Origin of the sequence: Chromobacterium haemolyticum, assembly GCF_002081825.1 — a bacterium.
Taxonomy (GTDB): Bacteria; Pseudomonadota; Gammaproteobacteria; order Burkholderiales; family Chromobacteriaceae; genus Chromobacterium; species Chromobacterium fluminis.
In genome coordinates this window covers 170790-218306 of the sequence record NZ_MUKU01000005.1, presented here as the reverse complement: position 1 = coordinate 218306, position 47517 = coordinate 170790, and the positions used below count along the sequence as shown (strand labels likewise).

Sequence of the window (47517 nt, the reverse complement as noted above, 5' to 3'; positions counted from 1 at the left end):
CTGGGCCAGGCCCGACACCAGCGCGTAGATCAACAGTGCATGGAAGACGATCACGCCGACCAAGCCCGCGATGCGGCGCTTGGGCGGGGGACCGCCGATTCCTCTGGCTGTGATGCTCGTCATGTTTGGTACCCGTTATTCAACAACATCCGCCCTCTTTGGCCTACGCCGCCTTATGAACGGTTTTAGTGCGGACGACGGACTGGTTGCTACTGTTGCCACATGGCACTCACTGCGTGCCGCTACTCTCGCTGCCTCAAGCCCGCCCAGCGTCGCCAAGGCCGAAACACCTTGGCCGGCTCCGCTGCGCCGGCTGTGAGCAGGCGCTCACTGCGGCGGCCCCTACGAGCTCTCACTCGTAGGGAATCGCCTTACAACACCGGAAAATCACATCTTGTAGTTGAACTTGGCAAAGTAGGCGCGGCCTACCGGATCCGTAAAACGCGGGTCGTAACCCTGTTGGAAGGTCTTCTGCTGATTGCTAAGCGGCGGCTCTTGGTCGAACAGGTTGCGCGCACCCACGGTCAGCGTTAGTTTCTTATCCCAGACATAACTGCCGGACAAGTTCCAGGTGGAATACGGCCGCACGTTGTGCGCCGGATCCTGATCGGTGTAGCCAGACTTGTAGTCCTGCGCCAGCAAAGCGCTCCAGGCTCCTTGCGCCCAGCCCAGATTCAGGTTGTGCTGCCAGCGGAAAGTGGGCGCGGTGTCAATGAAGACGCCCAGACTGTTGTGGTAGTCCCCTCCCTTCTCCACCTGATACTGGTACTTGGTCATATAAGTACCGTCCAGGCCGATATTGAAGGTGCCGACACGGGTGCGCGGCGAGGTCCAAGACACTTTAAGATCGATGCCTGAGGCGCTGGTGGTGCCTAAGTTCATCGTTTGCGACGAGATATAGTTCAGGTCATTCTTGGCGTCGCGATTCATCAAGCTGGCGTATTTGGCGGCATTGGCCGGATCCAGCAACACCGCTTCGTCCACCGTTCCGATGGTGTCGTGAATCATGGTCCACCAGAAGTCAGCGCTGGCGGTCAAGTTCTTCACCGGTTCGATCACAATGCCGAAGGACAGGGAGGACGACTTTTCCGGACTCAGGCTCTTGCTGCCACCGGTCATCAGATTGCGCTGCAAAGTGCCGTCGCAGGCCTTGGGGCCGGCGCCGGGCTGGGCCACGCCGTTGGGGCAGTAGGTCGGGTCGTAATAGCCTTGCGCGGAGTTGACCACCTGATTGGGCTGGTTCACATCGTACAGCGACGGCGCGCGGAAGCCGGTGCTGGCCGAACTGCGGAACATCAGCTGCGGCATGGGCTGGTAACGCAAGGCCACCTTGGGGTTCACCGAACTGCCGAAGTCACTGTAGCGGTCGTAACGCACCGCCAGTTGCGCTTCCAGGTTCTTCACCACCGGAATGTCGGCTTCGGCGAACAAGGCGTTGACGTTGCGCTGGCCGGCCGCGGACTTGGCGGCGTCCAGGCCCAGGCCCACCGCGTCCTTGGAGACGTCGTAGTTGTAGTCGTGGCTCAGCTTTTCCTTACGCGCCTCGACGCCCAAAGCAACCGCCATCATCCCTGCCGGCAATTGCAGCACTTCCTTACTAACCTTGAAATCGGCGGAATACACCGTGGACTTGGCCGTGTCGGCGGTGCCTGTGACCGAAACATTCTTCCAAGCAGCTAGGCCTGCGGCCGATGTATCGGTTGGATCGAAACTGCCGCTGGTAATGCCGGACTGCAACTTGCTATTGCTCAGATAGCCGCCCACCACGATGTTCTTGGCGTAGTCCTCGGACCAACCCAAGCCTGCTTTGTAATCCCAGCCGACGACCAGACCTTCCATGTTCAGCATCAGGCGCTGAGCAGTGCCGTCGCCTTCGTTGATACGGTTGCCCAAGGGGATGGATCGCCCGTACAGCACATCGCCGTTGGGATAGGTCACGTCGCCCACCGTCAATTGGGTGGGACCAGGCTGGATCGATGAGGTGTTCTTATTGCGGGAAATCAGGTATTGCAACGACAGTTCATGGTTGTCGCCAATGCGCATCGTGCCCTTGGCGATACCCGATACTTGCTCGATTTCCGGCTGAATGCCGGCAAAAAGCGCATAGTTTTCCTTGCACATGCCGCCGGAGGCCACGGAATACGGTGGGCTACACGCCGGATAGCCGATATTCACCATGGTCCCATCCGGTTTCTGGATATTCACCGGATAGGCATAAGTGCTAAGACGAGGTTTCTTGGGAATAGCGAATGGACGGTCCATCGCAAACACGGGGTTGGCCTTGTGGTAGTTAGCCGCCACGTAGACGTTGTAACCATCCTTGTTCAGATCGCCGATGCCGAAGGAACCGTTGACCGACTTCTCATGGCCTCCACCATGCTGCGGGTCCAGCAGATCCCCACCAATGCTGAAGCCGGTAATGCTTTTCTTGGTGATGAAGTTGATCACCCCCCCAATGGCGTCGGTACCGTAGATCGCCGAAGCCCCGTCGCGCAGCACCTCCACCCGCTCCACCGCGCTGAGCGGAATCGCGTTGAGGTCGACGGCGTAGCCGTCCATAGGCTGATTGGCCATGCGACGACCATCCAACAGCACCAGCGTGTACTGGCTGCCCAGCCCACGCAAATTGGCGTAAGACGCGCCGCCATCGCTAGCCCCCACCGAGGCGCTAGCCCCCTGGGTCGACTGGTTTGCCGCCAAGCTGTTGACAACCTGCTCGACGGTATTGAGGCCTTGCTTACTCAGATCTTCAGTTCGAATGATGGTGACCGGGGCGGCCTGCTCCTGCTTGATGGAGCGCTTGATGTTGGAGCCGGTGATTTCCACTCGGTCCAGGGTTCCGTTGTTCTCGTCCGCGTAAGCCAAAGACGCGGCACCGACACCGAGCATGGCGAGCGCCAGCACGATTTTCTTCTTGCGACAATTCATGATTCTCCAATCCCTTGTAAGTTCATTTGGCCACTGACCTCGTCGGGTTTATGGCTCTATAGAGAGCATCGTCGTGCTCATTTTTTGATCTGAACCGAAGGCGATCCGAGTGTGCGAATTAATCATGACCAGCGTCAATAAACTTTTCCACGGCAGCCCCCCGCCATCTTCAGAGCGAGCAGGCACTATGTTTGAAGCAATACTTCTTAACGACTCAAAATCTTTATTAAACAAGCGTCTAACCGGAAAACGAAATCCACCGCCCCGTAAAACCAAATGCATATTTAGAGCAATCACCACAAAAAATAGGCATGTACAAATCCCATGGTCATGTTGCTTTTTTGCAATTGCGTTAAAACCAGCGCAATGTAAATACTTCTTATTCTGTGTTTTTAACACTTGTTACATGTAAAAACCTTGCATCAGCCATGAGTTATTAGGATGCCGCTATCTAAACCCGGCCCACCTGCCGGATCGAGCGCAGAAAGGCCGAGTCCGACAAACCGCCGCGCGCCGGCCCGCGCATGAGCCGCGCTCATGCAAATCCTTTCACCGCCCTACCGTCCTCCCGCCCAGGCCGCAAGGCTCAAACGACGCAAGCGATCCGCCGCAGTTCACCCCTGTCCTGATTGCCATTTACAAAGTTTGTGATTGACCGGCTAAATGATAACGATTATCATTTCTAAAAATTCACCCAGGAGGGATGTCCAATGAATGCCATGCTTGTGGGAGCCGATACCCTCGGCAATATTCCGGATGTGCTGCGCGATTTCGGCATCAACATTCATCGTCACGTCAGCGGGCGCAACAGCTCGCACCAACGCAAGGTGGACCGCCTGCCGGCCGGCACCGACCTCTTGATCCTGTTCACCGATTTTCTGGGTCACAACGTGATGCGCCATTTCCGCGAACTGGCCTCGGAAAACCAGATTCGCTTCATCGCCTGCCGCCGATCGGTCTGTGCGCTCAAGCAATCGCTCACCGGAGCCGGCCTCAACGACAGCCAATGCGCCGCCTGCCCGCATCAATGCGCGGCGGCCAAGAGCGGCGGCAAGCGCAAGCGCTAAGTTTTTTCTTACCACCCTTGAAATTAAAAGCCGGCTTACGCCGGCTTCTTTTTATCCCTCCGCGCGGCCAAGAAAAAACCGGCCAGAAGGCCGGTTGGTCCATTTTGCTTCAAATAAACGACTACTCGCCGCGCCCCGCCCTATGCGCTGCCTCGCTCAACTGCTTGAGCTGCTGCGAAAAATTGCGGCAATTGCCGCACATGAACAGGTGCACGCGCAGACGCACGTATTCCCACTGACTCAAGGGACGGTCCTGCGAGGCCGAGATTAAACGGCTGGCCTGACGGCAACTCAACTTCATACGCTAGCCTCCCGGCTCCAGCGGATCGAAAAACACTCCCGCAAGCTCATGCGGGCGCGATACAGCAATACGGAACAGTTAGTCGCGGTGATCTCCAGATTCTGACAAATCTCCGCAATCTCCATGCCCATCACCTCGCGCATCACGAACACCATCGCGGTGCGGCGCGGCATGACTTCCGAGCACTGCTCGAACACCTCCCAGAACTGGCGCGAGATCAGGGACTGCTCCGGCCCGCTCCAGGCCTTGACCGGCTCGCGCCAGTGGCCGTCCCGGCTGAACAGGCCGTCGAAATCGCCGTCGTCGGCCTCGTCCTCCAGCGATTCGAACAGTTTTTCCTTGCCCTTGCGCCGCAAGGCGTCAATCAGCTTGAAACGCAGGATGGAGGTCAGCCAGGTGCGCAGCGTGGATTTGCCGCTGAAGGAGGCGCGGGATTCCAGCGCCGCCAGCAGCGTTTCCTGCACCGCCTCGTCCGCGGCGTCCTTTTCACGCAATTGCGCCAGCGCGTAGCGGAACAGATACGGCCGTTCCGCCTCGATGTCTCGGTCTTCTATCATTCTCTATCCGCTTTCTTAGAGTCTGTTTACGATCTCGCGAGCTAAAGCGAGACAAGGCGAAAACAGCTGAGAAAGCGGAGTGTACACACGGTACATGAGCATTTCGAAGCTGTACTCACCGTGTAACGCTCCACGACGCGCAGCAGATCGTAAACAGGCTCTTACCGCTCACTCGCGGCAAAAGTCCACCGCCTGGTCCAAACGCTCCACCGCGATCACCTGCAGCCCCTCAATCGGCTGGCGCGGCCGGTTGGCCTGCGGCACGATGGCGCGGGTGAAGCCCAGCTTGGCTGCCTCCTTCAAGCGTTCCTGGCCGCGCGCTACCGGGCGCACCTCGCCGGCCAGGCCCACTTCGCCGAACACCACCAGCTTTTCCGGCAAGGGCTTGTTGCGCAAGGAGGACACCATGGCCAGGATGATGGCCAGGTCGGCCGCCGGTTCGTTGATCTTGACCCCGCCCACCGCGTTGAGAAACACGTCCTGGTCGAAACAGGCCACCCCGCCGTGGCGGTGCAGCACCGCCAACAGCATGGCCAGCCGGTTTTGCTCCAGACCCACGGTCAGGCGCTTGGGCTGAAAACCGTGGCAATCGTCCACCAGCGCCTGAATCTCCACCAGCAGCGGGCGGCTGCCCTCCTGGGTGACCAGCACGCAGGAGCCGGACACATCGTCGCGGTAAGAGGACAGGAAAATGGCGGAGGGATTGGACACGCCTTTGAGGCCGCGATCCGTCATCACGAACACGCCCAACTCGTTGACCGCGCCGAAGCGGTTCTTGATCGCGCGTATCATCCGATAGTTGGAGTGGGAATCGCCCTCGAAATACAGCACGGTGTCCACCATATGCTCCAGCACGCGCGGGCCGGCCAGCGAGCCTTCCTTGGTGACGTGTCCCACCAGCAAAATGGTGATGCCGGTCTGCTTGGCCATCCGCGTCAGCTGCGCCGCGCATTCGCGCACCTGGGACACCGACCCCGGCGCCGACGTCACTTGGTCGGTGTACAGGGTCTGGATGGAGTCGATCACCGCCACTTCCGGCTGCTCGCGCTTCAGCGTTTCCAGGATGGTCTCCAGCCGGATTTCCGCCAGCAGATCGACGCGTTCGGTGACCACCGACAAACGGGTGGCGCGCAACGCGATCTGCTGCGGCGATTCCTCGCCGGACACGTAGAGCACTTTGCGGCGCGCGCCGATCTCGGACAGCGCCTGCAGCAACAGCGTGGATTTGCCGATGCCGGGATCGCCGCCGATCAGGATCACTGCGCCGCGCACCACGCCGCCGCCCAGCACTCGATCCAGCTCGTCGATGCCGGACGGGTCCCGCGGCACTTCCTCGGTTTGCACATCGGACAGCTTCTGCACCTGGGTGACGCTGTCGCTCCAGGACTGGAAACGGGCGTTGGCCGCCGGCGCGGCTTGCACCGCCTCGGTCAAGGTGTTCCAGGCGTTGCAATGCGGGCACTGGCCCTGCCATTTGGGCGTTTGACCGCCGCACTCGGCGCAACTGAAAACGGTTTTGATTTTTGCCATCAGGACAACGGAAAGAAAGTGGAGGGGCTCAGCCGTGCGAACCAGGCGCAGGGCTGTTCTTATTGAGTTCATTGATGATGTTGAGCAGACGTTTCTGCTCCGGCTCCGCGCCGGAGGCCGCCTTGGATTTTCCCCCGCCTTCGCCGGCGGGCTTGTTGCGGATGGCCGCCAGCACCGCCTCCACTTGGGGATCGGTGCGCGCGGCGCGTTCGGCCTCTTCATTGCTCAACGGTCTGGGGCCGGAGGACGAGATGTTGGCGCTGGATTTTTCCGCCGGCGCGGACGCGGCGCCGTGGCTGCTGGCGGTGGGCGCCGGCATGCCGGCGGGGGTGGACGCTTCCCTGGGCGGTTCCATGGTGTCCAGCTTGTTCTTGGCCATGTACTCGTTCATCTCGCGCCAGCCGGCGTAGATCGCCGCCTTGTCGGCTTCGGGATTGCGCAAATAGCATTCTTCCAGCGAACGGCCGGTCTGACGGCAAGCAGCGCCTATCGCCTTATTGGCGTCCTTGGTCAAGCCGGTGACGTTGCCCACCCAGTTGCAGCCGGTCAACGCCAGCAGCAACGGCAACCATAGCCATCGCCCTATGCTCATGCCTCGCCCCTTCCCCTCAAGCGCGCCGGGCGCGCAAATCCAGTTCCACGATCTCGCCGCTGCGGCCCTGGCTGGCGGGCCCCAGCCAGTACAGCAAATGCGGCATCAGTTCAGACAGATTGCCGCGTTCGGACTTATCCTCGCCCGGGTGGGTGCGGTTGCGTTGCGGCGAATTCACCGGCCCCGGAATCAGCTGATTGACGCGCAACTGCGGGTAAACGTCCCATTCGTTGGCCGCCACCTGGGTCAGATAGTTGAGGCCGGCCTTGGACGCGCCGAAACCGCCCCAGTACGGCGCCGGGTGCAGCGCATGGGTTTCGCCCACGAACAACACCGCCGCGTCCGGCGAATCCTTCAACAGCGGCAGACAAGCCCGGGTCAGCGCGAACGGCGCCACGGTATTGATCCGGTACTGGTCCATCCACTCTTCCACTGTCTGATTGGACAGCGGCGACAGCGCGTAAAAATGCGAAGCGCAATGCAAGATGCCGTCCAGGCGGCCCAGCTCGCGCTTGACCATCATCGCCAGGTTGTTGAAATCGCCCTCCGCCGCCTTCAGCAGGTCCAGCGGCACCGCCGCCGGGTCCGGCCCTCCTGCGGCCGCTATTTCATCGTAGACCTTCTCCAGGCCTTTGACGCTGCGCGCCAGCAACACCACGGTGGCGCCGTGACGGGCCAAAGTCAGCGCGGCCTCGCGGCCTATGCCCTGGGTGGCGCCGGTGACCAGCACCACGCGGTCCTTGAATGCGTTAGAGGCGATATCTGTCGTCATTTTTTTCGCTATCTTGTAATCAGGGCCATCGGCGGCGCGCCTCTGCGGCCGCCGGATGGCTCACAGTCTTCCAATCACCGCGCGGGCGGCTGCGACGCCGCTTCGGACGGCCCCCTCCAAAGTGGCAGGATAATCAGCATGCGTCCAATCTCCCGCCAAATAAAGCGATTGTACCGGGCTTGGCTGCGCCGGTCGCCTCATATCGACCAAACTGGCAAAAGTGGCCCGCCGCTCCGCCAGCACCCGGAAATCAAGCCGCCGGCCTGCGCGCGGATCAAGCCGGCGCACGTCGGCCTCCACCAAAGCAGCCAGTTCCTCATGCGAAAGCGCGTCCAGATGCTGCGGCGCGCTCATCACCGCGGCCACCCAGCCGGTTTCGCCCATCAGCGCGCCGCGGTCGAACAGCCAGTCGCCGACGCCGCCGCTGCAGGCGCACATCGGCGCCGGCAAGCGGACCGCGCCCTCAAACTGCAGGTAGACGGTGTAGATGGGCCAATAACGATAAGCATCGGTCAACTGGCGCAGCGCTGGATCCGCCGTCAGTTCCGCCGCGTGATACGGCGCCACCGCCAGCACGGCGGCGTCGAAACGCTCGCCGTCCACGCTCACCCCCGTTGAATCCGCCGCCACGCCGCGCACGCGCCGGCCGGCGCGCAGGTCCGCGCCGCGCTCGGCCAGCCAGCGCCAGGCGGGCTCAGGGAACAAGGCGGATAAATCCACCCTGGGCAACAAGAGGTCGCTGGCGGCGCGCTCCGCGCCCAGGCTGTCGCGCAGCACCGCGGCCAGCACCCGCATCGACGCCTGCTCCGGCGGCGTGTTGAGGCCGGACAGCACCAGCGGCCGCCAGAATTCGCGGATCAGCGTTTCGGACTGCCCTTGCCGGGTCAGCCATTGCGTCACCGCGCAATCCGGCGCCACCCGCCAGCCCTGTCCTTTCAAACGCTGCAAGGCCAGCGCCAGCCTCGCCTTGTCGCGCCAGCTTACACCGCGCGCCGTCAGCAGGCCGGCCGCCAGGTGCAAGGGCGCCGGCAGCCGCGGACAGCTCAGGCTGATGCCGTCCTGGCGCTGCCAGCTCATCGGCAGGCGCAGCAAAGCCCGGCTCTCGTCCACGCCCACCGCGGCCATCAGTCGCAGGCATTCGCGGTACGCGCCGATCAGAATATGCTGGCCGTTGTCCAGCCGGCTGCCGGGCACGCCAATGCGGCGCGCGCGACCTCCCGGCTCGCGCCCGGCTTCGAACACGGTCAACTCCGCCCGGCCGGCCAGCTCCACCGCGGCGGCAAGACCGGCCCAGCCGGCGCCGATCACGGCAACGCGCGGCTTGTTCATCGTCGGCTCACGGCCGGTAGCCGAAGGTCCAGGTTTTCCATGCCAACCACAGTTTGCGGATGGGCGTCAGCGACAGCCGCTGATTGAGCACCTTGGCCGGGCCGTCCAGCTTGATTTCCTCCAAGGTGGCGCGATAGATCGCCGCCATCAGCAGGCCGGGCCGCTGCGTCTTGCGGTCCGCGGCGGGCAACATTTCCCAGGCCTGCCGGTAGTACTGCTGCGCGCGCTCTATCTGGAACTCCATCAAGGCCTTGAAAGCCGCGCTTTCCTCATAATGCAGGATGTCCATCGCCGGGCAGTTGAAGCGCTGCAACTCCTCCATCGGCAGATAGATGCGGTCGCGGCGCGCGTCCTCGCCCACGTCGCGGATGATGTTGGTCAATTGGAAAGCGATACCCAGCTCATGCGCGTACTCCAGCGTCTTCTCATCGCTGTAGCCGAAGATGCGCGCCGCCAGCTGCCCCACCACGCCGGCCACGCGGTGGCAGTACAGCAACAAGTCCTGGAAGCGCTGATAGCGAGCCATGCTCAGGTCCATCGCCATGCCGTCTATGATTTCCTCCAGCTCGCTCTGCGGCAGGCCGAAAGCCCGCGCGTGCGGCTGCAGCGCCTGCATCACCGGGTGTTCCGGCGCGCCCTGGTAGAGCTTGGCGACCTCGCCGCGCCACCAGGCCAGCTTGGCGCTGGCCACATTGGGGTCGTGGCATTCGTCCACCACGTCGTCCACCTCTCGGCAGAAGGCGTACAGCGCGGTAATCGCACGGCGGCGCGGCTCCGGCAAGAAGCGGAAGCTGTAATAGAAGCTGGAGCCGCTGGCGGCGGCCTTGTCTTCGCAATACTGATCAGGCGTCACGCGCCACTCCTGTTCAAGCGGCGGCCGCGGAGGGCCGCCGTCCTTCAATCATATTCATCGTCGTCGCGCCGCGGCGCTCACTTGGCGCGCGCCGCGCGCCACAGCATGTAAATCCAGTCGCGCCATCCCAGCACCGGACGGCTGCGGAATACGTCGCCGCCGGAGTCGTGCAGTTTTTTCAGGATGCGCTCGCCGCCCAGAATGATCAGCCTCAGTTCCAGCCCCATCCTGCCCTTCAGCACTTTGCCCAGCGGCGCGCCGGCCTGCAACATCTTGCGCGCGCGTTCAATCTGGGCGCGCATCATCGGCTGCCACAGGCCGCCGGCGTCGCGCGCGGCGATCTGTCCCTCGGTCACCCGGAAGCGCTGCAAATCCTCCTGCGGCAGATACACCCGGCCCTTGCGCCAGTCCAGCTCCACATCCTGCAGGAAGTTGATCAGTTGCAGCGCGGTGCAGATGCCGTCCGACATCGCCAGCGAGCGTCGGTCGTTCTCGCCGCACAGGGCCAGCATCAGCCGGCCCACCGGATTGGCGGAACGACGGCAGTAATCCGCTAATTCCGCGTAATCGCGGTAGCGGGTTTTTTCCACATCCTGGCGAAAAGCCGCCAGCAAGTCGTGAAACGGCTGCAAGTCCAGGCCGTGCTCGGCGATCGCCGCCGCCAGATTGCGCATCATGGCCGTATCCGGCGTCTGCCCGGCGCCGATGCGCTCCAGCTCCGCGCCCAGGCGGTCCAGTTCGGCCAGCCTCAGCTCGGGGGCGTCGTCGCCCTCGTCCGCCACATCGTCGGCGTAACGCGCGAAATGGTAGATGGCGTGCACGGCGCGGCGCATCCTGCGCGGCAGCAGAATGGAGCCCACCGGGAAATTCTCGTAATGCCCAACCGACATTGGCTTGCTTCCTGTTGTATGGCTGGCGAATCCGGGATTATAACCGAGCGCCCCGGCCCCTCCTATGCCGGCGGCCACGCCGCCGCCGGAAAATTATCCAAAAAAAAATGGCGGAGGCTATTTACACGATCCTGCCGCTGCCATATACTGCGCAGCACTGTGAAACGCAGCCGGTGCGGGGGTATAGCTCAGTTGGGAGAGCGCTTGCATGGCATGCAAGAGGTCAGCGGTTCGATCCCGCTTACCTCCACCAAAAACTGCTTCACAGCGAGACGCCGCCCAGCGCGGCGCGCAGCAAAAGCCGATTCCGAGGAATCGGCTTTTTGCATTGTCCCCGTCCTTTTCCCGCTTGCCTTTTTTTGTTGCGGCGCAAATAACTAAAGCAAGTTCACCCCGCCTCCCATCGCGGAGCCTCCGTATGCCTCGTGCTCGTCTGATCTTCCTGCTGCTGTCGCTATTCGCGTTCGGCGCCGCGGCCGAACCGCGCCCCGCCAGCCTGCAGCTGTGCACCGAAGACATGGACTCCCCGCCATGGCGCAGCCAGAACGGCCCCAGCCTGAGCTTGCAGATGCTGAAGTCCGCCGCCCAAAAAACCAATATCAAGCTGGAAATCCGGGAGATGGCCTGGGTGCGCTGCCTGAGCGAGGTGCAAAACAATCAGATCGACGGCATCTTCGAGATCAGCTTCAAACCGGAGCGGCTGCGCATCGGCGTCTATCCGATGAAAGGCGACGCCGCCGACCCGGCCTTGCGCATGCACCTGGACGGCTACAGCCTGTACCGACTGAAAGGCTCTAAGCTGGAATGGGACGGCCAGAGCCTCAGCCATCTCGACGGCGCCGTCGGCGCGCAGACCGGCTTCTCGGTGATCGCCCAACTGCAAGCGCTGGGCGCGCCGGTCGACGACAGCTCCCGCAACCCGGAGCAGAATCTGAACAAGCTCTTGGCACGCCGCATCGGCGCCCTTGCCCTGCCCACCTTGACCGGCGACAGCCTGCTGGCGAGCAACCCGGTCTATAGGGACAGAGTAGAAAAAGTGGGGCCGGATCTGGTCGCCAAGCCTTACTACCTGATTTTTTCCCACAACTTCGCGGACGGCCACCCCAAGCTGACCCGCCAATTCTGGGAAGCCATCGCCCAGACGCGGGAATCCCCCGAATACCGCAAAGCCCTGCAAGACGCGCTGCGCCAACTCAACCGCTGACGCCGCTCTGTTGCGTCTCCGCTATCCCAAATCGGCAAAGCGCCGTTCTCCCACTTGCCCCTCCGCGCGAATCTTGCGAGCGTAAGCCTGGTTTACGACTCACGCCGCCGGGGGAAAACATGACCGCTCGCCTGCCCGTCCCTACCGCCGAGCCCGTCCGCGGCGGCCTGATCGCCCTGATCGCCTTCGCCGCCGTCGCGCCGCTGGTGCTGATGACCGCCCCGGCGCTGGCCAGCCAATTGGCCGCCCAGTTTGGCCTGGGGCCGGAACGAATCGGCCTCCTGTTCTCCGTGGAGCTGGGCGCGATGAGCCTGGCGACGCTGCCGGCCTATCTATGGCTGCCGCGCGTGGACTGGCGCCGCGCCGCCGCCTGCGCCGGCGTACTGTTCATCGCCGCCAATCTCGCCTCCTGTTTCGCCGCCACTTACGCCCAGCTGTTGCCGCTGAGGCTGCTCAGCGCGCTGGCCGGCGGCTCCTTGATGATTCTATGCCTGTCCACCGCCGCGGCCAGCCCCAATCCGGACCGCGCCTACGGCCTGTGGGTCTCAGGCCAGTTGGCCCTGGGCGCTTTGGGGCTGGTCCTGTTTCCGGGCTGGTTCGCCCGCTACGGCATCGCCGCCTGTTATCTGAGCCTGGCGGCGCTGATGGCCTTGTGCCTGCCGCTGGCCCGCTGGTTTCCCCCCTCTGCGGCCAAGCCCGGCGGGCCTGCCAGCGCGAAAGCGCCGCCCTGGCGCCCAGCGCTGATCGGCGCGGCCGCCACCTTGTGCTTTTACGTCAGCCTGAGCGGCACCTGGACCTTCATCGGCAGCATCGCCGGCCAGGCGGGGCTGACGCCCGAACAAAGCGGCGACTGGCTGGCCCTCGCCACCTTGATGGGCATCGCCGGTTCCGTCTGCGCCGCGGCGATCGGCGGGCGCGGACAACGCCGCCGTCTGCTGATCGCCGGTTATGGGCTGATGCTGCTGGCGCTGGCCCTGCTGCTGGGCGCGCCGCGCGCCGGCCGCTTCGCGGCGGCGGCGCTCGCCTTCAAATACGCGTGGACCTTCATCCTGCCCTTTATTCTGGCCACGCTGGCCGCGTTGGATCACAGCGGCCGGCTGATGAACACCGTCAATCTGGCGATAGGCGGCGGCCTGGCGCTGGGTCCGTCGCTAGCCGGCGAATTAATGGCCGCCCACGGCCAAAACCCGCAAACCCTGCTGCTCGTCTCCATGGGGCTGGCCGCCTTATCGCTGGCCCTATTGCTGACGCTGCGGCCCGCAACGACAAGGAGCCCGCAATGACCTCCCGCACCGCGTTTTTCTTCGACGAGCTCTGTCTGTGGCACAGCGTCGGCCCTCACGCGCAGATTCTTCCGGTGGGCGGCTGGGTGCAACCACCTTCCGGCGGCGGCCACGCGGAATCCCCGGACAGCAAACGCCGGCTGAAAAACCTGATGGACGTGTCCGGCCTCAGCGCCCGGCTGCAAGTGCGCAGCGCGCCGCCGCTGGGCGAAGACGATCTGCTGCGCGTGCACTCGGCCGCCTATCTGCAACGCTTCAAAGCGCTCAGCGACGCCGGCGGCGGCGAGTTGGGGCCGCAAGCGCCAATCGGCCCCGGCAGCTATGAAATCGCCAAGTTGTCCGCCGGCCTGGCCTGGGCCGCGGTAAACGCCGTACTTGCCGGCGAGGCCGACAAGGCCTACGCCTTGTCCCGTCCGCCCGGCCACCATTGTTCGGCGGACGGCGCGATGGGCTTCTGCTTTCTGGCCAACGCCGCCCTCGCCGCGGAGTTGGCCATCGCCCGCCACGGCCTGCGCCGCGTCGCCATCGTGGACTGGGACGTGCACCACGGCAACGGCACCCAGTCGATTTTTTACCAACGCGGCGACGTGTTGACTCTCTCCCTGCATCAGGATGGCTGCTATCCGCCCGGCTCCGGCGGAGCCGAGGACCGCGGCGAGGGCGACGGCCTGGACGCCAATCTGAATATTCCGCTGCTGCCCGGCGGCGGTCACCAAGCCTATCTGGACGCGATGCGCTTGCTGGTCCTGCCGGCGCTGCGGCGTTTCCGGCCCGAGCTGATCATCGTGGCCTGCGGCTACGACGCCAACGCCGTCGACCCGCTGGCCAGGATGCAAGCGCACAGCGACACCTTCCGCGCCATGACGCGGCAGTTGGCCGACTACGCCGACGCCGAGGCGAACGGACGGCTGGTCCTGCTGCACGAAGGCGGTTATTCCGAAGCCTACGTACCCTTTTGCGGCCTGGCCGCGCTGGAGGCGCTGTCCGGCATTCGCACCGAGGTGGAGGATCCGCTGCTGGAGTTGATCGTCGCTCAACAGCCGGGCGCGCCGATGCGCGAGCTGCAGACTTGCCTGCTGGAGGCGCAAGCCGAGCAACACGGGTTTTGAACGCGCTCAAATCATCAAGGAGAAACCCTATGTCCAACATCACCCCCGAATTCATCCAGGTTGGCGCGTTGGCCGACGGCTTCGCGCCCGACAGCCTGGCCCTGCCCCGCTGCGCCGAACTGGACGGGCAAAGCCTGCGGCTGTGCTTCGACGACGACAGCGCCGCGGATTGCCGACTGGAGCCCGACGGAGACGCTCGGGCCGCCATTGTCCAGCCGGGCTTGGCCTCGGCGCTGGCGGACATGAACGGCTTCCACGCCAGTTCCTTGCGACCCGGCGTCTATTTCATCGACTTCCGCCACCAGGGCCCGGCCGCACAGTCCCTCAGCCTGATCCTGGACCTGGCGCGCGGCCGCTTCACCTTGATCCGGGGCCGGCTGCCCGACGCCGCCGCGACGCGGATCTGCGCCTTCGACCGGGTGGAACGCCAGATGGAGCTGACCGGCGTGGAAGTCGAATTCCTCCACGGCGCCGTCAACCAGCCCGCCGCCGCGGTCCCGCCGCACCCGCCCAGCCGCGAACTGATCGGCATGCGCAACCGCTACCGCTACAGCCCCACCGAGTGCTACGAGCACATTTACCTGAACGACGGCCTCTACGCCTGGCATTGTCTGGAAGGCGTGGAGCGCGGCCTGGCCGACGTCGACCGCTGCCACTACTACCAAGTGGCGGAGCGGCTGTATTTATTCGTCTGGCGCGAAAAAATCATCCCCACCCTGGGCGTGATCTTGATCGACCTGGAGCAAATGCGCACCGACGGCAAGATCTTCGGCTATCAGGACGGGGATTTCGGCGCCACCCGCAACTTCCGGGTGGGCGCGCGGGCCAGCGTCGTCAACCACACTCGCGGTTAAAGGTCCGGCCGGCCTTCATTCCCTTTCCAGCCGCGCGTAAGCCAGCGTCGGCACATCCACCGCCGTCGCGCCGCCGTCGGCCGTCAGGCAAGCGCCGCTGACCATCGCGGCCTCGTCGGACAATAGAAAGCGGCAGATCGCGGCGATTTCCTCCGGCGTAGCCGGCCGCCGCAAAGGCACGTCGGCGGTCACCCGCCTGTAGGCGGCCTCCAGATCTTCGCCATGGGCCGCCATCAACGGCCGCATCTCCTCGTCCGCCATCGGTGTGCGCACCCAACCCGGACACAGCGCGTTCACTCGCACCGCCAGCCCGTAGTCGCGCGCCAGCGACCGGGTCAAACCCAGCAAGGCGTGCTTGGCCACGACATAGCCGCATGCTTGCGGTCCGGCCGCCAGGCCGGCGATGGAGGACATCAACACCATGCCGCCGCCCTGTCGGATCAGGTCCGGCAGGCAGGCGCGGGCGCTGACGAAGGCGGTGTCCAGATTCGCGCGCATGGCGGCGCGCCAGGCCTCGTCGTCGGTCTCCAGCGCCGCGCCCATGCCCAGACCGCCGGCGCAAGCCGCCAAGCCGTCCACCCGCCCCCAGCGCGCGCGGATGCGCGCGAGAAAATCCTCCCAGACCGCGGAGTCGGCGGCGTCGCCCGCCAAGGCCAGGCCGCCGGTTTCCTCCGCCAGCGCCAACAGAGGCCCGGCCCGCCGCCCCACCAGAGCCACGCGCGCGCCCTCGGCGGCGAAACGCCGCGCGCAGACCGCGCCGATGCCGGAACCCGCGCCGGTGATCACAATGGTTTTATCTCGCAAGGACATCGCAGCCTCCTTTGGCCCAGTTTGCCTTCGAAGCACGCCGGCGGGACGCGCCGGCATCATGTTAATATATTCATTTAATCGTCAGGCCATCCCCGTCCCTTTCACGCGACTTGAATCGAAGGAGCCGCCATGGATCCCACGCAACGCCCCTATCAATATCAATTGCCGCAACGCCTGCTGCGCGCCCGCGAAGCGGTGATGTCCTACTTTCGACCGGTGTTGAGCCGCCACGGGCTGTCGGAACAGCAATGGCGCGTGCTGCGCCTGCTGGCGGAACGCGGGGAAATGGAGGCCGGCGAGATCGCCCAGCGCGCCGGCATCCATCCGCCCAGCCTCAGCGGCATCCTGACGCGCATGGAGCGGGACGACCTGGTTTACCGTCACCGCGCCCGAAGCGACAATCGCCGCTTGATCGTCACGCCCACGCCCCACGCCAAGACGCTGACCCAACGCATCATCCCGCTGTTCAACGACTGCTACCGACGGATCGAGACGCATTTCTCCCCTGCCAAGCTACAGGCCTTGCTGGCTTTGCTGGACGAGTTGGAAAACTTGCCCGCGCCGTAATGAGAAGCTGTTCACGATCCTGTTTCCGCGACGGACGAGGGTCCGCCCCTCCGCGAGTCACCATGGATCGAGAGGATGAAACGCAGCCACGCTCGCTGATGTCTAGCCCCGCCCCGCCTCCGCCGCCAGCAAGACGCGGCGGCAGGCGGCCAGGCTGGCCAGCACCGCCAGGCCCTGCACGCCGCGCAGGCCGATGTAGCGCCGCAAGGGCGGCAGCCGGCACGCTACCTCGCTGGCGCCGTAAGGCTCCAGGCATAGCTGCCAGCCGTCCTGGCCGCCGTGCAGCTCGCAACGCTTGAAATCCAGCGGCGACAGGGCGACGCGCAAATCCGCGTCCGCGCGCAAGCGCTCCAGCAAGGGCGCCAACGCCGCGGCGTCGCCGTCCAACACTTCAACGACGATGCCGCGGCGGCGCCAGAAGCCGCCGTGGCGCAAGCGGATGCGCGCGCGGCCCGGCGCGCCGGGCACCGTCAGCCGGAACTCGCAAGCCACCAAATGCGCCAGCCAGCCCGCCTCCACCCGCTCACGCGCAGAAAAGCTCCAGTCTCCGTGCGGAAACCGAAAACGCCGCTCTCCTTCTTCCTCCGCGTCCAGGCTGTCCAGCTCGGGCCAGTCCAGGCTCAGCCGCGTCAGCATCGCGCCCGGACGATAGCCGCCCGGCCTGCGCCAAGCCTCAGCCAGCCGCGGCCACACGTTCCAGCTCCCGCCGCAAGGCCTCGTCCTCGTCCAGAGGCTGCGCGTTCAGAATCTGCTCCAGCGGCACCGGCCGGAAAGGGTTGACCTTCTGCACCAGCAAGGTCCACAGCAGCGCGTACATCAGGGTCAGCCCCAGCATCCAGCCAAAGGGCACGTAGATGTCGCGCGCCTGCATGCCGGGCGGGGTGATGAAACAGATCGCCAGCACGATGCCCAGCGCGGAGCCGATCTGCGGCAGCGGAAACCACGGCGAGCGGTAGGCGCGCGGAAAATCCGGCCGCGTCAGCCTCAAACGCACCACGGACAAGGTCACCAGCAGATAGGCCACGCCCCAGGAACAGACCGCCGCCAGCACCAGGGGCATGATGCGGTCCAGATCGCCCTGAATCAGCCAGGCATGGATACAGGGAATCAGCACCGCGGCCGCGATGCCGCACCACGGGGTATTGAAACGCGGATGCAGATAGGCGAAGCAGCGCGGCAAAGCGCCGTCCTGAGCCATGCCGTACAGGATGCGCGGCAGCGCCGCCATCAGGGTGTTGATCGTCGCCGCGCCGGCCAGCAGCAGGCCGACGCCCAGCCAGATTTTGCCGAACGGCCCCATCACCCGCTCGGCGAAGGCCGGCAGCGCCATCGGCGTGTCCAGCAACCTTGGCCCGTCCGCATGGGTCGGGTCCAGCGGCGTATTGGCCACCTGCCGCACCATGGCCGCGCCGTACAAGAGCATGGTGACGGCCACGCCGCTAAGCCCTATCTTCAAGGCCCGCGGAATGGCGCGCCCGGAGTCGCGCAACTCCGGCGCCAGCGGCGTCACCAATTCCGCGCCGACGAACATGAACATCGCCATGCCCACCAGGCTGAGCAACAAGCCGGGATCGTCCAGGCGCAGCGGCGCACCGAACCAGCCGCCCAAATCCACCGCCGGCGCGCGCAGCAGGCCGGCCACGCCAAACACCGTCAGCGTCGCCCACATGCCGAAGGTCAGCGCCACCTCGGCCTTGCCGAACAGCGTCACCCCCAGCGCGTTGAGCCCGCCGAAAACGATGACCAGGCCCACGCCCACCATCCAAGCGCTGCCGCTTTTCTCCAGCATGGTGTTGAGATGATCGAAATTCACCAGCGCCATGATGCCGGACAGAATGGTCTCGGCGGTGCCGGCGAACACATGCACCAATAGATAGGCCGACAGAGTGCCGGCGATGGCCAGGCCGCGGCCCAGGCCGGCGCTGATGTAATCGTAAACCGCGCCGGAAGTCGGCAGCATCGCCGCCGCTTCGGCGAAAGTGGTGGCCTGCGCCTGCATCATCAGGTAGGCGATCAGCATCGCCAAGGCGAAAGTGCCGCCGGCCATGCCAAAGCCGCTGGTGGCGGTCAGTATCACCGGGCTGGCCATCACGACGCCCACCGAACTGGCCAGCGCCACCGGAAAGCCCACCACGCCGCGGCTCAGGCTGCGGCTCAAACGTTCGCTTACAGACATGGTTCTCCTCCCTCTCCATCCGCCGTCGCGCCGGCCGCCGCTCTCTGTCTTCCTGGCGGCGTGCCGGCGCGGCCGGCTGCTCCCCGTTCGGGCCGGGCCGTTCAGGCCTCGGCCAGTCCAGCCTCCAAGGCCGTCGCAATCACATCAGCGTGCTCGCGCTGCAACACCAGCGGCGGCGACAGAATGATCTTGCTGCCCACCGGCCGCACCAGCGCGCCGGCCCGGCGCGCGATTTCCGCCACCTTGTCGGCGTAACCGCTTTGCGGGTCGATGGGCTCCCGGCTGGCCTTGTCCTTGACCAGGTCCAGAGCCAGCATCAGCCCCTTGCCGCGCACCTCGCCCACCGCCGGATAACGCTCGGCCAGCGGCCGCAGCCGCTCCAGCAGGTAGGCGCCCGTTTCCGCCGCCTTGGCCGGCAGGTCTTCCTCTTGCACGATGCGCAGATTGGCGAGAGCGGCGGCGCAGGCCACCGGATGGCCGGCGTAGGTGTAGCCGTGCATGATGACGCCGCCGAAGTCGCCGTTGGCGGCGAAGGCGTCCGCCACGCGCTGATTGACCACGGTGGCCCCCAGCGGCAGATAACCGGAGGAGATGCCCTTGGCCAGGCACATCATGTCCGGCTTCACTCCCCACAGCCGGCTGCCGAACATGGAGCCGGAGCGGCCGAAGCCGGTGACCACCTCGTCGGCGATCAACAGCACGCCGTGGCGGTCGCACACCTCGCGCACCCTCGGCCAATAGCTGGCCGGCGGCACGATGACGCCGCCGGCGCCCTGGATGGGCTCGGCGATGAAGGCCGCCACCGTGTCCGGGCTCTGGAACAAGATCTCGCGCTCCAGCATCCGCGCGCAAATCTCGGCCAGTTCCTCCGGGTCCTCGGTGAACGGATTACGGTAGAGCCACGGCGTCTCCACGTGGAAACAACCGGGCAGCAGCGGCTCGTAATTGCGGCGGAACACCGTATTGCCGTTGACCGAGCCCCCGCCAAAGTGAGTGCCGTGGTAACCCTGCTTCAGCGAAATGAACTTGACCCGGTCCGGCTGGCCCTTGAGCCGCCAATACTGACGCGCCAGCTTGAGCGCGGTTTCCACCGCGTCCGAGCCGCCGGAGCTGAACACCACCCGCGCCATGTCCTCCTGCCGCAACATGTCGACCAGCAACGCGGACAGCTCCTCCGCTCGCGGATGGGAAATGCCGTCGAACAACTGGAAATACTCCAGTTCGTCCAGTTGTCGGGCGATGGCCTGCTTGATCTCGGCGCGGTTGTGGCCGACGTTGACGTTCCACAGCCCGGCGACGCCGTCCACCAGCTTGCTGCCTTGGTCGTCGAACACGTGGCAGCCGTCGCCGCGGACGATGCGGATGGGCGGCCGCTCTTTCATTGCGTTGGGATGCAGCATGGGGTGCCAGAAACGGGCCTTGTCGTAAGACATGTTTTTCTCCTGAATCAAAGTGGAAGCGCGTCCGCGCTCAATGGGCGATGCAGACCGACTTGATCTCGGTGAAACTCTCCACCGCGCCCTTGCCGAACTCGCGGCCGAGGCCGGATTCCTTGTAACCGCCGAAGGGCATGCCCGGGTCCAGCGGTATATGGCTGTTGACCCAGACCGTGCCTGCCTGCAGCCGCGGCACGATGTCCAGCGCCGCCGACAAATCATTGGTCCACACGCTGGCGGCCAGGCCGTAGCGCGTGTCGTTGGCCAGCGCCACCGCCTCGTCCACCTCGTCGAAGGGCATCAGCGCCAGCACCGGGCCGAAAACTTCCTCGCGCGCCACCGGGTTGTCCGGCGCCAGATCCGTCATCACCGTCGGCTGCACGAAATAGCCGGGCAGGTCGGCGGCCCCGCCGCCCGTCAGCACGCGGGCGCCGGCGGCGCGGCCGCGCTCTATCAGCCGGCACACCGCCTGCTGCCGCCGCTGCGACACCAGCGGGTTGACCTGAGCGTCCAGATCCATGCCCGGCCCCAAGCGCATGCCGGCCACGGCGGCGGACAGCGCCTCGGCGAACAGATTGAATTTGCTGCGATGCACATACAGCCGCGAGGCGGCGGCGCAGACCTGGCCCTGATTGAGAAAACCGCCCAGCAAAGCCCCCCTCACCGCCTGATCGATGTCGGCGTCGCCCAGCACCAGCATCGGGTTCTTGCCCCCCAGCTCCAGTGCCAGACGGGTCATATTGTCCAGCGCGGCGTGGCCGACGGCCTTGCCCACTTCGGTGGAGCCGGTGAAGCTGACCTTGCCGATCAGCGGATGCCCTGCCAGCGCTTGGCCCGCCGCCTCGCCGCGCCCGGTCACCACGTTGAAGACGCCCGGCGGCACGCCGGCCTCCAGCGCCAGTTCCGCCAGACGCAGCGCGCTCAGCGGCGTCTCGCTGGCCGGCTTCAACACCGCGGTGCAACCGGCCGCCAAGGCCGGCACCGTTTTCCACAAGGCGATCATCAAAGGGAAATTCCACGGCGCGATGCCGGCGGCCACGCCTACCGGCTCGCGCCGGGTGAAGGCGGTGAAACGCGCGCCCGGCGGCGCCGGAATCGACACGTCCAGGGTTTCGCCGGTGATCTTGGTGGCCCAGCCCGCCATATAGCGCACGTATTCGATGGAGCCGCCCACCTCGATGGCCCGGGCCAGGTGGATGGATTTGCCTTGGTTCAGCGTTTCCAGCTGCGCCAGCTCCTCGGCGTGCGCCTCCAGCAAATCCGCCAGCCTCAGTAACACGCGCTCGCGCTCGGCCGGCCTCAAGCCGGACCAGACGCCCGATTCAAAGGCCCGCCGCGCGCTGCCCACCGCCGCATCCACATCGGCGGCCTCGCCGTCCGCCACGCTGGCGATCACCGCGCCGCTGGCCGGATTGCGCACCTCCTTGCGTCGTCCCGACAGCGCCGCCCGCGGCTTGCCGTCTATCCACAGCCCATGTTCCCGCTCTAGAAAGGCTCGCACCGACTCCAGCACCGGCACCAGGTTTTGATCCATCCTCGTCTCCTTTTCAATCAAGCTTGCCGCCGCGTGGGCGCGGCCGGCGATGGCTCAATATACCCAGCGCCGCCGACGCGGCTGATCCCAAATCGGCAAAGCGCGGCCCGGCTCTTCGCGTTGCGGCGCAGCATGTCGCTAGATGGAAACATGCAGTAAAAACAATGCTTAACCGACGCAAAGAGCGCTGGACATTTCGATTTAAATAACATATTAATCATTTTGCGATCCAGAGCGTTGGACCGAGAACAGGCGGACTCCACCCCCACCCACCGGAGAAAGCAGATGATTGCCGCAGCCCGTTGTTTTGACGACGCCCACCTGCACGCCGAGGCCCTGCCCGGCTGGGAGCAGCTATACAGCCAGATTAGCGGCGGACGTTTCCGCAGCACCTTGAGCCGGGTGCGCACCGCGCGCCTGGACATCTTCCGCGAGAGCTTCAACCAGCGCGTGGTGCAGCAAGGGCGCGCGCCCGGCGGCATGATCCATTTCGCGCTGCCCATCCGCGCGCCGTCGCCGCTGAGCCTGCAAGGCGTCGCCGTGCCCGACAACGCACTGATGGCGCTGCGCGGCGGCGAGGACTTCGTGTTCCACCTGCCGCCGGGCGCGGATTCGGTCCAGGTGTCGGTGCCCTACGAGGATTTGGCCGAACTGACGCCGGCGCTCTGCCGCCCGCTGCGCGAGGCCCGAGGCAAGACGCCGGTGTTCCCGGCCCGGCCGGCCGCGCTGGCGGCGCTGCGCGCGCTGCTGAACGGCGTGTTCGAACAGGCCTTGCTGGACCCGACGCTGCTGTCCTACGCCGGCAACCAGAAAGTGATTCAGCACCAGTTGCTGGACCTGCTGCAAGACGCGCTGGCGGACGGCGCGCTGGGCGAGCGCCTCGGCAACCTGACCTTCGCCACCCATTGCGACATCGTCAGGCGCAGCCAGGCGCTGGCGCTGGCCAAGCCGGACGAGCCGGTGACGGTGCTGGAGCTGTGCAGCCGGCTGCGCGTCAGCCGCCGCACCCTGCAAAACAGCTTTCAGCTGGTGGCGGACACCACCCCGGTCGATTATCTGCGCTCCATCCGCCTGAACGCGGTGCGCCGGATGCTGCTGAACCCCGCGCAAGCCGGCCACGGCGTGCGAGACGCCGCCGGGGCCTGGGGCTTTTACCACTTGGGGCATTTCGCCGGCGATTACCGCAAACTGTTCGGCGAAGCTCCGTCCCACACCCGCGCCCGCGCCCTGGCCCATCTGGGCGCGCCTCCCGGCGCTCGCGGTCTGGAATCGGCCCACGACACGACGAACTAGACCGCGCGGACTCAGGCCTGGCGGCGCGCGCGGTAGTCGCTGGGCGGGCAGCCCGCCAGACGCTGAAAGAAGCGGGAAAAGTAGGCGGGATCCTTGAAACCCAATTCATAGGCGATGGCATGCACCGAGGCGGGGGAATAGATCAACAGACGCTTGGCCTCCTGCAACAGCCTGTCGTGCGCCAGCCGCTTGGACGGCAAGTCCGCCAAGCGACGGCACACATCATTGAGCCGCGCCTCGCTAACGCCTAGCTCGGCGGCGTAGCGGTCCAGGCTCCAGTGTTCGCGGTAATGCGCCTCGATCAAGCCGTTGAAGCGGTGATAGAGCCGCCATTCGTCGCGACGCGGCCCCCGGCGCGGCCCCGGCAGGCCGGACAGCCGCAACACGTCCACCAGCACCAGTTGGGCCAAGGCTTGCCGCGCCAGATCCGCGCCCGGCTCCGGGGCCTCGCTCTCCCGCTGCAACTGCGCCAGCCGCTCGGGCAGCCGCCGCGCCATATCGGCCCATTCCGCCGGCACCTCGGCCAGCTCCACGCAGAACGGCGCGCTCAAGGCGTCCGGCCCCGCCTCCTCCAACCAGCCGCGCGCCAGTTCTTGACGCAAGGTCAGCACATGGCCGTCGGCCTCCGGCCCGGTGATGAAGGCATGCGGCACCGTGGGCGGGGTCAGAAACAAAAGCGGCGCGCGCGCCTGGTAGTGATCCTCCTCCAGCTGCAGCCGGATATCGCCGCTGGCTAGGTAGTGCAATTGCAAAAAACGGTCGTGCCTGTGCACCGGCATATTGCGGCCGAAAAAGGCCGCCAGCCGTCCGAAGGATTCGCAATGGATGTCGACGGACTCGTAAGGGCTGTCGTATGCCTTGCCGATGTCGATATTGGGTATGCGCGCGCCCAGGCTGCGCGGGTTTCTGCTCATCGCCGTCCCTCCCTTGTGACATTTTCGCCATAGTCGGCCGTTCTCGCCGCACCTCCTCGGCAAAAGGCCGCCGCTCTGGCCTCCCCGCCGGATCGGGAAGCCAGGCCGCCGCCGCCCAAGCGCGGTTTTCCGCAGGCTTCCCCGCAACGCAACATGGATAAACATTGACAGCAGCCCGCCGTCATCGTTATAAACTTTAACATGTTAATGAATATTCGAACAACGGCAACCCATTCAATAACAAGGAGTTAAGCATGAGCCTTGTCCTAGACGCCGCAACGGAGCGGCCGGCGGCCATCTACGGCGCGGCGCTCAACCACCGCCGTTTGCAGGCGGCGCTGGCGGCGGAGTTCGAACAAGCCCCCTACCAGCGCCCGCCGCAAGCGCCGGTGCTGTTCGTCAAGCCGCGCAACACCGTCAGCGCCGCCGGCGCGCCCATCCCCTTTCCCGCCGACGCCGACGCCGTCTACGCCGGCGGCGCGCTGGGCGTGCGCATCGCCCGCGACGCCTGCCGCGTAAGCGCGGCCGACGCCCTGTCCCATGTCGGCGGTTACGCGGTGGTCAACGAGGTCAGCCTGGCCGAAACCAGCTTCTACCGGCCGGCGATCCAGGCCAAATGCCGCGACGGCTTCTGCCCCATCGGCCCCGAGGCCGGCCCCGACGCCATCAATCCGCAACGAGTGCAAGTGCGCACCTACGTCAACGGCGCGCTGGCCGAAACCAACGACAGCGCCGACTGGCTGCGCGGCGTCGCCCAGTTGATCGCCGACGTCAGCCAGTTCCTCACCTTGTACGCCGGCGATCTGCTGATCGTGGCCACGCCGCCGCGCAACGCCAGGCTGCGTCCGGGCGACACCGTAGCGGTGGAGATAGACGGCATCGGCCGCCTGGAAAACATCGTCGCGGCCGAGGAGGATATCCAATGAGACACGCCCGCATCCGTTACCAGGGCCAAACCTGGCGCGCGCAGGCCGACGCCGACGGCGCGATCGTGCTGCCGGACGGCCGCCGCCTGGACGAAACCGAGGTGGAATGGCTGCCGCCGTGCCAGGGAACGCTGTTCGCGCTGGGCCTCAACTACGCCGACCACGCGGCCGAACTGGACTTCAAACCGCCCAGCGAACCGCTGGTGTTCCTCAAGACGCCCTCCACGCTGACCGGCCACCGCCGACACTCAATGCGGCCGGACAATGTTGAATATATGCACTACGAGTGCGAACTGGTGGCGGTGATAGGCAAGACCGCGCGCAAGGTGAGGCGCGCCCAGGCGATGGACTATGTCGCCGGCTACACCGTGTGCAACGACTACGCGGTGCGCGACTATCTGGAAAACTACTACCGGCCCAATCTGCGGGTGAAAAACCGCGACGGCCTGACCCCTATCGGCCCATGGCTGGTGGACCGCGACGACGTCTCCGACCCGCATTGCCTGGAGCTGGCCACCTATGTCAACGGCCGCCGCGTCCAGAGCGGCAATACCCGCGACATGGTGTTCGACATCCCCTTCCTGATCGAATACCTGTCCGCCTTCATGACGCTGCGGCCAGGCGACATGATCGCCACCGGCACGCCTCAAGGCCTGTCCGACGTGCGCCCCGGCGACGAAGTCGTCGTGGAAGTCGCGGGCGTCGGCCGGCTGCTCAATCACATCATCAGCGAAGCGGACTGGCTTGCGCGCCGGGACGCGGAAAAGGAAACCCCATGATCAAGCACTGGATAAACGGCCGCGAAGTGGCCAGCCAAGACAGCTTCGTCAACTACAACCCGGCCACCGGCGAAGCGCTGGGCGAAGTGGCCGCGGGCGGCGCCGAGGAAATCAACCTGGCTGTGGCCGCCGCCAAGGCGGCCTTTCCCAAGTGGGCGGCCACGCCGGCCAAGGAGCGCGCGCGGCTGATGCGCAAGCTGGGCGAGCTGATTCAGCGCGAAGTGCCGCGGCTGGCTGAATTGGAAACCCTGGACACCGGCCTGCCCATCCACCAGACCCGCAATGTGCTGATCCCCCGCGCCTCGCACAACTTCGACTTTTTCGCTGAAGTCTGCACCCGCATGAACGGCCACAGCTATCCCGTGGACGAGCAGATGCTCAACTACACGCTGTACCAGCCGGTGGGCGTGTGCGCGCTGGTATCGCCGTGGAACGTGCCCTTCATGACCGCCACCTGGAAGACCGCCCCCTGCCTGGCGCTGGGCAACACCGCGGTGCTGAAGATGTCCGAACTGTCGCCGCTGACCGCCAACGAGCTGGGCCGGCTGGCGCTGGAGGCCGGCATCCCGCCCGGCGTGTTCAATGTGGTGCAGGGCTACGGCGCCAGCGCCGGCGAAGCCCTGGTCAGCCATCCGGACGTGCGCGCGGTGTCCTTCACCGGCGGCACCGCCACCGGACGCCGCATCATGCAAAACGCCGGGCTGAAGAAGTACTCGATGGAGCTGGGCGGCAAATCGCCGGTGCTGGTCTTCGACGACGCCGACTTCGATCGCGCGCTGGACGCCGCGCTGTTCACCATCTTCTCCCTCAACGGCGAACGCTGCACCGCCGGCAGCCGCATCTTCGTCCAGAACGGCATCTACGATCGCTTCGTCGCGGAATTCTCCGCCCGCGCTCAACGCTTGATCGTCGGCGACCCGCAGGACCCCAACACCCAAGTGGGTTCGATGATCACCCGCCAGCATTACGACAAAGTCACCGGCTATATCCGCATCGGCCTGGAGGAAGGCGCTCGGCTGGTGGCCGGCGGCCTGGAGCGTCCGGCCGGCTTGCCCGAGGCGCTGACCGCCGGCCACTTCATCCGCCCCACCGTCTTCGCCGACGTCGATAACCGCATGCGCATCGCCCAGGAGGAAATCTTCGGCCCGGTGGCTTGCCTGCTGCGCTTTAGCGACGAAGCCGAGGCGCTGCGGCTGGCCAACGACGTCGACTACGGACTGGCTTCCTACATCTGGACGCAGGACATCGGCAAAGCCCACCGTCTGGCGCGCGGCATCGAGGCCGGCATGGTCTTCGTCAATAGCCAGAACGTGCGAGACCTGCGCCAGCCCTTCGGCGGCGTCAAGGCGTCCGGCGTTGGGCGAGAGGGCGGCGAATACAGCTTCGAAGCCTTCGCCGAGGTGAAAAACGTCTGCGTCTCCATGGGCGGCCATTTCATCCCGCGCTGGGGCGTGGAAACCCGCTGACGCGAAAGCCAAGGCCGCCCAGACGGCCGCTTCCGCAAACGGAACGACGCGCGGGCGACGCGCCCGCGCAGCACAAAGGAGAACGCAATGGGAACCCTAGCCCTGGCGGCCAAGATCACGCACGTGCCGTCCATGTATCTGTCGGAACTGCCCGGCCCGCATCAAGGCTGCCGCCAGGCGGCCATAGACGGCCACAAGGAGATCAGCCGCCGCTGCCGCGAACTGGGCGTGGACACCATCGTGGTGTTCGACACCCACTGGCTGGTCAACTCCGGCTACCACGTCAACTGCGCGCCGGCCTTCGAAGGCGTGTACACCAGCAATGAGCTGCCGCACTTCATCAAGAACATGCCCTACGCCTACCCGGGCAATCCCGTTCTGGGCAAGCTGCTGGCCGAGGCCGCCACCGCCGCCGGCGTGCACACCCGCGCCCACGACGCCACCACGCTGCCGCTGGAGTACGGCACCCTGGTGCCGATGCGCTATATGAACCCCGACCAGCACTTCAAGGTGGTATCGGTGGCCGCGCTGTGCACGGTGCACGATCTGGCCGACAGCGCGCGGCTGGGCGCGGCGATGCGCGAGGCGGTGGAGCGCGATTACGACGGCCGCGTGGCCTTCTTCGCCAGCGGCTCGCTGTCGCACCGCTTCGCCCAGAACGGCACCGCGGAGCAATACCTGCACAAGGCCTGGAGCCCCTTCCTGGAAAGCATGGACCAAGAAGTCATCTCCATGTGGTTGGACGGCGATTGGAAAACCTTCTGCGACATGCTGCCGGAGTACGCCGAAAAGTGCCACGGCGAGGGCTTCATGCACGACACCGCCATGCTGCTGGGCGCGCTGGGCTGGGATAACTATCGCGGCCGCGCGGAAATCATCACCCCCTACTTCGGCAGCTCCGGCACCGGCCAGATCAACGCGGTGCTGCCGGTGGAAGCTCAGGGAGAGCGCCATGCCGCACTTCATCGCTGAATGCACCGACAATATTCGCGAGCAGGCGGACCTGCCGGAGCTCTTCCGTCAGGTGCACGACTGCCTGGCCGCCAGCGGCCTGTTTCCCCTCGCCGGCATCCGCAGCCGCGCCCATTGGCTGGACACCTGGCGCATGGCGGACGGGGAAGCCGACTACGCCTTCGTCCACTGCACCTTGCAGATAGGCAGCGGGCGCAGCGAGGCGCAGCGCAGCGCCACCGCCGAGCAGATGTTCGCGCTGATCCAACGCCACTTCGAACCGCTGTTCGCCCAGCGCTACCTGGCGCTCAGCTTCGAGCTGACCGAACTGTCCGCCACGCTCAACTTCAAGCACAACAATGTGCACCAACGTTTCCGCCAGCCCTCCTGAGGAGCCCGCATGCTGAGCCAAGACCAGATCCGCGCCGCCGCGCGCCGCTTGCACGACGCCGAGCGCGAGAGCCGGCAGATCCGCCAGCTCTCGCTGGAACACCCCGAGATCACCATAGAGGACGCCTACGCCATCCAGCGCTGCTGGGTGGAGATGAAGCTGGCGGAAGGCCGCAAGCTCAAGGGCCACAAGATAGGCCTGACCTCGCGCGCGATGCAGATGTCCTCGCAAATAGACGAGCCCGACTACGGCGCGCTGCTGGACGATATGTTCTTCAACGACGGCGCGGATATTCCGGTGTCCCGCTTCATCGTGCCGCGGGTGGAAGTGGAGCTGGCCTTCATCCTGGGCCGGCCGCTGTCCGGCCCAGGCGCCACGCTGTTCGACGTCTACGACGCGGCCGAGTACGTGATTCCGGCGCTGGAAATCATCGACGCGCGCAGCCAGTCCATAGACCCGGACAGCCAGCGCCCGCGCAAGGTGTTCGACACCATCGCCGATAACGCCGCCAACGCCGGCGTGGTGCTGGGCGGCCGGCCCATCCGCCCGCGCGAGCTGGACCTGCGCTGGGTGGCGGCGCTGATGTACCGCAACGGCGTAATCGAGGAATCCGGCGTCGCCGCCGCGGTGCTCAACCACCCGGCCAACGGCGTGGCCTGGCTGGCCAACAAGCTCTCGCCCTTCGACGTCGAGCTCAAGGCCGGCCAGGTGATTCTGTCCGGCTCCTTCACCCGGCCGGTGCCGGCGCGCGCCGGCGACACCTTCCACGTCGACTACGGCCCGCTGGGCGCGATCAGTTGCCGCTTCGTCTGACCCCCTTAGAGGAACCGCCATGCAACTTCCCGCCAACCCCTTCAAGGCCGCGCTGCGCGACGGTCGCCGCCAGATCGGCCTGTGGCTGGGCCTGGCCAGCCCCTACAGCGCCGAACTGCTGGCCGGCGCCGGCTTCGACTGGCTGTTGATAGACGGCGAACACGCGCCCAATGAACTGAACGACGTGCTGCTGCAACTGCAGGCCATCGCCCCCTACCCCTGCCACCCCATTGTGCGCGCCGCCAGCAACGACCCGGTGCGCATCAAGCGCTTGCTGGACATCGGCGCGCAAACGCTGATGCTGCCCATGGTGCAAAACGCCGACGAGGCGGCGCGGGCGGTGGCGGCCACCCGCTACCCGCCGCGCGGCATTCGCGGCGTGGGCAGCGCGCTGGCGCGCGCCTCGCGCTGGAACCGCGTGCCGGATTACCTGACGCGGGCCGACAGCGAAATCTGCGTGCTGGTCCAGGTGGAAACCCGCCAGGCTCTGGCCGCGCTGGACGGCATCGCCGCCACCGACGGCGTGGACGGCGTCTTCATCGGCCCTGCCGACCTGGCCGCCGACATGGGCCATCCGGGCCGACCGGACCACCCGGACGTGCGCGCGGCAATGGACGACGCCATCCGCCGCATCCGCGCTCAAGGCAAGGCCGCCGGCATCCTGATGGCCGACGAGGCCGAAGCGCGCCGCCTGCTGGAACTGGGCGCGGGCTTCGTCGCCGTCGGCGTCGACACCACCTTGCTGGCGCGCCGCGCCGAAGCGCTGGCCGCGGCCTTCCGCAGCCAAACGCCCGGCCTGCCGTCGTCCCCATCCGCCTACTGACCCACGGCGGGCCGCCCGGCCCGCCTACCCCAAGCGGCGACCATACAAGAACAAGGCGCCGCCCGGAGCCGACTCCGGCCCCGCCCCCGAGGAGAACTGAAGATGAACCACACCCCCGCTCCCCCAAGCGCGAACGCGCGCAAAGTCGCCTACGCCACCGTGATCGGCACTGCCATCGAATGGTACGATTTCTTCATCTATGCCAGCGCCGCCGGCTTGGTGTTCAACAAGCTGTTCTTCGCGCCGGCCGGCGAGCGCTCCGCCACGCTGATCGCCTTCGCTTCCGTCGGCGTCAGTTTCCTGTTCCGGCCGCTGGGCGCTTTTCTCGCCGGTCACTACGGCGACCGGCTTGGCCGGCGCGCGATGCTGGTGCTGACCCTGGTGCTGATGGGCGCCTCCACCGCGCTGATCGGCCTGCTGCCCACCTATGAATCCGCCGGCCTGCTGGCGCCGCTCGCGCTGATCCTGCTGCGCATCCTGCAAGGCATCTCCGCCGGCGGCGAATGGGGCGGCGCGGTGCTGATGGCGGTGGAACACGCGCCGCGCGGTCAGCGCGGCCGCTACGGCGCCTTCCCGCAGATAGGCGTGCCGCTGGGCTTGCTGCTGGCTTCCGGTGTGTTCGCGTTGATGAGCGGGGTGATCTCCCCCGGCGACGCCTTCCTGGAATGGGGCTGGCGCGTGCCCTTCCTGTTCAGCGTCGTGTTGCTGTTCATCGGCCAATGGGTGCGCCGCTCAGTGGAGGAAAGCCCGGTATTCGAGGAGATCAAGGCGCGCAAGGCCGGCTCGCGCACCCCGGTGCTGGACCTGTTCCGCCGCCACGCGTCGCTGGTGCTGCTGGCCGCGCTGGTGTTCGCCGGCAACAGCGCCGTCGGTTACATGACCACCGGCGGCTTCATCCAAAACTACACTACCGACCCCGCCGGCGCGCTGCGCATGGAGCGCACCCCGGTGCTGCTGGCCGTCGCCTTCGCTTCCGCCTGCTGGATGGCCTTCACCTGGCTGGCCGGCGTCTGGTCGGACCGCATCGGCCGCCGCCGCATCTACATCATAGGCTTCGGCGTGCAGCTGGCCGGCGTGCTGATGCTGTTCCCGCTGGTCAACAGCGCCGGCTTGCCGGCGGTGCTGCTGGCGCTGTGCCTGTTGTCCGTGGGCACCGGCCTGACCTACGGCGCGCAATCGGCGTTCTACGCGGAGCTGTTCCCCGCCTCGGTGCGCTTTTCCGGCGTGTCCATCTCCTACGCGCTGGGGGCCATCCTCGGCGGCGCCTTCGCGCCGATGATCGCCAAGGCCTTGATCGCCCAAACCGGCTCCACCGCCGCGGTGACCGCTTATCTGAGCGGCATGACGCTGATCGGCCTCGCCGCCGCGCTGTTGCTGCGCGACCGTCGCGACATCCCGCTGGGGCCGGAGCACGAAGCCGAACAGGCCGCCTCCCCGATATGCTGGCGTGGGTCCGCCTCCTCAGCCATGCGCGCAAATTCTATGAAAAGTACCTAAGACAGCTTGGAAGGTGCATTCCAGTGCGTGGCATCGCTATCCATAATGCAAATTCGCTGAAGGTATTCATTATTATCCAGCGCCACCACGCACCCAGGAGACCCGCCATGCGCCACCCCAATCCCTTGCTGGAAACCCTGCTTCCCATCCTGCCCGCCATCGCCGCCAACGCGGAGCGGGCGGAACGCGAACGCACCGTGCCGGCGGAAAACATCGCGCTGTTGAAAAGCATAGGCTTTCACCGCGCCTTCCAGCCCAAGCCTTACGGCGGCAAGGAAATCAGCCTGCCGGAATTCGCGGACTGCGTGGCGGCGCTGGCCGGCGCCTGCGCCAGCACCGCTTGGGCGGCCAGCCTGCTGGCCACCCACAGTCACCAGATCGCGCTGTTCTCCGCCCGGCTGCAAGAGGAGGTCTGGGGCAAGGACCGCGACGCCACCGCCAGTAGCAGCATCGCGCCGCTGGGCCGGGCCGAAGCCGTGGACGGCGGCGTGCTGCTCAGCGGTGAAATGGGCTGGAGCAGCGGCTGCGACCACGCCGAGTGGGCGATACTGGGCTTTCGCCGCCCCGGCCCGGACGGCGAACCGCAATACTGCTTTGGCGTGGTGCCGCGCGCCGATTACCGGATCCGCGACGACTGGCACGCCGCCGGCATGCAAGGCAGCGGCACCAAGACGCTGCTGGTGGACAAGGTCTTCGTGCCGGAACACCGGATAGAAGCCGCCAAGGACATGATGGAAGGCCGCTCCGCCGGCTTCGGCCTGTACCCGGACAGCAAGATTTTCTACGCGCCCTACCGGCCCTACTTCGCCAGCGGCTTCGCCGCCATCAGCCTGGGCGTGGCCGAGCGCATGCTGCAAGTCTTCAAGGAACGCAGCCGCAACCGCATCCGCGCCTACACCGGCGCCCAAGTGGGCGCCGCGCTGCCAGCCTATATGCGGCTGGCCGAATCCACTCACCAGGTGCTGGCCGCGCGCGCCTTGCTGGAAGCCAGCTGGCGCGATCACGCCGAGCACGGCGCGGCCAAGCGCTACCCCACGGCGGAAACGCTGGCCTTCTGGCGCACCAACCAAGCCTACGCGGTGAAGATGTGCATCCAGGCGGTGGACCGTTTGTTCGAATCCATGGGCGGCAACTGTTGGCGGTTGGAAAACGAGGCGCAGCGGCTATTCCGCGACGCCCATATGACCGGCGCCCACGCCTACACCGACTACGACGTCTGCGCCCAGATCCTGGGTCGTTCGCTGCTGGGGCTGGAGCCGGACCCCTCCATGGTCTAAGAACCTGTTTACGATCTGCTGCGCTTCGTGAGACGCCCCACGGAGAGTACGGCTTCGAAAGGCTCATGTACCACTTGCACACTCCGCTTTCTCAACCGTTTTCGCCTTGTCTCGCTCTAGCTCGCAAGACCTTGAACAGGTTCTACCGTCCCTCTAGCCCCTCCCACCCGCGCCGTTCCGGCCCCGCGCCGGGCGGCCTTGAGGATACGCCATGAACGCACCCGCCCCTGCCCACGACGCGCGCGCGCTGCGCCGCGCGCTCGGCAACTTCGCCACCGGCGTCACCGTCGTCACCGCCTCCACGCCGGACGGCGAACGCGCCGGCGTCACCGCCAACAGCTTCAACTCCGTCTCGCTGGACCCGCCGCTGGTGCTGTGGAGCCTGGACAAGCGCTCCGCCAGCAACGCGGTGTTCGACCAGGCCGGCCACTTCGCCGTTCACGTGCTGGCCGCCGACCAGATTGAGCTGTCCAACCGCTTCGCCCGCGCCGCCTCGGACAAATTCGCCGGCCTGGAACCGGAAACCGGCCTAGGCGGCGCACCGCTGCTGGACGGCTGCGCCGCCCGCTTCCATTGCCGGCTGCATCAGCGGCTGGACGGCGGCGACCACTGGATTCTGCTGGGTTTGGTCGAGGCCTTCGACGACTGCGGCGCCGCGCCGCTGCTCTACCACCAGGGCATGTACGCCGCCGCGCTCCCGCGCGCTCGGCCGGCCGCGGCCGCGGAACCCCAGCCCGGCTGGCTGGGCGACAACCTGCTCTATCTGCTGACCCAGGCGCTGCAAGCCTACCAGGCCAGTTACCGGCCGCGCCAACTCGCCACCGGCCTGGGCGGCGGCGAGGCGCGCCTGCTGCTGGTGCTGGAACAGCAAGCGGGGCTGGATGGCTGCGCGCTGCAGCGCGAGGCGGCAATGCCGCCGGAGGCGATAGAACTGGCCGAGGCCGAGTTGCGCCGCAAGGGATTGCTGACCCGCGACGCCGCCGGCTATCGGCTCAGCGAGGCCGGCCGCGAACAAGCCGCCACGCTGTGGCGCATCGCCGGCCAGCAACAGCGGGAGATCCAGGCCGGGCTGGGCGAACAGGATCTGGCCGCCTGCAAGCGCGTGCTGCGCGAGCTGATCCGCCAAGGCTGAACCTCCCGGCCGGCGCGTCCGCGGCGGTCAAGACCGCGGGCGCGCCCGGTCAAGGCCGCCGCGCGCGGCCGCCCTATGCTGGAGCGGCCGCTCATCCTCAAACAGAAGAAGGCCGGCGCCACAACAAGGGAGACCCCATGCGCGACTACGACTACATCCTTATCGGAGCCGGCTCCGCCGGCTGCGTGCTGACCCATAGGCTGATCAAAGCCGGCAAACGCGTGCTGCTGCTGGAAGACGGCCCGCCGGACAACAGCCCTTACATCCACATGCCGGCCACCTTCATCAAGGTGCTGGGCAGCGAACGCACCGTCACCTACCGCAGCGAGCCGCAGCCGGAAGCCGCCGGCAGGCGCATCTTCGTGCCTCAGGGACGCACTCTGGGCGGCGGCAGTTCGGTCAACGCCATGGTCTACATCCGCGGCCAGGCCGCCGACTACGCCGACTGGGCCGCTCAGGGCTGCGAGGGTTGGGACTGGGCGCGGGTGCTGCCCGCCTTCAAGAAGGCGGAAAGCCATATGCGCTTGTCCGAGCCCTACCACGGCGTGGACGGGCTGCTGAAAGTCAGCGACACCCGCTACCGTCATCCGCTGAGCCTGGCCTTCGTCCAGGGCGCTCAGGAAATCGGCCTGGCCTACAACGACGACTTCAATGGCCGCGAACAGGCCGGCGTCGGCTTCTACCACACCACCACTTTCGACGGACAGCGCGGCAGCACCGCCGCCACCTATCTGGCAGCGGTCCGGCAACGGTCCGAACTGGACCTGCGCACCGGTTGCCATGTGCAAAAAATCGGGTTCGACGGCCGCCGAGCCTGTCAGGTGGAATGGCGCGACGCCGGCGGCCTCCAGCGCGCGCGCGCCACGGCGGAGATCGTGCTGTGCGCCGGCGCGCTGTCCAGCCCCAAACTGCTGATGCTGTCCGGCATCGGCCCCGCCGCGCAGCTGCGCGAACACGGCGTCGCCGTGCTGCGCGACGCGCCGGAAGTGGGCGCCAACTACCAGGACCATCTGGAAGTGTCAGTCTACGGCCGCGCCCGAGCGCCCATCAGCCTGTTGGGCCAGGACCGCGGCCTGACCGCGCTGCGCCACGGCCTGCAATGGCAGTTGTTCCGCACCGGTTTGCTGAGCTCCAACGTGGTGGAATCCGGCGGTTTCGTCGACACCGGCGGCGGCGGCCGGCCGGACATTCAGTTTCATGTGCTGCCCACCCTGGTGGGCGACGTGGATCGCGAGCCGCTGCCCGGCCACGGCATTTCCATCAATCCCTGCCTGCTGCGCCCCAAGTCGCGCGGCAGCGTCGCGCTGGCCGGCGCCGACGCGGCCGCGCCGCTGCGCTTCGACAGCGGCGCGCTGCGCGAGGCGGAGGATATCGCCTGCCTGCTTCGCGGCGTCAAACTGGCGCGTCGCATTCTGCGGGCGCCGTCGATGCGCCGGCTGATCTCCGAAGAACTGCTGCCCTCGCCGGCCGAGCACGCCGACGACGCGAGGCTGGAGCAGCACATCCGCCAATTCGCCAAAACCGTCTATCACCCGGTCGGCACCTGCCGCATGGGCGGCGACGCCGACGCGGTGGTGGACCCGCGGCTGCGCGTCAAGGGCGTGACCGGTCTGCGGGTTTGCGACGCCTCGGTGATGCCCTCCATCGTCTCCGGCAACACCAATGCGCCGGTGGTGATGATCGCCGAGCGCTGCGCGGAATTCATGCTCTCCGGCCAGTAAGCCGCCACCGTAAGCCCCTGTTCCGACAGGGGCGGCCGGCAGCGAAGCCGCCTCCGACACAAACCGTGCTGCGCCGGCTAGATTGAGCCGTGGCTTCGCCTCCCAGACCTTGCCAAAAAATCATTAGAACTTGTTCATGATCTATTCTGATTTTTCAGAACCTGTTTTCGCCTTGGCTCGAGAGAGCGTAAACAGGTTCTTAAGCTTCGCATAAGCTTTGCATTCCATGCTGCACGCATTACCCCATGTAAGGACATTCCTCATGCTGCGCAATACTTCTCAACGCTATGGCGCGGTTTCCCGCGCGCTGCACTGGCTAGGCGCTTTAGGCGTCATTGCCGCGCTGATTTTCATTGAAGCCAAAGGGGTTTTTCCCAAGGGCACGCCGCTGCGCGACGGCGTCAAATACGCCCATGTTCAGGCCGGACTACTCGTCTTGTTATTGCTGTTTCCTCGCCTGATCTGGCGTGCGGGCAATCCGTCGCCCGCCATCACCCCCCAGCCGGGCCGGCTGGCGGCTTTGGCCGCCAAGGCAGGCCACTGGTCGCTCTACGCGCTGATGCTGGCATTGCCGCTGCTGGGCATCGCCTTTATCCAGGCCGCCGGCAAGAATATAGACTTCTTTGGTTTTCCCCTGCCCTTGCTGCTCCCCCCCATGCCGGATATCTCGCACGATCTCAAGGAAGCTCACGAATGGCTGGGCAACGCTCTAATGTGGCTGGCCATCCTGCATGCGGCCGCGGCGTTATGGCACCACTTCATCGTCAAGGACAACACTCTGACCCGGCTAATCGGGCCACTGCGCGTCTCCAAATAAAAAGTGCCGGGCGCGCGCGCCCGGCACTTCCTCCCGCATCAATCCCTTCCGCTACAAAGGCAACACCAGCTTGAGCCACAAGGCATCGCCCTCCGGCCGGTTTCGCACTTCGAACTCCTTCAGCCACCTCAGCTCCAAGCCGGCCTTGTCGAACTGATAGCGCAGCGCCGGGCCGATGGCGAAAGCCTGGCCGCGAAAACCGTTGCCCGCCACCGCCTGGCCATGCTGGGTATCATCCGTTGTCTGCTTGATGAAATAGCCGTTCAGCCCCAGCCGCCAGGCCGGGCCGGCCGCGTAACTCAGCGAGTAGTCGAAATGAAACTGCTGGCCAGACTGGTAATCAGTATCGCGGTTCTTGCCGTTGAAGGTGTAGCTGATCTTGGACGACAGCTCCCAGCCGGACGCCGGCAGATAGGAAAAGGCGAATACAGGCCGCAGCGAGTAATGATTGGCCCCCAGGTTCAACATCCGATCGCGGTCGTAGCCGCCAGTGGGCAGCACGATGTCGGCCGCCAGCGCCGTATGCAGCGGCCCGGCGTCGCCCCAGGCCAGCACCGGCCCCAACACCGCGTCGCCCAGGCCGCTGCGGCTTTCATGCGCGCCGCCGGCGTCCAGGCTCAAGCTGGGCAGCGGCGCCAGCGCGAAACCACCCAAGCGCCCGCCCCACAGCGTCCGGTCCGACATATACAGCAGCCGCGGCACCAGCACGTCGGCTTGCAGTTTGAAGCCCGGCACGGAAGCGTTGCCGGCGTCGTCGTTGAAACGCTTAGCCTGATAATGGGTGTAATAGAACACGCCGTACCAACCGGCCGGCGGCAGCGCGCCGGCGAGAAAACCCTCGGCGCCGGCGCCTATGGTGTCCGCGCCGGACTGGGTGGCCTGAGCCGTCACGCAGGCCAACGCCGCCGACAGCCCGGCCAGCGCCTTGATCAAAGTCTTGTGCATGATGTTCTCCGTCAGGGAGTGCGGCGTCCCGGCGCAGCGGGACGCGCAGTGAGAATGGCGGCTCAGGTCGGCGCCCGGTCGGCTTCCAGCACGGCCCCGCCAGGCTTCAGCCGCAGCGGCGCGGTTTCGCGCAGGCCCAAGGACAGCAGCGCCGGCAACAAGGCGCCCACCATGGCGATCCACATCACGATGGACAGGCCGTAGCGGTCCGCGGCGAAGCCGGCCACCGTGGGCGCGACGAAGCCTCCGGCCAGCTCGCCCACTCCCATGATCATGCCCAGCGCGGTGGCGATGCGCCGCGGCGACACCGTTTCCGCCGGAATCGTGGCCATGAACAGGGTGAAACAGCCCAAGCCGGTGTAGCTGAGAAAAACCAGCGGCAGCAGCCAGGCCATGCGGTCCACGTTCAGCAACACCAGCGGGCAGCAGGCGGCGATCAAGGAAAATCCCACCATCGCCGGCTTGCGGCCGATGCGGTCGGAAATCGCCGGCACCAGCGCGCCCCACGCCACCCAGGCGAAGCCCAGGCTGCTCATCACCGCTCCCATCGCCTGCGGGCTCATGCCCTTGACCTGGATCAGAAAGGTGGGCGTGAAGGAGATCAGGATGATGAACCAGGTGATGTAGCTGCAGGCGATCAGCACGCACAGCAGAATGTTGCGCTCGCCCAGCAACTGGATGAGGCCGCCGCCCCGGTCTGCCCGCATCGGCGCGGGCGCCGGCTCGCGCACATGCCGCCAGACCAGCCAGGCAATCAGCAAGCCGGGCAGGCAGGACAGGTAGAAGGCGGCGCGCCAGCCGTGGGTCTCGGCCAGCGCCACCAGCAGCGGCGGGCCCAGCACCGCGCCCAGCAAGCCCGGCGCGGAGCCGTTGACGATGCCCATATTGCAACCGCGCCGCGCCGGCGTGGACGCCGCCGCCAGCAGCGATTGGGAAAGGGGCAGCACCGGCCCTTCCGCCACCCCCATCAGCGCGCGGAACAGCAGCAAGGACAGGAAGCCCGCCACCAGGCCGGAAGCGGCGGAAAACAACGAGAACGCCAGCACCGCCGCCACCAGCATCGGCTTTTTCAGCCCGCGCCGGTCCGACCAGGCGCCCAGGCCCAGGCCTGACAAGGACCAGGTCAGCGCCAAGGCCGACGCCAGCATGCCCAGATGCGCGGGGCTCAACCGCAGTTCCGCCGCCATGAAGGGAAACAGAAAGGACAGCGCCAGCCGGTCGAAAAACACGAAACCGAAGCTCAGCGCCAGGATGGCCAGCAATTTGTTTTCATAGGAGAGGCGCATGGCGGACCTCTCTTTCGCCAGCGGCGCGCGCGCGGCCGCCCGGCGGCGAACCGCCCATTCGTGTGTGCATGATGATGTCTCCTCTTTATTAGGTGGGCGTCCACCGCGCCAGAAAGCGCAGCGGACCCGTCCACTCTAACGACGGGGAGAACGTGGAATTTGCCTAATGAGGACAGTCTTGTTGTCTGGGAAGGACACGCGCGGCCAGGGCCTCGGCCCGGGTATGACTCGGCGTTTCGCCGTAACGGCGTTTATAGCTGCGACAGAAATGGGCGATATGGTTGAAGCCCCAGCGGAAAGCCAGTTCGCTGACCGATAAGTGGCGCAAGGCCGGATCCGCCAGGTCCACGCGGCAGCGTTCCAGCCGGCGCCCCCACAGGTGGCGCGTCACCGATTCGCCCTCCTGTTCGAAGATGCGGGCCAATTGACGCGCGGACACGCCCACCGCGCGGCTGATGCGCTCGCAATCCAGATCGTCCTCGGCCAGATGCCGCTCGATATAAGCCTTGGCCCGCCACAGGCTGCACAAGGTGGAACGGGAGGCCGGCAGGCCCAGGCGCGCGCTCCACAAGGAATGCAGCCATTCCAGCAACTGGCTGGCCAGATGCCGCCGCGCGGCCTCGCCGCCGCTGAGCAGGCGATGGGCGGCCAAGGCGTCCATGCCGGCGGCGCGCTCGATGCGCACCAGGCCGCGCTCGTTCCACACGCCCACCTGCTCCTGGAACAAGGGCCGCGGAATGTCCAGCACCGCCATCGCCATATCGGCCGGAAAGCCGTGGCCGTAAGGGCGCGCGGTATCGTACAGCACCACGTCGCCCGGGCCGTGGCGGGCGCACTCCACGCCCTGATGGCTGAAGCCCTCGCCCTGCAGCATCAGGCAGGCGAAGATGGAGTCCCGGCCGTCCCGGCTCAGGCTATGTCCGCTGCGCGTCACCGCGTGCTGGTTGGCGCGTATCGTGGCCATGCGCAGCAAGCCGAAGTCCTGCCAGTCCAGCGAAGCCTCCAGCCGCTCTTCCGGACGGCGGTCGCACTCCACCCGGACCAAGAGGCGGTCCACTTCGCTCAGCCAAAAATCCAGCTTGTCGCCATCCGCCGCCTGGCGGGTGGAAAGGTGAATGTCGCCGGTGAAACGCGTATCCATGACAGGCCTCCTCCTAGCGGCCGCCCGGCTGGGCGGCGATGGCTGAAACGGCATCGGCAAATCATGGCACAATATTTAATACATTAAAAATCAAACCCGCGGACCCCGGCCGGGCCGGGCGCGCCCCTGTCTCGCCTCCGCCACAGCGGCTGACGCCAACCCTAGGCCAGGCTGGAACCCCGGACCACCAGCCGGCCGGTCAACACCACTTTGCGCGTTGAGCGCTGCGGCTGCTCCAGACGCTCCAGCAACATCGCCATCGCCGCGCGGCCGATCTCGTCCACCGGCTGCTCTATCACCGTCAGCCCCGGTCCGGCCAGCTCCGTCCAACTGTCGTTGTCGAAACCGGCCAGCGCCAGCTGCCGCGGCAGTTCCAGGCCCAGCGCGCGCACCGCGCGCATCGCGCCCAGCAGCAACAGGCCGTTGCTGATCACCAGCGCCCGCGGCGCCTCGGCCTCGGCCAGCCAGGCGGACACCGCCTGCTGCGCCGCCTCGGCCGTGGGCGCGACGAAACGCGCCGGCGCGGCCAGCCCGGCCTGCGCCAACGCGGCGGCGAAACCCGCGTGCCGTTCCGCGCCGGTGCTGCTGGTATTGCCGAACAGCCCGCCGATGCGGCTATGGCCTTGTTCGCGCAGATGGCTGACCAACAGGCCGGCGGCGGCGGCGTTGTCCAGCACCACCGCGTCGGCCGCGCCGCCGGGCGCGGCCCGGTCGATCAAGACCACCGGAAAGCCCAGCGCCTCGGCGTCCAGCGTCTCAGCCGTGGCGCGGGTGGCGGCGAAGATCACCCCGGTGACGCGCTCTTCTTGCATCAACCTGAGGTACATCGCCTCCTTGTCCGGGTTCTCGTCGGTGTTGCACAAAATCACCCGCATACCGGCCTGGTAGGCCACATCCTCCACCGCGCGGCTGACCGCGGTGAAGAAGGGGTTGCGGATGTCGGACACGATCAGGCCGATGGTGTCGCTGTGCCGCGAGCGCAAGCGCCGCGCCGACAGATTGGGCCGATAACCGGTGGCGGCGATGGCCGCCTCCACCTTGGCCTTCAACGCCGCGCTGACCGGACCCTTGGCCAGAGCCCGCGACACAGTGGCCACCGACACGCCGGCCGCCAGCGCCACATCTTTGATGCTGACCGTCATATGAAATCGTTTTCTTTCTCGGTGATCGGAATTGCGTTTACGCAAGCATACCCCCAAAGCGTAATTTTACAACACTGTCGCTTGAGACAGCACAAAGATGTAGCGCCAGCGCTACGAGCATATTGACAGTAAAAATGTAATCGTTTTCAATTCACTCAGCGCACGAACGGCATCGCCCCTCCGCAAAGACAGCTGGCGGGCGCGAGCCGATCCGCTATACAGAGCCTGTTCGAAGCCGCGCCGGCGCCCGCCGCCCGGCGGAACTTGAATAGGCTGCAAGCACCGCGCAGCCACCTGAACCGACTGAAGAGACCGCCATGCACGATACCGGATCGCCCTCCTCCCTGATCCAGCCCGAACTGATCCGGCTGGGCTGTCAGCCCGCCGACAAAGAGGCGGCCATCCGCCTGGCCGGACAGCTGCTGGCCGACGCCGGCTGCATAGACCCGGCCTACATCGACAGCCTGCTGCGACGCGAGGCGGTGGCCAACACCTTTCTGGGAAACGGTCTGGCCATCCCCCACGGCATGGTGGAAGACCGCCAGTTGATCCGCCGCACCGGCATCGCCATCGTACAGATTCCGGACGGCCTGGAATGGAACCCCGGCCAGCCCACCCGGCTGCTGTTCGCCATCGCCGCCCAGTCCGACGAACACATCACCCTGCTGCGCCGTTTGACCCGGCTGCTGCAGGACGAGGCCAGGCTCGAACAATTGTTCACCGCCGCGGACGCAACCCAGGTGCTGGCCCTGCTGGAAGAAGAAGCGCCGCCCGCCGCCGTCGACGCCGCGGCCGATCTGGCCGAGCGCGCGCAATGGATAGTCGACTACCCCAACGGCCTGCACGCGCGCCCTGCCGCGCAATGGGTGGAGGCCGCGCGCCGCCACGCCGCCCAGCTGCAAGTGCGCCACGGTCAGGACGCGGCCGACGCCAAGAACCTGATCAGCCTCTTGCAACTGGGCCTGCGCCATGGCGACACCGTCACCGTATCCGCCCAAGGACCCGACGCCGCCGCCGCGCTGGCCGGCCTGTTGTCCGCGATGTGCGACGCCTCGGCCCAGGAACAGACCGACGCCGCGCTCGCCGCGCAAAAAGCGCAGCTGCTGGCGGCACAACAGGGCTGGGTTCCGCCCGGCCACCCCTTGTCCATCGCCGGCGTCGCCGCCAGCCCCGGCCTCGCCATCGGCGTGGTGCGCGTGCTGCACTCCGGCCAGCTCAAAGTACCGGACCGCCCGGTGGCGCTGGGCGAAGGCGGCGACCGCCTGCACGAGGCGCTGAGCGCCACCCGCGCCGAACTGTCCGAGCTGGCCGCGGCCACCGCCAGCAGGCTGGGCAAAACCGAAGCCGGCATTTTCCACGCCCAGGCCGAACTGCTGTCCGACACGGATCTGATCACCCTGGCCTGCCAGTTGATGGTGGGCGGTCACGGCGTGGAATGGGCCTGGCACCAAGCGGTGGAACGCATGGCGGAACGGCTGGCCGCGCTGGGCAACCCTCTGCTGGCGGCGCGCGCAGCCGACCTCCGCGACGTGGGCCGCCGCGTGCTGCGTCAGCTGGACCCGGCGCTGAACAGCGCCACCCTGGCCGACATCGACGGCGACGACTGCATTCTGCTGGCCGCCGACCTCACCCCCTCCGACACCGCCACCCTGGACACCGGCCGCATCCGCGCGCTGGCCACCGCCCAGGGCGGCCCCACCTCGCACACCGCCATCCTGGCGCGCACCCTGGGCCTGCCGGCGCTGGTGGCTGGCGGCCCGGCGCTGCTGGACATCGCCGACGGCACGCCGGCCATTCTGGACGGCCTGGGCGGCCGGCTCTACCTGAACCCCGGCGAGCAGGACCTTGCCTCCGCCCGCGACTGGCTGCAGGCCCAGCAGCGCACCCAGCAACAGCAGGCGGAACAACGGCAGCGCCCGGCGGTGACGCCGGACGGCCACCGCGTGGAAATCGCCGCCAACATCAACCGCCCGGACCAGGTGGCCGCCGCGCTGGACGCCGGCGCCGAGGGCGTGGGCCTGATGCGCACCGAATTCCTGTTTCTGGAGCGCGAACAGTCGCCGAGCGAAGACGAACAGTTTCACACCTACAGCGCCATGCTGGACGCGTTGGACGGACGGCCGCTGATCGTGCGAGCCCTGGACATCGGCGGCGACAAACAGGTGGATTACCTCAAGCTGCCGGCCGAAGAAAACCCCTTCCTCGGCATGCGCGGCTCACGCCTGCTGCTGCGCCGCCGCGATCTGCTGGAACCTCAGCTGCGCGCGCTCTACCGCGCCGCCCGCGGCGGCCAGCCGCTGTCCATCATGTTCCCGATGATCACTTCGCTGAAGGAGATCACCCGGCTCAAAGGCTGGTGCGAAGGCATACGCCGCGAGCTGGACGCCCCGGCGGTGCCTCTCGGCATCATGGTGGAAGTGCCGGCCGCGGCCCTGCTGGCCGATCAACTGGCCGAATACGTGGATTTCTTCTCCATCGGCACCAACGACCTCACCCAGTACACGCTGGCGATGGACCGTCAGCATCCGGAACTGGCGGCCGAGGCCGACAGCCTACACCCCGCCGTGCTGCGCCTGATCCAGCACACCGTGGCCGGCGCCGGCCGCCATCAACGCTGGGTGGGCGTGTGCGGCGGCATTGCCGGCGACCCCTTCGGCGCCGCGCTGCTGACCGGCCTGGGCGTGGCCGAGCTGTCGATGAGCCCGCGCGACGTGGCCGCGGTCAAAGCCAAGCTGTGCGCCAACGGCCACGACCGGCTACGCGAGCTGGCGCAGCAGGCGCTGGCCTGCGACAGCGCCGACGAAGTGCGCATGCTGGCGCGGGAGCTGACATGAGCGCCCGCGTCCACACCGTCACCCTCAACCCGGCGCTGGACCAAACCATCGCCCTGGCCCGGCTGACCCCCTGCGTGGTCAACCTGGCGCAAAGCGCTAGCGGCAACGCCGGCGGCAAGGGCGTCAACGTGGCCAGTTGCCTGGCCGACTGGGGCGCCTCGGTAGGCGTTTTCGGCCTGCTGGGCCGCAACAACAGCGAAGCGTTCGAACAATTGTTTCTGGACAAGCGCATCGCCGACCACATGCTGCGCCTGCCCGGCGACACCCGGGTGAACATCAAGCTGGCCGACCTCTCCAGCGGCGATACCACCGACATCAACCTGCCCGGCATCGCCGCCGGCGAAGCGCAGCTGGAGCAAGTGGGCGCCGAGCTAGCCGCCCGGCTGAACCCCGGCGACGTCGTGGCGCTGTGCGGCAGCTTGCCGCCCGGCCTGCCCGCCAACAGCTATCTGCGGCTGTGCCGATTGCTGCGGCCCCTGGGCGCGCGGCTGCTGCTGGACAGCAGCGGAGAAGCGCTGAGCCAGGCTCTGGACGGAGACGCGCCGCCTCACTGCGTCAAACCCAATCGCCATGAGCTGGAGCTCTGGGCCGGCCGCGCCCTGCCCGACACCGCCGCGGTGCTTGCCTGCGCGCGCGAGCTGCTGCAACGCGGCGTGGAACAAGTGGTGGTGTCGCTGGGCGTGGACGGCGCGCTGTTCGTCGGCCGCGACCGCTCTCTGCAGGCCTCCTTGCCGGCGCAGCAGCCGCTGAGCACCGTGGGGGCCGGCGACGCCTTGGTGGCCGGCCTGGCCGCGGCGCGGCTGGATGGACTGGAGCTTGAGGCGGAAGCCCGGCTGGCGGTTGCCTTCGCGGCCGCCAAACTGGCGCGCGTCGGCCCCCACCTGCCGCCGCCGGAACAGGTGCGCGCATTGGCGGCTCAAGTCCGGCTGCAAAGCCTGGATTAAGAAGCCGCTTACGATCCGCCGCGCGTAGGCGGATGAGCCGAGGCGACGCGGCATCAGGGGCTTTGCCCACGGCTCCAAACCAATAACACAAGGGAAACAACGCCATGAACCTAATTGCCATCATCGACGCCGGCGAGCGCAGCACCCAGGGCCGGCTGGCCGCGGAAGCGCTACGCCAGGCCGCCCAGCGGCACGGACATGCCCTTAAGCTGGAACTGGACGGCGCGCCGCCGCTGAGCGCGATCGAACTCGCCGCCGCCCAGGCCGCGCTCTTGATCGGCACCGCCGCCGATCCGCGCCTGGACAGCCTGCCCGCGCTCCGCCTGAGCCTGGACCAGGCCTTGGCCGATCCGGCCGAGGCCGTCCGCCGGGCCGCGGCGCTGAGCGCGCCCCAAACCGACGCCTTGCGCATCGTCGCCGTCACCTCCTGCCCCACCGGCATCGCCCACACCTTCATGGCGGCCGAAGGCCTGAGCCAGGCCGCTCAGGCGCTGGGCCACGCCATCCGCGTGGAAACCCAGGGTTCGGTGGGCGCGCAAAGCGCGCTCAGCGCCGGCGAGATCGCCGAAGCCGACCTGGTGCTGATCGCCGCCGATACCCAGGTGGAACTCAGCCGCTTCAAGGGCAAACGCCTGTTCCAAAGCGGAACCAAGGCCGCCATCAACGACGGCCAGGCGCTGCTGCGCCGCGCCATCGCTGAAGCCGCGCCCCACCAAGCGGACGCCGCCGACGCCGCGCCGGAAAAACCGGCCAGCGAGCGCAGCGGCCCGTACAAACATCTGATGACCGGCGTGTCCTTCATGCTGCCCTTCGTCACCGCCGGCGGCATCATGATCGCGCTGGCCTTCGCTCTGGGCGGCATCTACGCCTTCGACGACGCCCACAAGGGCACGTTGGCCTGGGCGCTGTTCCAGATCGGCGCCAAATCCGCCTTCGCGCTGATGGTGCCCATTCTCGCCGGCTATATCGCTTACTCCATCGCCAACCGTCCCGGCATCGCGCCCGGCATGGTGGGCGGCATGCTGGCCGCCAGCCTGGGCTCTGGCTTTCTCGGCGGCATCATCGCCGGCTTCATCGCCGGCTACGGCACAGACTGGCTGAACCGCAAGATCCAGCTGGGCCGCAATCTGGATGGCCTCAAACCGGTGCTGATCCTGCCGGTGCTAGGCTCGCTGCTGGTGGGCCTGCTGATGATCTACGTGATCGGCGGCCCGGTGGCCGCCTTGCTGGGCATGCTGACCGAGGCGCTGAAAAGCCTGCAGGGCAGCAGCGCGTTGCTGCTGGGCGCCATCATCGGTTCGATGATGGCCTTCGACATGGGCGGCCCGGTCAACAAAGCCGCCTACGCCTTTTCCACCGGCTTGATCGCCAGCCAGGTGTATACGCCGATGGCCGCGGCCATGGCCGCCGGGATGACGCCGCCGCTGGGCATCGCGCTGGCCACCAAGCTGTTCGCCGATCGCTTCACCGCCGACGAACGCGAGGCCGGCAAGGCGGCCGGCGTGCTGGGCCTGGCCTTCATCAGCGAAGGCGCCATTCCCTTCGCCGCGCGCGATCCGCTGCGAGTCATCCCGGCTCTGATGCTGGGCTCCGCCGTGGCCGGTGCCATCTCCATGCTGGCCGGAGTTGAGCTGAAAGTGCCGCACGGCGGCGTCTTCGTGCTGCCCATCCCCAACGCCGTCAGCCATCTGGGCTTCTACCTGCTGGCGCTGTTGGCCGGCACCGCCGTCACCGCGGTTGCGCTGCGCGCCTTGAAGAAACCCGCCCAGGCCGCCGCGGCCTGAGCCCGCCGGCACCCAAGCAAGCGAAAGCCCCTCCCGGCCATGCCGGGAGGGGCTTTTCAACACGGGCTTCAAGGTTGCGGCGCCGACACACAGCCGATCGCAAACAAACCCTCAGAGGCGCAAACCCACCCCCAACTGCGGACGCGCCAGCCCTGCCAAGGCCATCTGCACCGAGGCCGAGGCGCGCTCAAACGCCTGATCGATGCGCAATTCGTCCCCCGGCCCCGCCATCTGCAAATCCGCCTTCAACATCTTGCCGATGCCGGACAAGGTCTCCGTCACCTCCGCGCCGCGCTCATTGAAGCGTTCCAGCAACTTGTGCAAGGGATAATGTTTCTTGGCCACCGCCGAATCCTTGCCGGCCAGGTAATTGCGGCCCACCGTCTCCGCCAGCGAGCAGCCCTCGCGGTTAAACAGGTAATCGATATCGTTGAAGCGCTCCGCTTCGAACGCCTCGCCAAACTTGGCGCGGCCAAAATCGATCGCCTTCAGAAACACCGCGCCGTCCTCCTTGCGTTCGTGCACCAGCAGATTCTGCATGTGCAAATCGCGGTGAGACAACTGATGGCAGTAGAACGTCCTGGCCATGTCCACCAATTGCGCCGCCACGCTGCGGGCCTGGTCCAGCGACAGCCGAGGCAGGCCGACATCCAGTTCGCGGCTGACGATGACGGCAGGGTCGTACTGCTCAACCCGGGCGTAGGCGAACTTATCGCTGACGCCCGGCGGTGCGGCGATCTGCTGCTGGGTGGAGAGATAGCCCCGCAGCGCCGGACGCGACTCGGCGTACGCCTCCAGTTGGCCTTCACGGACAAAGTCCGCCCGGCCCACCCCGTCCCGCGCCTGCAA

General features: G+C 66.6%; 42 protein-coding genes and 1 tRNA gene (1 of these 43 cut by a window edge). 23 read left to right on the top strand and 20 right to left on the bottom strand.

Annotation, left to right across the window (positions count from 1 at the left end):
• Positions 1–387: 387 nt before the first annotated feature.
• On the bottom strand, positions 388–2928 hold the full coding sequence (locus B0T39_RS05490; RefSeq protein WP_081545163.1) for a TonB-dependent receptor plug domain-containing protein: 2541 nt from the start codon (positions 2926–2928) through the stop codon (positions 388–390).
• A 710-nt stretch (positions 2929–3638) separates the two neighbouring features.
• Here B0T39_RS05490 and B0T39_RS05485 point away from each other — a divergent pair.
• Positions 3639–3995, top strand: a complete 357-nt coding sequence (locus tag B0T39_RS05485; protein ID WP_043590020.1) for a DUF2325 domain-containing protein — start codon at positions 3639–3641, stop codon at positions 3993–3995.
• 121 nt (positions 3996–4116) lie between these two features.
• On the opposite strand, the gene B0T39_RS05480 is transcribed toward B0T39_RS05485, so the two are convergent.
• From B0T39_RS05480 to hpnC, 8 genes are all read right to left on the bottom strand, one after another.
• A complete protein-coding gene (locus tag B0T39_RS05480) occupies positions 4117–4296 on the bottom strand; it encodes a zf-HC2 domain-containing protein (RefSeq protein WP_081545162.1) in 180 nt (59 codons plus the stop codon).
• Positions 4293–4853 carry a sigma-70 family RNA polymerase sigma factor gene (locus tag B0T39_RS05475; protein ID WP_081545161.1) on the bottom strand — a complete coding sequence of 187 codons (561 nt, stop codon included), beginning with the start codon at positions 4851–4853 and terminating at the stop codon, positions 4293–4295. Before B0T39_RS05475 ends, B0T39_RS05480 begins: the two co-directional genes overlap by 4 nt.
• 168 nt (positions 4854–5021) lie before the next feature.
• The gene (gene radA, locus B0T39_RS05470; RefSeq protein WP_081545160.1) at positions 5022–6383 is read right to left on the bottom strand and encodes a DNA repair protein RadA; all 1362 of its coding nucleotides are present in this window, start codon (positions 6381–6383) and stop codon (positions 5022–5024) included.
• Positions 6384–6411: 28 nt separating this feature from the next.
• Positions 6412–6975 (bottom strand): hypothetical protein, encoded by a 564-nt coding sequence (locus B0T39_RS05465; RefSeq protein WP_081545159.1) that lies wholly within the window; start codon positions 6973–6975, stop codon positions 6412–6414.
• 16 nt (positions 6976–6991) lie between these two features.
• On the bottom strand, positions 6992–7747 hold the full coding sequence (locus B0T39_RS05460) for an SDR family oxidoreductase (RefSeq protein WP_081545158.1): 756 nt from the start codon (positions 7745–7747) through the stop codon (positions 6992–6994).
• Between the two features lie 60 nt (positions 7748–7807).
• A complete protein-coding gene (hpnE, locus tag B0T39_RS05455; protein ID WP_081545157.1) occupies positions 7808–9076 on the bottom strand; it encodes a hydroxysqualene dehydroxylase HpnE in 1269 nt (422 codons plus the stop codon).
• A 7-nt stretch (positions 9077–9083) separates the two neighbouring features.
• Complete coding sequence (hpnD, locus tag B0T39_RS05450) at positions 9084–9929, bottom strand: presqualene diphosphate synthase HpnD (RefSeq protein WP_081545173.1); 846 nt, start codon at positions 9927–9929, stop codon at positions 9084–9086.
• A 77-nt stretch (positions 9930–10006) separates the two neighbouring features.
• Positions 10007–10819: a squalene synthase HpnC gene (gene hpnC, locus B0T39_RS05445; protein ID WP_081545156.1), complete on the bottom strand. Its 813-nt coding sequence runs from the start codon at positions 10817–10819 to the stop codon at positions 10007–10009.
• Between the two features lie 177 nt (positions 10820–10996).
• On the opposite strand from hpnC, the gene B0T39_RS05440 reads away from it, so the two are divergent.
• The 5 genes from B0T39_RS05440 to B0T39_RS05420 all read left to right on the top strand — a co-directional run bounded on the left by B0T39_RS05440 (position 10997) and on the right by B0T39_RS05420 (position 15269).
• A tRNA-Ala gene (locus B0T39_RS05440) sits at positions 10997–11072 on the top strand.
• A 165-nt stretch (positions 11073–11237) separates the two neighbouring features.
• Entirely contained in the window at positions 11238–12023 is a 786-nt protein-coding gene (locus tag B0T39_RS05435) for a substrate-binding periplasmic protein (RefSeq protein ID WP_176219488.1), read from the top strand.
• A 119-nt stretch (positions 12024–12142) separates the two neighbouring features.
• The gene (locus B0T39_RS05430) at positions 12143–13306 is read left to right on the top strand and encodes an MFS transporter (RefSeq protein WP_081545154.1); all 1164 of its coding nucleotides are present in this window, start codon (positions 12143–12145) and stop codon (positions 13304–13306) included.
• Positions 13303–14415: a class II histone deacetylase gene (locus tag B0T39_RS05425; RefSeq protein WP_081545153.1), complete on the top strand. Its 1113-nt coding sequence runs from the start codon at positions 13303–13305 to the stop codon at positions 14413–14415. The genes B0T39_RS05430 and B0T39_RS05425 overlap by 4 nt, the downstream gene beginning before the upstream one ends.
• A gap of 29 nt (positions 14416–14444) precedes the next feature.
• Positions 14445–15269 (top strand): MoaF C-terminal domain-containing protein, encoded by an 825-nt coding sequence (locus B0T39_RS05420; protein WP_081545152.1) that lies wholly within the window; start codon positions 14445–14447, stop codon positions 15267–15269.
• A 15-nt stretch (positions 15270–15284) separates the two neighbouring features.
• Here the strand turns inward: B0T39_RS05420 and B0T39_RS05415 are convergent, their stop codons facing one another.
• Complete coding sequence (locus B0T39_RS05415) at positions 15285–16079, bottom strand: SDR family NAD(P)-dependent oxidoreductase (RefSeq protein WP_081545151.1); 795 nt, start codon at positions 16077–16079, stop codon at positions 15285–15287.
• A gap of 129 nt (positions 16080–16208) precedes the next feature.
• Between B0T39_RS05415 and hpaR the strand changes: the two genes are divergently transcribed.
• Positions 16209–16646 carry a homoprotocatechuate degradation operon regulator HpaR gene (gene hpaR, locus B0T39_RS05410; protein ID WP_081545150.1) on the top strand — a complete coding sequence of 146 codons (438 nt, stop codon included), beginning with the start codon at positions 16209–16211 and terminating at the stop codon, positions 16644–16646.
• 102 nt (positions 16647–16748) lie between these two features.
• Here the strand turns inward: hpaR and B0T39_RS05405 are convergent, their stop codons facing one another.
• The 4 genes from B0T39_RS05405 to B0T39_RS05390 all read right to left on the bottom strand — a co-directional run bounded on the left by B0T39_RS05405 (position 16749) and on the right by B0T39_RS05390 (position 21792).
• On the bottom strand, positions 16749–17339 hold the full coding sequence (locus B0T39_RS05405; RefSeq protein ID WP_081545149.1) for a DUF3156 family protein: 591 nt from the start codon (positions 17337–17339) through the stop codon (positions 16749–16751).
• Entirely contained in the window at positions 17320–18822 is a 1503-nt protein-coding gene (locus B0T39_RS05400; protein WP_081545148.1) for an APC family permease, read from the bottom strand. Before B0T39_RS05400 ends, B0T39_RS05405 begins: the two co-directional genes overlap by 20 nt.
• Positions 18823–18923: 101 nt before the next feature.
• Positions 18924–20255 carry an aspartate aminotransferase family protein gene (locus tag B0T39_RS05395; protein ID WP_081545147.1) on the bottom strand — a complete coding sequence of 444 codons (1332 nt, stop codon included), beginning with the start codon at positions 20253–20255 and terminating at the stop codon, positions 18924–18926.
• A 37-nt stretch (positions 20256–20292) separates the two neighbouring features.
• Entirely contained in the window at positions 20293–21792 is a 1500-nt protein-coding gene (locus B0T39_RS05390) for an aldehyde dehydrogenase family protein (protein WP_081545146.1), read from the bottom strand.
• A gap of 285 nt (positions 21793–22077) precedes the next feature.
• On the opposite strand from B0T39_RS05390, the gene B0T39_RS05385 reads away from it, so the two are divergent.
• Positions 22078–23085: a helix-turn-helix domain-containing protein gene (locus tag B0T39_RS05385; protein ID WP_081545145.1), complete on the top strand. Its 1008-nt coding sequence runs from the start codon at positions 22078–22080 to the stop codon at positions 23083–23085.
• 11 nt (positions 23086–23096) lie between these two features.
• Here B0T39_RS05385 and hpaA read toward each other — a convergent pair whose 3' ends face one another.
• Entirely contained in the window at positions 23097–23999 is a 903-nt protein-coding gene (gene hpaA / locus B0T39_RS05380) for a 4-hydroxyphenylacetate catabolism regulatory protein HpaA (protein WP_081545144.1), read from the bottom strand.
• A 254-nt stretch (positions 24000–24253) separates the two neighbouring features.
• On the opposite strand from hpaA, the gene B0T39_RS05375 reads away from it, so the two are divergent.
• The 12 genes from B0T39_RS05375 to B0T39_RS05320 all read left to right on the top strand — a co-directional run bounded on the left by B0T39_RS05375 (position 24254) and on the right by B0T39_RS05320 (position 36592).
• Positions 24254–24925 carry a fumarylacetoacetate hydrolase family protein gene (locus tag B0T39_RS05375; RefSeq protein ID WP_081545143.1) on the top strand — a complete coding sequence of 224 codons (672 nt, stop codon included), beginning with the start codon at positions 24254–24256 and terminating at the stop codon, positions 24923–24925.
• Positions 24922–25704, top strand: coding sequence for a fumarylacetoacetate hydrolase family protein (locus tag B0T39_RS05370; RefSeq protein WP_081545142.1), 783 nt, complete (start codon positions 24922–24924; stop codon positions 25702–25704). Before B0T39_RS05375 ends, B0T39_RS05370 begins: the two co-directional genes overlap by 4 nt.
• Entirely contained in the window at positions 25701–27170 is a 1470-nt protein-coding gene (hpaE, locus tag B0T39_RS05365; RefSeq protein WP_081545141.1) for a 5-carboxymethyl-2-hydroxymuconate semialdehyde dehydrogenase, read from the top strand. The genes B0T39_RS05370 and hpaE overlap by 4 nt, the downstream gene beginning before the upstream one ends.
• Positions 27171–27257: 87 nt before the next feature.
• On the top strand, positions 27258–28142 hold the full coding sequence (hpaD, locus tag B0T39_RS05360) for a 3,4-dihydroxyphenylacetate 2,3-dioxygenase (protein WP_081545140.1): 885 nt from the start codon (positions 27258–27260) through the stop codon (positions 28140–28142).
• The gene (locus B0T39_RS05355) at positions 28123–28512 is read left to right on the top strand and encodes a 5-carboxymethyl-2-hydroxymuconate Delta-isomerase (protein WP_081545139.1); all 390 of its coding nucleotides are present in this window, start codon (positions 28123–28125) and stop codon (positions 28510–28512) included. The genes hpaD and B0T39_RS05355 overlap by 20 nt, the downstream gene beginning before the upstream one ends.
• 9 nt (positions 28513–28521) lie before the next feature.
• Positions 28522–29325, top strand: coding sequence for a 2-oxo-hept-4-ene-1,7-dioate hydratase (gene hpaH / locus B0T39_RS05350; RefSeq protein ID WP_081545138.1), 804 nt, complete (start codon positions 28522–28524; stop codon positions 29323–29325).
• A 19-nt stretch (positions 29326–29344) separates the two neighbouring features.
• Positions 29345–30148: a 4-hydroxy-2-oxoheptanedioate aldolase gene (gene hpaI, locus B0T39_RS05345; RefSeq protein WP_081545137.1), complete on the top strand. Its 804-nt coding sequence runs from the start codon at positions 29345–29347 to the stop codon at positions 30146–30148.
• 102 nt (positions 30149–30250) lie between these two features.
• On the top strand, positions 30251–31645 hold the full coding sequence (locus B0T39_RS05340; protein ID WP_081545136.1) for an MFS transporter: 1395 nt from the start codon (positions 30251–30253) through the stop codon (positions 31643–31645).
• A gap of 107 nt (positions 31646–31752) precedes the next feature.
• Positions 31753–32922, top strand: a complete 1170-nt coding sequence (locus B0T39_RS05335; protein ID WP_081545135.1) for a p-hydroxyphenylacetate 3-hydroxylase oxygenase component — start codon at positions 31753–31755, stop codon at positions 32920–32922.
• A 211-nt stretch (positions 32923–33133) separates the two neighbouring features.
• Positions 33134–34054 (top strand): p-hydroxyphenylacetate 3-hydroxylase reductase component, encoded by a 921-nt coding sequence (locus tag B0T39_RS05330; protein WP_081545134.1) that lies wholly within the window; start codon positions 33134–33136, stop codon positions 34052–34054.
• A 137-nt stretch (positions 34055–34191) separates the two neighbouring features.
• Positions 34192–35775 (top strand): GMC family oxidoreductase, encoded by a 1584-nt coding sequence (locus B0T39_RS05325; protein ID WP_081545133.1) that lies wholly within the window; start codon positions 34192–34194, stop codon positions 35773–35775.
• Between the two features lie 262 nt (positions 35776–36037).
• Entirely contained in the window at positions 36038–36592 is a 555-nt protein-coding gene (locus B0T39_RS05320; RefSeq protein ID WP_081545132.1) for a cytochrome b, read from the top strand.
• A 51-nt stretch (positions 36593–36643) separates the two neighbouring features.
• Here the strand turns inward: B0T39_RS05320 and B0T39_RS05315 are convergent, their stop codons facing one another.
• The 4 genes from B0T39_RS05315 to B0T39_RS05300 form a co-directional block, all read right to left on the bottom strand.
• Positions 36644–37537, bottom strand: a complete 894-nt coding sequence (locus tag B0T39_RS05315; RefSeq protein ID WP_081545131.1) for a SphA family protein — start codon at positions 37535–37537, stop codon at positions 36644–36646.
• Positions 37538–37599: 62 nt separating this feature from the next.
• On the bottom strand, positions 37600–38823 hold the full coding sequence (locus B0T39_RS05310; RefSeq protein WP_081545130.1) for an MFS transporter: 1224 nt from the start codon (positions 38821–38823) through the stop codon (positions 37600–37602).
• A gap of 163 nt (positions 38824–38986) precedes the next feature.
• A complete protein-coding gene (locus B0T39_RS05305; RefSeq protein WP_081545129.1) occupies positions 38987–39964 on the bottom strand; it encodes a helix-turn-helix domain-containing protein in 978 nt (325 codons plus the stop codon).
• Positions 39965–40125: 161 nt separating this feature from the next.
• Positions 40126–41106 carry a LacI family DNA-binding transcriptional regulator gene (locus B0T39_RS05300; protein WP_081545128.1) on the bottom strand — a complete coding sequence of 327 codons (981 nt, stop codon included), beginning with the start codon at positions 41104–41106 and terminating at the stop codon, positions 40126–40128.
• A 317-nt stretch (positions 41107–41423) separates the two neighbouring features.
• Between B0T39_RS05300 and ptsP the strand changes: the two genes are divergently transcribed.
• The 3 genes from ptsP to B0T39_RS05285 all read left to right on the top strand — a co-directional run bounded on the left by ptsP (position 41424) and on the right by B0T39_RS05285 (position 46668).
• On the top strand, positions 41424–43940 hold the full coding sequence (ptsP, locus tag B0T39_RS05295; RefSeq protein ID WP_081545127.1) for a phosphoenolpyruvate--protein phosphotransferase: 2517 nt from the start codon (positions 41424–41426) through the stop codon (positions 43938–43940).
• Entirely contained in the window at positions 43937–44884 is a 948-nt protein-coding gene (pfkB, locus tag B0T39_RS05290; RefSeq protein WP_081545126.1) for a 1-phosphofructokinase, read from the top strand. The genes ptsP and pfkB overlap by 4 nt, the downstream gene beginning before the upstream one ends.
• 104 nt (positions 44885–44988) lie before the next feature.
• Positions 44989–46668 carry a PTS fructose transporter subunit IIC gene (locus B0T39_RS05285; RefSeq protein WP_081545125.1) on the top strand — a complete coding sequence of 560 codons (1680 nt, stop codon included), beginning with the start codon at positions 44989–44991 and terminating at the stop codon, positions 46666–46668.
• 111 nt (positions 46669–46779) lie between these two features.
• Here B0T39_RS05285 and B0T39_RS05280 read toward each other — a convergent pair whose 3' ends face one another.
• Positions 46780–47517: the 3' portion of a hypothetical protein gene (locus B0T39_RS05280; protein WP_081545124.1), read on the bottom strand. Its footprint extends 531 nt past the window's final position; only the last 738 of its 1269 coding nucleotides appear in the window; the start codon falls outside the window, past its right edge; the stop codon is at positions 46780–46782.

Bases quoted from the DNA above. Each gene is read 5' to 3' on its own strand.
- B0T39_RS05375 (WP_081545143.1), top strand. From the start codon at position 24,254: ATGAGCCTTGTCCTAGACGCCGCAACGGAGCGGCCGGCGGCCATCTAC.
- B0T39_RS05340 (WP_081545136.1), top strand. From the start codon at position 30,251: ATGAACCACACCCCCGCTCCCCCAAGCGCGAACGCGCGCAAAGTCGCC.
- hpnC (WP_081545156.1), bottom strand. From the start codon at position 10,819: ATGTCGGTTGGGCATTACGAGAATTTCCCGGTGGGCTCCATTCTGCTG.
- B0T39_RS05300 (WP_081545128.1), bottom strand. From the start codon at position 41,106: ATGACGGTCAGCATCAAAGATGTGGCGCTGGCGGCCGGCGTGTCGGTG.
- B0T39_RS05490 (WP_081545163.1), bottom strand. From the start codon at position 2,928: ATGAATTGTCGCAAGAAGAAAATCGTGCTGGCGCTCGCCATGCTCGGT.
- B0T39_RS05330 (WP_081545134.1), top strand. From the start codon at position 33,134: ATGAACGCACCCGCCCCTGCCCACGACGCGCGCGCGCTGCGCCGCGCG.
- B0T39_RS05415 (WP_081545151.1), bottom strand. From the start codon at position 16,079: ATGTCCTTGCGAGATAAAACCATTGTGATCACCGGCGCGGGTTCCGGC.
- B0T39_RS05395 (WP_081545147.1), bottom strand. From the start codon at position 20,255: ATGTCTTACGACAAGGCCCGTTTCTGGCACCCCATGCTGCATCCCAAC.
- B0T39_RS05420 (WP_081545152.1), top strand. From the start codon at position 14,445: ATGTCCAACATCACCCCCGAATTCATCCAGGTTGGCGCGTTGGCCGAC.
- B0T39_RS05325 (WP_081545133.1), top strand. From the start codon at position 34,192: ATGCGCGACTACGACTACATCCTTATCGGAGCCGGCTCCGCCGGCTGC.
- B0T39_RS05485 (WP_043590020.1), top strand. From the start codon at position 3,639: ATGAATGCCATGCTTGTGGGAGCCGATACCCTCGGCAATATTCCGGAT.
- B0T39_RS05370 (WP_081545142.1), top strand. From the start codon at position 24,922: ATGAGACACGCCCGCATCCGTTACCAGGGCCAAACCTGGCGCGCGCAG.
- B0T39_RS05390 (WP_081545146.1), bottom strand. From the start codon at position 21,792: ATGGATCAAAACCTGGTGCCGGTGCTGGAGTCGGTGCGAGCCTTTCTA.
- B0T39_RS05310 (WP_081545130.1), bottom strand. From the start codon at position 38,823: ATGCGCCTCTCCTATGAAAACAAATTGCTGGCCATCCTGGCGCTGAGC.
- hpaE (WP_081545141.1), top strand. From the start codon at position 25,701: ATGATCAAGCACTGGATAAACGGCCGCGAAGTGGCCAGCCAAGACAGC.
- B0T39_RS05385 (WP_081545145.1), top strand. From the start codon at position 22,078: ATGATTGCCGCAGCCCGTTGTTTTGACGACGCCCACCTGCACGCCGAG.
- B0T39_RS05305 (WP_081545129.1), bottom strand. From the start codon at position 39,964: ATGGATACGCGTTTCACCGGCGACATTCACCTTTCCACCCGCCAGGCG.
- B0T39_RS05465 (WP_081545159.1), bottom strand. From the start codon at position 6,975: ATGAGCATAGGGCGATGGCTATGGTTGCCGTTGCTGCTGGCGTTGACC.
- B0T39_RS05285 (WP_081545125.1), top strand. From the start codon at position 44,989: ATGAACCTAATTGCCATCATCGACGCCGGCGAGCGCAGCACCCAGGGC.
- hpaI (WP_081545137.1), top strand. From the start codon at position 29,345: ATGCAACTTCCCGCCAACCCCTTCAAGGCCGCGCTGCGCGACGGTCGC.
- hpaR (WP_081545150.1), top strand. From the start codon at position 16,209: ATGGATCCCACGCAACGCCCCTATCAATATCAATTGCCGCAACGCCTG.
- ptsP (WP_081545127.1), top strand. From the start codon at position 41,424: ATGCACGATACCGGATCGCCCTCCTCCCTGATCCAGCCCGAACTGATC.
- B0T39_RS05315 (WP_081545131.1), bottom strand. From the start codon at position 37,537: ATGCACAAGACTTTGATCAAGGCGCTGGCCGGGCTGTCGGCGGCGTTG.
- B0T39_RS05355 (WP_081545139.1), top strand. From the start codon at position 28,123: ATGCCGCACTTCATCGCTGAATGCACCGACAATATTCGCGAGCAGGCG.
- hpaD (WP_081545140.1), top strand. From the start codon at position 27,258: ATGGGAACCCTAGCCCTGGCGGCCAAGATCACGCACGTGCCGTCCATG.
- B0T39_RS05400 (WP_081545148.1), bottom strand. From the start codon at position 18,822: ATGTCTGTAAGCGAACGTTTGAGCCGCAGCCTGAGCCGCGGCGTGGTG.
- B0T39_RS05430 (WP_081545154.1), top strand. From the start codon at position 12,143: ATGACCGCTCGCCTGCCCGTCCCTACCGCCGAGCCCGTCCGCGGCGGC.
- hpaA (WP_081545144.1), bottom strand. From the start codon at position 23,999: ATGAGCAGAAACCCGCGCAGCCTGGGCGCGCGCATACCCAATATCGAC.
- B0T39_RS05475 (WP_081545161.1), bottom strand. From the start codon at position 4,853: ATGATAGAAGACCGAGACATCGAGGCGGAACGGCCGTATCTGTTCCGC.
- B0T39_RS05335 (WP_081545135.1), top strand. From the start codon at position 31,753: ATGCGCCACCCCAATCCCTTGCTGGAAACCCTGCTTCCCATCCTGCCC.
- hpaH (WP_081545138.1), top strand. From the start codon at position 28,522: ATGCTGAGCCAAGACCAGATCCGCGCCGCCGCGCGCCGCTTGCACGAC.
- hpnE (WP_081545157.1), bottom strand. From the start codon at position 9,076: ATGAACAAGCCGCGCGTTGCCGTGATCGGCGCCGGCTGGGCCGGTCTT.
- B0T39_RS05435 (WP_176219488.1), top strand. From the start codon at position 11,238: ATGCCTCGTGCTCGTCTGATCTTCCTGCTGCTGTCGCTATTCGCGTTC.
- B0T39_RS05425 (WP_081545153.1), top strand. From the start codon at position 13,303: ATGACCTCCCGCACCGCGTTTTTCTTCGACGAGCTCTGTCTGTGGCAC.
- radA (WP_081545160.1), bottom strand. From the start codon at position 6,383: ATGGCAAAAATCAAAACCGTTTTCAGTTGCGCCGAGTGCGGCGGTCAA.
- B0T39_RS05480 (WP_081545162.1), bottom strand. From the start codon at position 4,296: ATGAAGTTGAGTTGCCGTCAGGCCAGCCGTTTAATCTCGGCCTCGCAG.
- pfkB (WP_081545126.1), top strand. From the start codon at position 43,937: ATGAGCGCCCGCGTCCACACCGTCACCCTCAACCCGGCGCTGGACCAA.
- B0T39_RS05460 (WP_081545158.1), bottom strand. From the start codon at position 7,747: ATGACGACAGATATCGCCTCTAACGCATTCAAGGACCGCGTGGTGCTG.
- B0T39_RS05320 (WP_081545132.1), top strand. From the start codon at position 36,038: ATGCTGCGCAATACTTCTCAACGCTATGGCGCGGTTTCCCGCGCGCTG.